53 protein-coding genes, 4 tRNA genes and 3 pseudogenes (2 of these 60 cut by a window edge) are annotated in these 57,671 nt (G+C 50.7%); 35 read left to right on the forward strand and 25 right to left on the reverse strand.

Translation table 11 applies throughout. The features are described 5' to 3' along the window. Positions 1-293: the 3' end of a tRNA epoxyqueuosine(34) reductase QueG gene (gene queG / locus HU143_RS20265; protein ID WP_001615111.1), read on the forward strand. Its footprint begins 847 nt before the window's first position; 293 of the gene's 1,140 nt are visible here — the last part of the coding sequence; its start codon lies off the left edge, out of view; it ends in the stop codon at positions 291-293. A gap of 269 nt (positions 294-562) precedes the next feature. On the opposite strand, the gene HU143_RS20270 is transcribed toward queG, so the two are convergent. The 3 genes from HU143_RS20270 to HU143_RS20280 all read right to left on the reverse strand — a co-directional run bounded on the left by HU143_RS20270 (position 563) and on the right by HU143_RS20280 (position 1,102). Continuing rightward, a tRNA-Gly gene (locus HU143_RS20270) sits at positions 563-638 on the reverse strand. Between the two features lie 156 nt (positions 639-794). After that, positions 795-870 (reverse strand) — tRNA-Gly (locus tag HU143_RS20275). A 156-nt stretch (positions 871-1,026) separates the two neighbouring features. Then, a tRNA-Gly gene (locus HU143_RS20280) sits at positions 1,027-1,102 on the reverse strand. A gap of 275 nt (positions 1,103-1,377) precedes the next feature. Here HU143_RS20280 and HU143_RS20285 point away from each other — a divergent pair. Beyond that, positions 1,378-2,118, forward strand: a complete 741-nt coding sequence (locus HU143_RS20285; protein ID WP_001595273.1) for an arginine ABC transporter substrate-binding protein — start codon at positions 1,378-1,380, stop codon at positions 2,116-2,118. Positions 2,119-2,179: 61 nt separating this feature from the next. On the opposite strand, the gene orn is transcribed toward HU143_RS20285, so the two are convergent. Then, positions 2,180-2,725, reverse strand: coding sequence for an oligoribonuclease (gene orn, locus HU143_RS20290; RefSeq protein WP_001271546.1), 546 nt, complete (start codon positions 2,723-2,725; stop codon positions 2,180-2,182). Between the two features lie 106 nt (positions 2,726-2,831). Here orn and rsgA point away from each other — a divergent pair, with 106 nt between their 5' ends. The 3 genes from rsgA to mscM all read left to right on the forward strand — a co-directional run bounded on the left by rsgA (position 2,832) and on the right by mscM (position 8,289). Then, positions 2,832-3,884 (forward strand): small ribosomal subunit biogenesis GTPase RsgA, encoded by a 1,053-nt coding sequence (rsgA, locus tag HU143_RS20295; RefSeq protein ID WP_000041945.1) that lies wholly within the window; start codon positions 2,832-2,834, stop codon positions 3,882-3,884. A 91-nt stretch (positions 3,885-3,975) separates the two neighbouring features. After that, positions 3,976-4,944 (forward strand): archaetidylserine decarboxylase, encoded by a 969-nt coding sequence (asd, locus tag HU143_RS20300; RefSeq protein WP_000934949.1) that lies wholly within the window; start codon positions 3,976-3,978, stop codon positions 4,942-4,944. Between the two features lie 18 nt (positions 4,945-4,962). Beyond that, a complete protein-coding gene (mscM, locus tag HU143_RS20305) occupies positions 4,963-8,289 on the forward strand; it encodes a miniconductance mechanosensitive channel MscM (protein ID WP_001236755.1) in 3,327 nt (1,108 codons plus the stop codon). A 66-nt stretch (positions 8,290-8,355) separates the two neighbouring features. On the opposite strand, the gene HU143_RS20310 is transcribed toward mscM, so the two are convergent. From HU143_RS20310 to epmA, 3 genes are all read right to left on the reverse strand, one after another. Next, on the reverse strand, positions 8,356-8,670 hold the full coding sequence (locus HU143_RS20310; RefSeq protein WP_000074655.1) for a YjeO family protein: 315 nt from the start codon (positions 8,668-8,670) through the stop codon (positions 8,356-8,358). A gap of 51 nt (positions 8,671-8,721) precedes the next feature. Continuing rightward, positions 8,722-10,224, reverse strand: coding sequence for a glutamate/gamma-aminobutyrate family transporter YjeM (gene yjeM / locus HU143_RS20315; protein WP_000149872.1), 1,503 nt, complete (start codon positions 10,222-10,224; stop codon positions 8,722-8,724). A gap of 225 nt (positions 10,225-10,449) precedes the next feature. Beyond that, the gene (epmA, locus tag HU143_RS20320; protein ID WP_000004797.1) at positions 10,450-11,427 is read right to left on the reverse strand and encodes an elongation factor P--(R)-beta-lysine ligase; all 978 of its coding nucleotides are present in this window, start codon (positions 11,425-11,427) and stop codon (positions 10,450-10,452) included. A 322-nt stretch (positions 11,428-11,749) separates the two neighbouring features. Here epmA and frdA point away from each other — a divergent pair, with 322 nt between their 5' ends. From frdA to HU143_RS20345, 5 genes are all read left to right on the forward strand, one after another. After that, the gene (gene frdA, locus HU143_RS20325) at positions 11,750-13,540 is read left to right on the forward strand and encodes a fumarate reductase (quinol) flavoprotein subunit (RefSeq protein ID WP_001192954.1); all 1,791 of its coding nucleotides are present in this window, start codon (positions 11,750-11,752) and stop codon (positions 13,538-13,540) included. After that, entirely contained in the window at positions 13,533-14,267 is a 735-nt protein-coding gene (frdB, locus tag HU143_RS20330) for a fumarate reductase iron-sulfur protein (protein WP_000829509.1), read from the forward strand. Before frdA ends, frdB begins: the two co-directional genes overlap by 8 nt. Positions 14,268-14,277: 10 nt before the next feature. Then, complete coding sequence (gene frdC / locus HU143_RS20335; protein WP_000208749.1) at positions 14,278-14,673, forward strand: fumarate reductase subunit FrdC; 396 nt, start codon at positions 14,278-14,280, stop codon at positions 14,671-14,673. Positions 14,674-14,683: 10 nt separating this feature from the next. Continuing rightward, positions 14,684-15,043, forward strand: coding sequence for a fumarate reductase subunit FrdD (gene frdD, locus HU143_RS20340; RefSeq protein WP_000609650.1), 360 nt, complete (start codon positions 14,684-14,686; stop codon positions 15,041-15,043). A 111-nt stretch (positions 15,044-15,154) separates the two neighbouring features. Next, entirely contained in the window at positions 15,155-15,688 is a 534-nt protein-coding gene (locus tag HU143_RS20345) for a lipocalin family protein (protein WP_001221670.1), read from the forward strand. A 16-nt stretch (positions 15,689-15,704) separates the two neighbouring features. Here HU143_RS20345 and sugE read toward each other — a convergent pair whose 3' ends face one another. Then, on the reverse strand, positions 15,705-16,022 hold the full coding sequence (gene sugE / locus HU143_RS20350; protein WP_000118469.1) for a quaternary ammonium compound efflux SMR transporter SugE: 318 nt from the start codon (positions 16,020-16,022) through the stop codon (positions 15,705-15,707). 255 nt (positions 16,023-16,277) lie between these two features. Between sugE and HU143_RS20355 the strand changes: the two genes are divergently transcribed. Continuing rightward, complete coding sequence (locus tag HU143_RS20355) at positions 16,278-16,865, forward strand: helix-turn-helix transcriptional regulator (RefSeq protein WP_000912959.1); 588 nt, start codon at positions 16,278-16,280, stop codon at positions 16,863-16,865. A gap of 30 nt (positions 16,866-16,895) precedes the next feature. On the opposite strand, the gene ecnB is transcribed toward HU143_RS20355, so the two are convergent. The 3 genes from ecnB to efp form a co-directional block, all read right to left on the reverse strand. Further along, positions 16,896-17,042, reverse strand: coding sequence for a lipoprotein toxin entericidin B (gene ecnB, locus HU143_RS20360; protein WP_000239598.1), 147 nt, complete (start codon positions 17,040-17,042; stop codon positions 16,896-16,898). A gap of 107 nt (positions 17,043-17,149) precedes the next feature. After that, positions 17,150-17,284, reverse strand: a complete 135-nt coding sequence (locus tag HU143_RS20365; RefSeq protein WP_001595192.1) for an entericidin A/B family lipoprotein — start codon at positions 17,282-17,284, stop codon at positions 17,150-17,152. A 61-nt stretch (positions 17,285-17,345) separates the two neighbouring features. Then, positions 17,346-17,912, reverse strand: a complete 567-nt coding sequence (gene efp, locus HU143_RS20370) for an elongation factor P (protein WP_000257282.1) — start codon at positions 17,910-17,912, stop codon at positions 17,346-17,348. A gap of 40 nt (positions 17,913-17,952) precedes the next feature. On the opposite strand from efp, the gene epmB reads away from it, so the two are divergent. Beyond that, positions 17,953-18,981: an EF-P beta-lysylation protein EpmB gene (gene epmB / locus HU143_RS20375; RefSeq protein WP_017441214.1), complete on the forward strand. Its 1,029-nt coding sequence runs from the start codon at positions 17,953-17,955 to the stop codon at positions 18,979-18,981. A 281-nt stretch (positions 18,982-19,262) separates the two neighbouring features. Continuing rightward, on the forward strand, positions 19,263-20,120 hold the full coding sequence (locus HU143_RS20380) for a YjeJ family protein (protein WP_001229227.1): 858 nt from the start codon (positions 19,263-19,265) through the stop codon (positions 20,118-20,120). A gap of 47 nt (positions 20,121-20,167) precedes the next feature. On the opposite strand, the gene HU143_RS20385 is transcribed toward HU143_RS20380, so the two are convergent. From HU143_RS20385 to HU143_RS20395, 3 genes are all read right to left on the reverse strand, one after another. After that, the gene (locus HU143_RS20385; RefSeq protein WP_000558210.1) at positions 20,168-20,521 is read right to left on the reverse strand and encodes a DUF4156 domain-containing protein; all 354 of its coding nucleotides are present in this window, start codon (positions 20,519-20,521) and stop codon (positions 20,168-20,170) included. Positions 20,522-20,764: 243 nt separating this feature from the next. Next, the gene (gene groL, locus HU143_RS20390) at positions 20,765-22,411 is read right to left on the reverse strand and encodes a chaperonin GroEL (protein ID WP_000729126.1); all 1,647 of its coding nucleotides are present in this window, start codon (positions 22,409-22,411) and stop codon (positions 20,765-20,767) included. A 43-nt stretch (positions 22,412-22,454) separates the two neighbouring features. Beyond that, positions 22,455-22,748: a co-chaperone GroES gene (locus tag HU143_RS20395; protein ID WP_000027827.1), complete on the reverse strand. Its 294-nt coding sequence runs from the start codon at positions 22,746-22,748 to the stop codon at positions 22,455-22,457. A gap of 275 nt (positions 22,749-23,023) precedes the next feature. Here HU143_RS20395 and yjeH point away from each other — a divergent pair, with 275 nt between their 5' ends. Further along, on the forward strand, positions 23,024-24,265 hold the full coding sequence (yjeH, locus tag HU143_RS20400) for an L-methionine/branched-chain amino acid transporter (protein WP_023227722.1): 1,242 nt from the start codon (positions 23,024-23,026) through the stop codon (positions 24,263-24,265). A 58-nt stretch (positions 24,266-24,323) separates the two neighbouring features. Here yjeH and HU143_RS20405 read toward each other — a convergent pair whose 3' ends face one another. Further along, the gene (locus tag HU143_RS20405; RefSeq protein WP_001267291.1) at positions 24,324-24,800 is read right to left on the reverse strand and encodes an FxsA family protein; all 477 of its coding nucleotides are present in this window, start codon (positions 24,798-24,800) and stop codon (positions 24,324-24,326) included. Positions 24,801-25,140: 340 nt separating this feature from the next. On the opposite strand from HU143_RS20405, the gene aspA reads away from it, so the two are divergent. The 6 genes from aspA to HU143_RS20435 all read left to right on the forward strand — a co-directional run bounded on the left by aspA (position 25,141) and on the right by HU143_RS20435 (position 30,944). Further along, positions 25,141-26,577 (forward strand): aspartate ammonia-lyase, encoded by a 1,437-nt coding sequence (aspA, locus tag HU143_RS20410; RefSeq protein ID WP_000069440.1) that lies wholly within the window; start codon positions 25,141-25,143, stop codon positions 26,575-26,577. A gap of 114 nt (positions 26,578-26,691) precedes the next feature. Next, positions 26,692-27,993, forward strand: a complete 1,302-nt coding sequence (gene dcuA, locus HU143_RS20415) for an anaerobic C4-dicarboxylate transporter DcuA (RefSeq protein ID WP_000637595.1) — start codon at positions 26,692-26,694, stop codon at positions 27,991-27,993. A gap of 120 nt (positions 27,994-28,113) precedes the next feature. Continuing rightward, positions 28,114-28,461: a divalent cation tolerance protein CutA gene (cutA, locus tag HU143_RS20420; RefSeq protein WP_000887832.1), complete on the forward strand. Its 348-nt coding sequence runs from the start codon at positions 28,114-28,116 to the stop codon at positions 28,459-28,461. Next, the gene (locus HU143_RS20425; RefSeq protein ID WP_001748740.1) at positions 28,437-30,140 is read left to right on the forward strand and encodes a protein-disulfide reductase DsbD; all 1,704 of its coding nucleotides are present in this window, start codon (positions 28,437-28,439) and stop codon (positions 30,138-30,140) included. The genes cutA and HU143_RS20425 overlap by 25 nt, the downstream gene beginning before the upstream one ends. Before the next feature lie 36 nt (positions 30,141-30,176). Next, positions 30,177-30,752, forward strand: a complete 576-nt coding sequence (locus HU143_RS20430; protein WP_001188504.1) for a transcriptional regulator — start codon at positions 30,177-30,179, stop codon at positions 30,750-30,752. Positions 30,753-30,868: 116 nt separating this feature from the next. Next, positions 30,869-30,944, forward strand: a tRNA-Phe gene (locus tag HU143_RS20435). A 78-nt stretch (positions 30,945-31,022) separates the two neighbouring features. Here HU143_RS20435 and HU143_RS20440 read toward each other — a convergent pair. Next, positions 31,023-31,097: pseudogene (locus HU143_RS20440) on the reverse strand (helix-turn-helix domain-containing protein); the annotation flags it as partial. A gap of 555 nt (positions 31,098-31,652) precedes the next feature. On the opposite strand from HU143_RS20440, the gene HU143_RS20445 reads away from it, so the two are divergent. Together HU143_RS20445 and HU143_RS20450 are read left to right on the forward strand one after the other, a co-directional pair. Continuing rightward, positions 31,653-32,405, forward strand: a complete 753-nt coding sequence (locus tag HU143_RS20445; protein ID WP_023227601.1) for a non-specific acid phosphatase — start codon at positions 31,653-31,655, stop codon at positions 32,403-32,405. A 142-nt stretch (positions 32,406-32,547) separates the two neighbouring features. Then, positions 32,548-33,594, forward strand: a pseudogene (locus HU143_RS20450) (IS256 family transposase). An 88-nt stretch (positions 33,595-33,682) separates the two neighbouring features. Here the strand turns inward: HU143_RS20450 and HU143_RS20455 are convergent. Beyond that, positions 33,683-34,684 (reverse strand): DUF1202 family protein, encoded by a 1,002-nt coding sequence (locus HU143_RS20455; protein ID WP_023227604.1) that lies wholly within the window; start codon positions 34,682-34,684, stop codon positions 33,683-33,685. 337 nt (positions 34,685-35,021) lie between these two features. After that, positions 35,022-35,905 (reverse strand): annotated as a pseudogene (locus HU143_RS20460) (IS3 family transposase). Positions 35,906-36,021: 116 nt separating this feature from the next. Between HU143_RS20460 and HU143_RS20465 the strand changes: the two are divergent. The 5 genes from HU143_RS20465 (at position 36,022) to HU143_RS20485 (ending at position 38,258) form a co-directional block, all read left to right on the forward strand. Beyond that, positions 36,022-36,243: a hypothetical protein gene (locus HU143_RS20465; protein WP_031622583.1), complete on the forward strand. Its 222-nt coding sequence runs from the start codon at positions 36,022-36,024 to the stop codon at positions 36,241-36,243. A 265-nt stretch (positions 36,244-36,508) separates the two neighbouring features. Continuing rightward, positions 36,509-37,384 carry an AraC family transcriptional regulator gene (locus tag HU143_RS20470; protein WP_023227605.1) on the forward strand — a complete coding sequence of 292 codons (876 nt, stop codon included), beginning with the start codon at positions 36,509-36,511 and terminating at the stop codon, positions 37,382-37,384. Further along, positions 37,381-37,668 carry a transcriptional regulator RtsB gene (gene rtsB / locus HU143_RS20475; protein ID WP_001269916.1) on the forward strand — a complete coding sequence of 96 codons (288 nt, stop codon included), beginning with the start codon at positions 37,381-37,383 and terminating at the stop codon, positions 37,666-37,668. Before HU143_RS20470 ends, rtsB begins: the two co-directional genes overlap by 4 nt. Positions 37,669-37,690: 22 nt before the next feature. Further along, on the forward strand, positions 37,691-37,906 hold the full coding sequence (locus HU143_RS20480) for a hypothetical protein (protein WP_031622584.1): 216 nt from the start codon (positions 37,691-37,693) through the stop codon (positions 37,904-37,906). Positions 37,907-37,913: 7 nt separating this feature from the next. After that, entirely contained in the window at positions 37,914-38,258 is a 345-nt protein-coding gene (locus tag HU143_RS20485) for an Ig-like domain-containing protein (RefSeq protein ID WP_175400180.1), read from the forward strand. Positions 38,259-38,548: 290 nt separating this feature from the next. Here the strand turns inward: HU143_RS20485 and HU143_RS20490 are convergent, their stop codons facing one another. Beyond that, on the reverse strand, positions 38,549-39,454 hold the full coding sequence (locus HU143_RS20490) for an SdiA-regulated domain-containing protein (RefSeq protein ID WP_001268200.1): 906 nt from the start codon (positions 39,452-39,454) through the stop codon (positions 38,549-38,551). A 303-nt stretch (positions 39,455-39,757) separates the two neighbouring features. Here HU143_RS20490 and HU143_RS20495 point away from each other — a divergent pair, with 303 nt between their 5' ends. Beyond that, positions 39,758-41,158 (forward strand): DUF7594 domain-containing protein, encoded by a 1,401-nt coding sequence (locus HU143_RS20495; protein WP_023227456.1) that lies wholly within the window; start codon positions 39,758-39,760, stop codon positions 41,156-41,158. Between the two features lie 83 nt (positions 41,159-41,241). Here HU143_RS20495 and HU143_RS20500 read toward each other — a convergent pair whose 3' ends face one another. The 4 genes from HU143_RS20500 to HU143_RS20515 form a co-directional block, all read right to left on the reverse strand. Further along, entirely contained in the window at positions 41,242-41,835 is a 594-nt protein-coding gene (locus HU143_RS20500; RefSeq protein WP_001584224.1) for a TorD/DmsD family molecular chaperone, read from the reverse strand. A 75-nt stretch (positions 41,836-41,910) separates the two neighbouring features. Then, positions 41,911-42,684: a dimethyl sulfoxide reductase anchor subunit family protein gene (locus HU143_RS20505; protein ID WP_000544925.1), complete on the reverse strand. Its 774-nt coding sequence runs from the start codon at positions 42,682-42,684 to the stop codon at positions 41,911-41,913. Further along, a complete protein-coding gene (locus tag HU143_RS20510; RefSeq protein ID WP_023227455.1) occupies positions 42,677-43,303 on the reverse strand; it encodes a DMSO/selenate family reductase complex B subunit in 627 nt (208 codons plus the stop codon). Before HU143_RS20510 ends, HU143_RS20505 begins: the two co-directional genes overlap by 8 nt. A gap of 13 nt (positions 43,304-43,316) precedes the next feature. Then, positions 43,317-45,746: a DMSO/selenate family reductase complex A subunit gene (locus HU143_RS20515; RefSeq protein WP_051129303.1), complete on the reverse strand. Its 2,430-nt coding sequence runs from the start codon at positions 45,744-45,746 to the stop codon at positions 43,317-43,319. A gap of 355 nt (positions 45,747-46,101) precedes the next feature. On the opposite strand from HU143_RS20515, the gene HU143_RS20520 reads away from it, so the two are divergent. The 5 genes from HU143_RS20520 to fumA all read left to right on the forward strand — a co-directional run bounded on the left by HU143_RS20520 (position 46,102) and on the right by fumA (position 52,261). Next, entirely contained in the window at positions 46,102-47,733 is a 1,632-nt protein-coding gene (locus HU143_RS20520; RefSeq protein WP_000682911.1) for a sensor histidine kinase, read from the forward strand. Next, the gene (dcuR, locus tag HU143_RS20525) at positions 47,730-48,449 is read left to right on the forward strand and encodes a two-component system response regulator DcuR (protein WP_000611307.1); all 720 of its coding nucleotides are present in this window, start codon (positions 47,730-47,732) and stop codon (positions 48,447-48,449) included. Before HU143_RS20520 ends, dcuR begins: the two co-directional genes overlap by 4 nt. A 316-nt stretch (positions 48,450-48,765) precedes the next feature. Next, a complete protein-coding gene (locus HU143_RS20530; protein WP_010989095.1) occupies positions 48,766-49,032 on the forward strand; it encodes a hypothetical protein in 267 nt (88 codons plus the stop codon). A 146-nt stretch (positions 49,033-49,178) separates the two neighbouring features. After that, positions 49,179-50,519: an anaerobic C4-dicarboxylate transporter DcuB gene (dcuB, locus tag HU143_RS20535; RefSeq protein WP_000899149.1), complete on the forward strand. Its 1,341-nt coding sequence runs from the start codon at positions 49,179-49,181 to the stop codon at positions 50,517-50,519. A gap of 95 nt (positions 50,520-50,614) precedes the next feature. After that, positions 50,615-52,261, forward strand: coding sequence for a class I fumarate hydratase FumA (gene fumA / locus HU143_RS20540; RefSeq protein ID WP_000037190.1), 1,647 nt, complete (start codon positions 50,615-50,617; stop codon positions 52,259-52,261). A gap of 97 nt (positions 52,262-52,358) precedes the next feature. Here the strand turns inward: fumA and melB are convergent, their stop codons facing one another. Both melB and melA read right to left on the reverse strand, forming a co-directional pair. Further along, complete coding sequence (gene melB, locus HU143_RS20545; RefSeq protein WP_023227453.1) at positions 52,359-53,789, reverse strand: melibiose:sodium transporter MelB; 1,431 nt, start codon at positions 53,787-53,789, stop codon at positions 52,359-52,361. 83 nt (positions 53,790-53,872) lie between these two features. After that, on the reverse strand, positions 53,873-55,228 hold the full coding sequence (melA, locus tag HU143_RS20550; RefSeq protein ID WP_001534541.1) for an alpha-galactosidase: 1,356 nt from the start codon (positions 55,226-55,228) through the stop codon (positions 53,873-53,875). A 268-nt stretch (positions 55,229-55,496) separates the two neighbouring features. Here melA and melR point away from each other — a divergent pair, with 268 nt between their 5' ends. Continuing rightward, positions 55,497-56,429: a transcriptional regulator MelR gene (melR, locus tag HU143_RS20555; RefSeq protein WP_000106992.1), complete on the forward strand. Its 933-nt coding sequence runs from the start codon at positions 55,497-55,499 to the stop codon at positions 56,427-56,429. 232 nt (positions 56,430-56,661) lie between these two features. Continuing rightward, positions 56,662-57,671, forward strand: partial view of an arginine decarboxylase gene (gene adiA, locus HU143_RS20560; RefSeq protein WP_088759405.1) — the 5' end (the start) only. 1,258 nt of this gene lie beyond the right edge of the window; 1,010 of the gene's 2,268 nt are visible here — the first part of the coding sequence; it begins with the start codon at positions 56,662-56,664; its stop codon lies off the right edge, out of view.

A 57,671-nucleotide genomic window follows, 5' to 3' on the forward strand; every position in this document is an offset into this window, starting at 1 on the left:
GCTGGAGCGAAGCGCAGTTTCTGAAAGTCACTGAAGGTTCTGCGATTCGGCGCATTGGTCATTTACGCTGGCTGCGCAATGTTGCCGTCGCGCTGGGGAATGCGCCGTGGAGTAATGCCGTTATTACGGCGCTGGAAAGCCGCAAGGGTGAGCATCCACTTCTTGATGAGCATATCGAATGGGCGATTGCGCAACAAATTGAAAAGCGGAACGCCTGCATCATTGAAGTGCAGCTACCGAAAAAACAGCGTCTGGTCAGGGTGATTGAAAAAGGGCTGGTGCGCGATGCCTGAATTATTCACAGGCTGTGTATAAAAATAAAAACACATTGCGATTCAAGAGGGAAAAAAGGAACAGACAATAACGCTAACGTTTTGAAATCTTATTTTTTCTATATTTTTCAGTAAATTATAGAAATTCTACGCGTCAGGTATAATTTTTTGCATTCCAGGAGTAATGGGCCAACCTGTGGATAAGTCTGTTTACAAGGATCTGACGAAAGCGGAACAAAACGTGCCCCAACGCGATATTCGTTGTGGATAATTTTACTGTAGATAAGAATTGGAGCGGGAAACGAGACTCGAACTCGCGACCCCGACCTTGGCAAGGTCGTGCTCTACCAACTGAGCTATTCCCGCATAATCTTCGTCTTTCGAACCGCTACTGCGTTGGCTGCCTTCACTCGCCTGAGTCACTTACTTCAGTAAGCTCCTGAGGACTCATTCAGTTGCCGCCTTGTCGCAATTCGAAATCCTGCGATTGGTGGTCTGTGCTTAACAAGCACTTTCAAATTTTGGAGCGGGAAACGAGACTCGAACTCGCGACCCCGACCTTGGCAAGGTCGTGCTCTACCAACTGAGCTATTCCCGCATAATCTTCGTCTTTCGAACCGCTACTGCGTTGGCTGCCTTCACTCGCCTCAGTCACTTACTTCAGTAAGCTCCTGAGGACTCATTCAGTTGCCGCCTTGTCGCAATTCGAAATCCTGCGATTGGTGGTTTGTACTTAACAAGTACTTTCAAATTTTGGAGCGGGAAACGAGACTCGAACTCGCGACCCCGACCTTGGCAAGGTCGTGCTCTACCAACTGAGCTATTCCCGCAAATTTGTTGCTGTCGTAATTCGCATTTCTGCGTCGTTACGGGAGGCGCATTATACGAGAAATCCATTTAGCTGCAAGCCCCTGAACGCATTTTTTCGCGATTTTTGTTTGAATGCTGATTAAATCACCAAACAAGACAAAAAACGAGCAAAGCGTGCGCTATGCAACAAAAAACTTTTCACGCCACGCCTAAAGGCACAGAATCAGAATAGCACCCTGCGCCAAAAAAAGAATAGCACGGTGACCACAACATCCAATTGATATCAGGGATCAAGATGAAAAAAAAACTTATTGTCATGCTGTTAGCCAGCCTCTCCGTTCACGCTGCTTCCGTTTCCGCCAGAACATTACATTTTGGCACCTCCGCCACCTATGCGCCCTATGAGTTTGTCGATGCCGATAATAAAATTGTTGGTTTCGATATTGATGTCGCCAACGCGGTCTGCAAAGAGATGCAAGCGGAGTGCTCATTCACTAACCAGAGCTTTGATAGTCTGATCCCCAGCCTACGCTTCAAAAAGTTTGATGCGGTGATCGCCGGTATGGATATGACGCCCAAACGTGAACAGCAGGTCTCCTTTAGCCAACCCTATTACGAAGGTCTATCGGCGGTAGTCGTCACGCGTAAAGGGGCTTATCACACTTTTGCCGATCTGAAAGGCAAAAAAGTCGGTCTGGAAAACGGTACAACGCATCAGCGCTATTTGCAGGATAAACAACAAGCTATCACGCCTGTCGCCTATGACAGCTATCTAAACGCCTTTACCGATCTGAAAAGTAACCGTCTTGAGGGCGTATTTGGCGATGTCGCCGCGATTGGTAAATGGCTAAAAAACAATCCGGATTACGCCATCATGGATGAACGCGCCAGCGATCCTGACTACTACGGAAAAGGGTTAGGCATTGCGGTACGCAAAGGCAACGACGCGCTATTGCAAGAAATTAATGCCGCGCTCGACAAGGTGAAAGCGTCGCCGGAATATGCGCAAATGCAGGAGAAATGGTTTACGCAGTAATTCAGTGGCGGGAGAGCTGCCGGATGAGACGCTCTGGCGTTGCCATCCGGCATGTTACGCCTCACAGCTTAATGAAATGCTCGCGGTAGTAAGCCAGCTCCGCCACCGACTCGCGAATATCATCCATCGCCTGGTGCGTGCCCTGCTTGGTAAAGCCGGCCAGAATCTCCGGCTTCCAGCGGCGCGCCAGTTCCTTGAGCGTACTGACATCCAGATAGCGATAGTGGAAGTAGGCCTCCAGTTCCGGCATATATTTAAACAGAAAACGACGATCCTGACCGATGCTGTTACCGCAAATCGGCGACTTACCCGCAGGCACCCACGTTTTCAGAAATTCAATCGTCGCCAGTTCAGCGTCTCGTTCGCCCATCGTACTTGCCTTAACGCGATCTACCAGGCCGCTGCCGGTATGGGTGCGCACGTTCCAGTCATCCATTAACGCCAGTTGCGCATCGGATTGATGTACCGCAATCGTCGGCCCTTCCGCCAGAATATTCAGGCTGGCATCCGTTACCAGTGTGGCTATCTCAATAATGCGATCGCGCTCGGGGTCCAGACCTGTCATCTCCAGATCGATCCAAATCAGGTTGTTTTCATCGGCACTCATGCTATTTTCCACCCTTCAGAGGTCACATTCACTGTGACTATATTCATCTACAATTGCGTGTATCATAGATGTTTTGCCCACTATGGGCGACCAGGAGCCAGTACGATTGAGCAAAAATAAACTCTCCAAAGGCCAGCAGCGCCGTGTGAACGCCAATCACCAGCGTCGTTTAAAAACGTCCGCGGAGAAAGCCGACTACGATGACAACCTGTTTGGCGAGCCTGCAGAAGGTATCGTCATTAGCCGTTTTGGTATGCATGCCGATGTGGAGTCTGCTGACGGCGAGGTTCACCGTTGCAATATCCGCCGCACTATCCGTTCGCTGGTGACGGGCGATCGCGTCGTCTGGCGTCCGGGCAAAGCCGCCGCAGAGGGCGTCAACGTAAAAGGCATCGTTGAAGCGGTGCATGAGCGCACCTCGGTATTGACGCGCCCGGACTTCTACGACGGCGTGAAGCCTATTGCCGCCAACATTGACCAAATCGTTATCGTCTCCGCGATTTTGCCGGAGCTGTCGCTGAATATCATCGATCGCTATCTGGTCGGCTGTGAAACCCTACAGGTTGAGCCGCTTATCGTACTCAATAAAATTGATCTGCTGGACGACGAAGGTATGGACTTCGTTAATGAGCAGATGGATATCTACCGCAATATCGGCTATCGCGTGCTGATGGTCTCCAGCCATACGCAGGATGGTCTGAAACCGCTGGAAGAGGCGTTAACCGGTCGCATCAGTATTTTTGCCGGGCAGTCCGGCGTCGGAAAATCCAGTCTGCTAAACGCTCTACTCGGCTTACAGAACGAGATTCTGACGAACGATGTGTCGAATGTCTCCGGTCTGGGTCAACATACCACTACCGCTGCTCGTCTGTATCATTTCCCGCATGGCGGCGATGTCATTGATTCCCCCGGCGTGCGCGAGTTCGGCTTATGGCATCTGGAGCCGGAACAAATCACCCAGGGCTTTGTCGAATTTCATGACTATTTGGGACATTGCAAATACCGGGACTGCAAGCATGACGCCGATCCAGGCTGCGCCATTCGCGAAGCGGTAGAGAACGGCGCTATTGCGGAAACCCGTTTCGAAAATTATCACCGAATTCTTGAAAGTATGGCGCAGGTAAAAACGCGTAAAAACTTTTCTGATACGGACGACTGACAGATACGCTAGGCGTCGTTAGAATCGTCCCCTTTTTTCAGGATACCGGTATAACTGCCGGTTCAGGAACAACAATGGCCTGGAGGCTACCTTGTTAAACTCATTTAAACTTTCGCTACAATACATTCTGCCGAAACTATGGCTCACTCGCCTGGCGGGCTGGGGCGCAAGCAAACGAGCAGGATGGCTGACAAAACTGGTTATCGATCTCTTCGTAAAATATTACAAAGTCGATATGACCGAGGCGCAAAAACCGGATACCGCCAGCTATCGTACGTTCAATGATTTCTTTGTTCGTCCGCTGCGTGATGACGTGCGTCCGCTCAATACCGATCCTAACATCCTGGTGATGCCTGCTGACGGCGTGATAAGCCAGTTGGGTCGTATCGAAGAAGATAAAATTTTGCAGGCCAAAGGCCATAATTACAGCCTTGAGGCGTTGCTGGCGGGTAACTACCTGATGGCGGATAAGTTCCGCAACGGCACGTTTGTGACCACTTACCTCTCCCCTCGCGACTACCATCGCGTGCATATGCCATGCAACGGCATCCTGCGCGAAATGATCTACGTACCGGGCGATCTGTTCTCCGTTAACCATCTGACCGCGCAAAACGTCCCCAACCTGTTTGCCCGCAACGAGCGCGTTATCTGTCTGTTTGATACCGAGTTCGGGCCTATGGCGCAGATTCTGGTCGGCGCAACTATTGTCGGCAGTATCGAAACCGTCTGGGCGGGGACCATTACCCCGCCGCGCGAAGGCATCATCAAGCGCTGGACCTGGCCAGAAGGCGAACATGAAGGGTCTGTCGCCTTGTTGAAAGGCCAGGAGATGGGGCGCTTTAAACTGGGTTCCACGGTTATCAACTTATTTGCGCCGGGGAAAGTGAATCTGATCGCGTCGCTGGCAAGCCTGTCCGTTACCAAAATTGGCCAACCGCTGGCGACGTCGACCGAAACATTCGTCGCGCCGGAGGTAGAACCTGCTCCGCTGCCGGCAGAAGAAATTAAAGCCGAACACGACGCCAGCCCGCTGGTTGACAATAAAAAAGACGACACCTAATCAAGAGAGAATGCTGACGTGCGCCTGATTATCGCTTTTCTGATGGCCTGGTGCCTCAGCACGGGGGCGTTTGCCGCAACGGCCCCCGACGCCAAACAAATCACGCAGGAACTGGAGCAAGCAAAAGCGGCGAAGCCCGCTCAGCCGGAAGCCGTTGAGGCGCTCCAGACTGCGTTAAACGCGCTTGAAGAGCGAAAAGGCTCGCTTGAGCGCGCGAAACAATATCAACACGTTATTGATAATTTCCCTAAGCTATCCGCCACCTTGCGCGCCCAGTTGAATAATCTGCGCGATGAACCTCGCAGCGTACCGCCAGAGATGTCCACCGAAGCGTTAAATCAGGAGATCTTGCAGGTTAGCAGCCAGCTACTGGATAAAACCCGCGAGGCGCAACAGGAGCAGGAGCGCGTCAGGGAGATCGCCGACTCGCTCAGCCAGCTTCCCCAACAGCAAAACGACGCCCGCCGCCAGCTTAATGAGATTGAGCGACGACTCGGCGCCGCAGGCGGAAGTGCCGCGCTTAGCCAGGCGCAAAGTCTCAGTATGCAGGCGGAGTCCGCCAAACTAAAAGCGTTAGTCGACGAACTGGAGTTGGCGCAACTGTCCGCCAACAACCGTCAGGAACTGGCTCGTCTGCGTTCCGAGCTGGCGGAAAAACAGAGTCAGCAATTGGATGCGTATCTTCAGGCGCTGCGCAATCAGCTCAACAGCCTGCGCCAACGTGAAGCGGAACGCGCGCTGGAAAGCACTGAGCTGCTGGCGGAAAACAGCGCCGGTTTGCCGGAAGGCATCGTCGAACAATTTAAAGTCAACCGCGAGCTGTCACAGGCGCTTAATCAACAAGCGCAGCGGATGGATCTGGTCGCCTCGCAGCAGCGACAGGCCACCAGCCAAACGTTACAGGTGCGCCAGGCGCTCAATACGCTGCGGGAGCAGTCGCAATGGCTTGGCGTGTCCAACATGCTTGGCGAAGCGCTGCGCGCGCAGGTCGCCCGTCTGCCAGAGATGCCTAAGCCGCAGCAGCTTGATACGGAAATGGCACAGCTACGCGTTCACCGAATGCGCTATGAAGAGTTACTCAATAAACAGCCGCAGCTACGGCAAATACGTCAGGCCAATGGACAGCCGCTGACCGCCGAGCAAAACCAGATTCTTGACGCCCAGCTTCGCACTCAGCGCGAGCTGCTCAACTCGTTGTTACAGGGCGGCGATACGCTGATCCTGGAGCTGACCAAACTGAAAGTCTCCAACAGCCAACTGGAGGATGCGCTTAAAGAGGTTAATGAAGCGACCCACCGTTATCTGTTCTGGACCGCTGACGTTAGCCCGCTATCGCTCTCCTGGCCTGTTGATTTGGTTCAGGATTTACGCCGGCTTATCTCATTAGATACGTTTAATCAGTTAGGTAAAGCCAGCATCATGATGCTGACCAGCAAAGAGACGCTGCTGCCGTTATTCGGCGCGCTGGCGCTGGTCGGGTTTAGCCTCTATTCACGCCAACACTTCAACCGGTTCCTTGAGCGCTCGGCCTCGCGCGTCGGGAAAGTCACCCAGGATCACTTCTCGCTGACGCTGCGAACGGTGTTCTGGTCGATTCTGGTCGCCTCGCCGCTGCCGGTCTTGTGGGCGACGCTCGGCTATGGTCTACAGGAAGCCTGGCCGTATCCGCTGGCCGTCGCCATCGGTGATGGCGTGACGGCGACAGTACCGCTGTTGTGGGTAGTCATGATTTGCGCCGCGTTTGCCCGTCCTAATGGTCTGTTTGTGGCGCATTTCGGCTGGCCGCGAAACCGGGTAGCGAAAGCGATGCGCTACTACCTGATGAGCATTGGGCTGATCGTGCCGCTCATCATGGCAGTGATCATGTTTGATAATCTTAACGATCGGGAGTTTTCCGGCTCGTTGGGCCGCCTTTGCTTCATCCTGATATGCGGCGCGCTGGCGCTGGTCACGCTGAGTCTGAAAAAAGCGGGCATCCCGCTCTATCTTGATAAAGAAGGCAACGGCGACAACATGGTCAACAGCCTGCTGTGGAATATGCTGATGGGCGCGCCGCTTATCGCGATTCTGGCGGCGGCGGTGGGTTATCTGGCCACGGCGCAGGCGCTACTGGCGAGACTGGAAACCTCGGTCGCCATCTGGTTCCTGTTGCTGGTCATCTATCACGTCATTCGCCGCTGGATGCTGATCCAACGACGCCGACTGGCTTTTGACCGCGCCAAACATCGTCGGGCGGAAATGCTGGCGCAGCGCGCGCGCGGCGAAGAAGAACCGGCGCACTCCTCCAGCCTGGAAGGCGCGGTCGACATCGATGAAAGTGAAATCGATCTTGACGCTATTAGCGCCCAGTCGCTGCGTCTGGTCCGCTCAATTCTGATGCTTATCGCCCTGCTATCGGTAATTGTACTGTGGTCAGAAATCCACTCGGCATTCGGCTTCCTGGAGAATATTTCGCTGTGGGATGTCACCTCTACGGTGCAAGGCGTGGAAAGCCTGGAGCCGATTACTCTGGGGGCGGTGCTCATTGCGATTCTGGTCTTTATCATCACCACGCAGTTGGTGCGTAATCTGCCTGCGCTGCTGGAACTGGCGTTATTACAGCATCTCGATTTAACGCCTGGTACCGGTTACGCCATCACGACCATCACCAAATATCTGTTAATGCTGATTGGCGGACTGGTCGGTTTCTCGATGATCGGCATTGAGTGGTCGAAGCTACAATGGCTGGTGGCCGCGCTCGGCGTTGGGCTTGGTTTTGGCCTGCAAGAAATTTTCGCTAACTTTATCTCCGGCCTGATTATTTTGTTTGAAAAGCCGATTCGTATCGGCGATACGGTGACCATTCGCGATCTCACCGGCAGCGTGACCAAAATCAATACCCGCGCCACCACCATCAGTGACTGGGATCGTAAAGAGATTATCGTGCCGAATAAAGCCTTTATCACCGAACAGTTTATCAACTGGTCGCTGTCTGACTCCGTTACGCGCGTGGTGTTAACCATCCCGGCGCCAGCGGATGCCAATAGCGAAGAGGTGACGCAAATTCTGCTGACGGCGGCGCAGCGCTGTTCTTTGGTGCTTGATAACCCACCGCCTGAAATCTTTCTGGTGGATCTTCAGCAGGGTATTCAGATTTTCGAACTGCGTATCTATGCCGCGGAAATGGGACACCGTATGCCATTACGCCATGAGATCCACCAATTGATTCTGGCGGGCTTCCGCGAACACGGTATTGATATGCCGTTCCCGCCGTTCCAGATGCGTCTGGAGAGTCTCGGCGGTAAACAAACGGGGAGAACGTTAACGTCAGCGGGTAAAACCAGCCGCCCGGCGGGCAGTTTGTAAACGCAATGGCGCCGGATGACGCTAAAAGACTCGATGACATAGGCTTATCAGGTCTTTTAGCATAGATCACACACAAAACTGATAGCGCAGGAAGAATTGCCAGGACCAGTAAGCAAATATCACCAACGCGACACAGTACAAAAACCAACTACGTATTTTCTTATACACAGTAACGTAAAAAAACGGGAAAAACAGGGGCAGCGTCATCATCGCGCCAAAACCTCTGGAATCATCATTTTCGACAGTTCTCATCACATCACAAATGTTGTTTATCCCACTCTCGCCAATCATCCACTCTTTATCCAGGACTGAAAATACAGCGATGAGTGGGATAGCCAGTAAAATCCAGATAGCGCACAATGCAAACATTTTCGGACTCATTATAAATATCCTTTTCATAAAGCCGATGAGCTAACGCTATCCGGACAAAGATTACTCCGCCGCCCACTCCGGATCAGCGCTCATGCGGCTACTGTAATTCTGATAAATCGCCATCGCCAGCAGCGAGAAGAAGATCGGGCCGCCGATCATCCACAAGGCGCTGTCCCAGTCCCCAGCTTCAATCACTGGCTGGATGATGGTAAAGACGTTGGCAAACGTCACCACCAGCACCACAACACCCGTCGCGACCAGGGTAGAGGCTTTGGTTTTAAAGAGAACAAATGGCCGTTCCAGATCCTGACGCGCTTTAAAGAAGGGAAATGCCAGCGCAAGGAACAGGTATGGCAAGGTCATTGAGACGTTCGCCATCAGCGTGAGTTTGTTATAAAACGCCGATGCGGTGTCACCGCCAAAAGAGACCAGCAAAATAAACAGACTCACCAGCACGCACTGTAGCCACATAGCGGTCGCCGGCATACCGTTAGCGTTCAGTGTCGTCATCGGCGCGGGCCACAACGCTTTTGGCGTCCCCTGAATAATGGCTTTCAGCGGTGAATAGCTCAACGTAAAAAACGCGCCGGTATAAGCCAGAAACATAGAAAGGCCGGTGATACGCGCAAACCAGACGCCCACCGTCATCGCTGCGTCCGGAGAAAGGTTTAACGCGTTACCTAATGTCGTGCCTAAACTCGACATCAAAATGTAGGTGATATTCCCTAAGTTAACGGCGCTATTACTTAATATCTGTTGCCAGTTAGTACTGACGCCCCATAAAAAGATCGCCAAAGAATAACCAATTGAAATCACAATGGCCGCGAAGACAATACCTTTCGCAAAATTCTTCTCCGGTTTCTCGGTTTTATCCACCAGTCCGCCGACAGCCTCAATACCGCCGTAAGCAAAAATAGCAAATACCACAAATGACAACATTGCCAGGCCGGAGTGATAACCCGGATTCGGTGACGAGGTAAAATTAATTTCTTGTGCAAAATGCCCACCATTTAATAACAAAATAGCGACACTCACTAACAATAAAACTAAATTAAGACACATTACGGCAATACCTCCGACCGCCGTAATTCGCGCAATTTTATTGATCCCTCTGGCGGCGACACACGTCACCAGAATCATCCAGCCGACGGCGAGCAGCCCGACAACCTGCGTAGGCTCAAGCCCTGCAATACGCCAGTGCTGCGTCATATCGGCGCCAAAAACAAAAGTAGAAAACGGTACCCAAATTTTTGCCGCCGTACTTACCATCCATATGACATACGATGAAAACCACATAAACGTGCCGATAAACGCGTAACGTGGCCCCACGCTATTATTCATCCACGAATAGATCCCGCCCTCTTCTTTGCGATAAGCGGAACCCATTTCAGCCATCATTAAGGCGAATGGAATAAAAAACAGCAAGGCAGAAAATATATACCACGGGATTGCGCTATACCCCATTAAATAAAACGCCGACGGGCTATTCGCAAAACCAAAAACAGAAGTAAAAATCATCAGGATAAGCCCAATAAGGCTCATCTTTTTTATCGTGTGGGTCATTCAACCATCCCTTACTCTCGAGCGCGTTTGCCAGACGCCGCTCACCGATTGACGCCGCCTTCTTTTTTACAAAGGTCAGCGATAAAAAAATCAACACAGGATTGATACCTAAATGGCATCAAAGTTCCAGCCTTATGTTGTGGCAAACACAGGATAATTGAAAAAATATGCTACAAAATGGCGCTTATTGCGCCATTTTATCTCGCGATAGAGTGAATTTCAGATTTACGCCCGATCGACCGTAAAAGCAATCACGTCCGCCAGGCTTTCTGCTCCCAGTGCCAGCATCACCAGACGATCGACACCCAGCGCCACGCCGGAACAATCCGGTAGACCGGCGGCCAGAGCATCCAGCAGATTTTGGTCAATCGGCTGCTGCGGCAGACCGCGAGCGGCGCGCTTACGATTGTCCTGTTCAAAGCGCTGTTGTTGCTCACGTGCGTCCGTCAGTTCGTGGAAACCATTCGCCAGCTCAATACCTTTGTAGTACACCTCAAAGCGCTCGGCGACGCGATGATCCTCGGTACTGATTTGTGCCAGCGATGCCTGACTTGCCGGAAAGTGATAAATAAAGGTCGGCTTTTCTTTACCTATATGCGGCTCAACCCCCATCGTGAACAGCAGTTGCAGCAACGTATCACGGTCTTCTTCCGTATCGGCGATATTGCTTAAATCAAGCTTTGCCGCCGCCTCACGCAGTTGCGTTTTATCTGCTGATAACGGGTCAATCTCCAGATGGCGCTGAAACGCCTGTTGATAGGAGAGACTTTCCGCAGGTTGACAATCCAGCACTTGCTGAAGCAAATCATCCACTTCATTCATCAGGCGGTACATATCGTAATGCGGGCGATACCACTCCAGCATAGTGAATTCCGGATTATGATGTCGTCCCATCTCTTCATTACGGAAACTGCGGCATAGCTGGAAAACCGGGCCGCACCCTGCCGCCAGCAGGCGTTTCATATGGTATTCCGGACTGGTCATTAAATAGAGGTTCATCCCCTGGGAATGGCCAGGTCCGACGAAACGCGTTTCGAACGGGAACAGATGAATGTCTGTGACCGTCGCCTGACTCATGCAGGGCGTCTCAACCTCAAGCACTCCACGATCGGCAAAGAAACGACGGATTTCCGCCATAATCGCCGCACGTTTTAATAAATTGGGGATGGACGCGCTCGGCTGCCAGGTTGCCGTTTCGCTCATGATTCTTTCTCCAGTTTAAGACAAGGTCACGAAGTCTACTCGCAACGCGCGGGCGAAACAAATTTTGCGCAGGCGTATCGGACGCCTTCTGGAGGGTAAAAAAAGTGATTTCAGATGGTTTAGTAATTAAATTAATCAAAATCAATGATAATTCATCCCTCTGATACGCTAAAAAAATCGAACACGTCAAATTTCCCTCACATCCCTGAGACTATACTGTTGTACCCATAAAGGAGCAGTGGAAACGCATTCATACTTCGCAGAACCCAGAGGCTTTATCTGGCTGCGCGAGGGTGAAATTACAATAATCTGGAGGAATGTCGTGCAAACCTTTCAAGCCGATCTTGCCATTATAGGCGCCGGTGGCGCGGGATTACGTGCTGCAATTGCTGCCGCACAGGCGAATCCCAATGCTAAAATCGCACTGATCTCAAAAGTGTACCCGATGCGCAGCCACACCGTCGCTGCCGAAGGGGGTTCAGCCGCTGTCGCCCAGGATCATGACAGCTTTGACTACCATTTTCACGATACGGTAGCAGGCGGAGACTGGCTGTGTGAGCAGGATGTCGTGGATTACTTTGTCCACCATTGTCCCACTGAGATGACGCAGCTGGAGCAATGGGGCTGCCCGTGGAGCCGCCGTCCGGACGGTAGCGTTAACGTGCGTCGCTTCGGTGGTATGAAAATCGAGCGTACCTGGTTCGCCGCGGATAAAACCGGCTTCCATATGCTGCATACTCTGTTCCAGACTTCCCTGCAGTTCCCACAAATCCAGCGCTTTGACGAACATTTTGTGCTGGATATTCTGGTTGATGACAACCATGCGCGCGGCCTGGTGGCAATGAACATGATGGAAGGCACGCTGGTGCAAATCCGCGCCAACGCCGTGGTCATGGCGACAGGCGGCGCAGGCCGCGTATACCGCTATAACACCAACGGCGGCATCGTCACCGGCGACGGGATGGGCATGGCGCTGAGCCACGGCGTTCCGCTGCGTGATATGGAATTCGTTCAGTATCACCCGACCGGCCTGCCAGGTTCCGGTATCCTGATGACTGAAGGTTGCCGCGGCGAAGGCGGTATTCTGGTCAATAAAAATGGCTACCGTTACCTGCAAGACTACGGCATGGGCCCCGAAACGCCGCTGGGCGAGCCGAAAAACAAATATATGGAACTGGGGCCGCGCGACAAAGTATCCCAGGCTTTCTGGCACGAATGGCGTAAAGGCAACACCATCTCCACGCCGCGCGGCGATGTGGTTCACCTCGACCTGCGTCATCTCGGCGAGAAGAAACTGCATGAACGTCTGCCGTTCATTTGCGAACTGGCGAAAGCCTATGTCGGCGTCGATCCGGTTAAAGAACCGATTCCAGTACGTCCGACCGCGCACTACACCATGGGCGGCATTGAAACCGACCAGAACTGTGAAAGCCGTGTCAAAGGGCTGTTTGCCGTTGGCGAATGCTCCTCTGTTGGCCTGCATGGCGCGAACCGCCTCGGTTCCAACTCACTGGCGGAACTGGTGGTGTTTGGTCGTCTGGCTGGCGAACAAGCAATGGAACGCGCTGCTACGGCAGGCGCCGCAAATAGCGCCGCGCTCGACGCCCAGGTTGCCGATATTGAACAACGTCTGAAAAATCTGGTGAACCAGGAAGGCAACGAAAACTGGTCGAAGATCCGCGATGAGATGGGTCTGTCTATGGAAGAAGGTTGCGGTATTTACCGTACCCCGGAACTGATGCAGAAAACCGTTGATAAACTGGCCGAGCTTCAGGAACGTTTCAAGCGCGTACGTATCTCCGATACCTCCAGCGTGTTCAACACTGACCTGCTGTATACCATCGAACTGGGTCATGGTCTGAACGTGGCGGAATGTATGGCGCACTCTGCGCTGGCGCGTAAAGAGTCCCGCGGCGCGCATCAGCGTCTGGATGAAGGCTGTACCGAGCGCGACGATGTGAACTTCCTCAAGCACACCCTCGCCTTCCGCGATGCTGATGGCACGACCCGTCTGGAATACAGCGACGTGAAAATCACCACCCTGCCGCCAGCCAAACGTGTTTACGGCGGTGAAGCGGAAGCAGCCGATAAGAAGGAGAAGGCGAATGGCTGAGATGAAAAACCTGAAAGTTGAGGTGGTGCGCTATAACCCGGAAACCGATACCGCGCCGCACAGTGCTTTCTATGAAGTTCCTTATGATGAAACAACATCGCTACTGGACGCGTTGGGCTACATCAAAGATAACCTGTCGCCAGACCTGAGCTACCGCTGGTCCTGCCGTATGGCGATCTGCGGCTCCTGCGGCATGATGGTCAACAACGTCCCTAAACTGGCGTGTAAAACCTTCCTGCGCGATTACACCAACGGTATGAAGGTGGAAGCGCTGGCGAACTTCCCGATTGAGCGCGATCTGGTTGTCGATATGACGCACTTTATCGAAAGCCTGGAAGCGATCAAACCGTACATTATTGGCAACTCTCGCACGCCAGATCAGGGGCCGAATGTCCAGACCCCGGCGCAAATGGCGAAGTATCACCAGTTCTCCGGTTGCATCAACTGTGGTCTGTGCTACGCCGCGTGCCCGCAGTTCGGTCTGAATCCTGAATTTATCGGACCGGCTGCGATTACGCTGGCGCATCGCTATAACGAAGATAGCCGCGATCACGGTAAGAAGGAGCGTATGGCGCAGTTGAACAGTCCGAACGGCGTATGGACCTGTACTTTCGTGGGCTACTGCTCCGAAGTCTGTCCAAAACATGTCGATCCGGCTGCGGCCATTCAGCAGGGTAAAGTGGAAAGCTCGAAAGACTTTCTTATCGCCACCCTGAAACCACGCTAAGGAGTGCAACATGACGACTAAACGCAAACCCTATGTGCGGCCGATGACGTCCACCTGGTGGAAAAAACTGCCGTTTTATCGCTTTTATATGCTGCGCGAAGGCACAGCGGTGCCGGCAGTCTGGTTCAGTATTGAACTGATTTTCGGTCTGTTTGCGCTCAAACACGGCGCGGAATCCTGGATGGGATTCGTCGGCTTTTTACAAAACCCGGTGGTAGTGATCTTAAACCTGATCACCCTGGCGGCCGCGCTGCTGCACACCAAAACCTGGTTTGAACTGGCGCCGAAGGCGGCCAATATCATTGTAAAAGACGAAAAAATGGGGCCAGAGCCAATCATCAAAGGGCTTTGGGTGGTCACTGCGGTAGTCACCGTAGTCATTCTGTATGTTGCCCTGTTCTGGTAAGGAGTCCCGGATGATTAATCCAAACCCAAAACGTTCTGATGAACCCGTATTCTGGGGACTGTTTGGCGCAGGCGGTATGTGGGGCGCGATCATCGCGCCGGTGATCGTGCTACTGGTTGGCATCATGCTGCCGCTGGGGCTATTTCCGGGCGATGCCCTGAGTTTTGAGCGCGTACTGACGTTCGCCCAAAGCTTTATTGGTCGCGTTTTTCTGTTCCTGATGATCGTGCTGCCGCTATGGTGTGGCCTACACCGTATGCACCACGCGATGCATGACCTGAAAATCCACGTGCCTGCGGGCAAATGGGTCTTTTACGGTCTGGCGGCAATCCTGACCGTTGTGACGGCGATTGGCGTTATCACTCTCTAAGTTGCCACGACGCCCTCTTATCTACCCGATAAGAGGGCGTTTTTTCTTTTCCTGCCTCTCATTTTCCCGCCAGGTTCTACACTTAGAAAAAAACACTGGAAGGAAAATTTTATGCGCATTCTGCCCGTCGTTGCTGCAGTTACGGCTGCATTTCTGGTTGTCGCCTGTAGTTCGCCTACTCCGCCTAAAGGCGTTACCGTGGTAAATAACTTTGATGCCAAACGTTACCTCGGCACCTGGTATGAGATCGCACGCCTCGATCATCGATTTGAACGTGGGCTGGAACAAGTCACGGCCACCTATAGTCTGCGTGACGATGGCGGGATTAATGTCATCAATAAAGGCTATAACCCGGATCGGGGAATGTGGCAAAAAACAGAAGGCAAAGCGTATTTTACCGGTAGTCCAAACCGCGCCGCGCTCAAGGTCTCTTTTTTCGGCCCGTTCTACGGCGGCTATAACGTGATTGCGCTTGACCGGGAATACCGTCATGCGCTGGTGTGCGGCCCGGATCGCGACTATCTGTGGATACTCTCTCGCACGCCAACGCTTTCTGAGGAAATAAAACAGCAAATGCTGGCCGTCGCGACCCGGGAGGGGTTTGACGTCAATAAATTAATTTGGGTAAAACAATCAGGTTCGTAGCAATGTCAGCGACGAATTAATGCGCACTGAGTTTTAGCCCAATGATACCCGCGACGATCAAGCCAAGACTGAGCAAACGCGCCGGTGAGGCAGACTCGCCCAACAGAAGGATACCGGTGATTGCCGCCCCGACGGCGCCGATGCCGGTCCAGATGGCGTACGCCGTTCCAACGGGCAGCGTTTTCATTGCCCAGGAAAGTAACGCCATACTGATAACCATGGCCGTAATGGTGATGATACTGGGGGTCAGACGAGAAAAACCGTGGGTATACTTCAGGCCGACAGCCCATACCACTTCAAGTAAACCAGCGATTAATAGAATGATCCAGGACATAGCAGGCTCCAGATAATTAATGGGGCCGTCCCCGGTGAGAATAGCGTTTACAGGTCGTCCTGTAACGTATACGGATGAAAAGCCATTCTTGCCTGAGAGAAAATGAATTTCAACCTTTTTATTTTTTTCCGTCTAAAGGCGGGAATTGGCCCTTTTAAGCCGCGTAGTTTTCGCATTTAGCGCCCACAGGAGTTCTCTATGATGGAACGCCTTCTGGGAAAGAAAGTGCTTTACTACTTCCGGGTGCAAAAAACTATGTTGAAAATTTTAGTGATAGACCGATGCCACTTTACCCGTACGGGCATGGAGGCCTGGCTTAATCACACTGATGTGCTCAGTTCTTCACTGCTGGTATCCGGGATGAATAACCTTATACTGGCGAAAGAACATATTCTGCAATGGAAGCCCCATCTGGTTATCGCTGATTTATATGGTTTTCTCAACGATGCCTTACCCGAACAGCCTATCAATGCATTTTTTGCCGCCTGCAGGATGACGCCGTTGGTATTATTACAGTCAGGGAATATGCCGTACAGACCGCAATATGCCAGTCATGCAGTGTTATCTAAACACACGCCTTTACATGAGCTTGCACAACGAATTAAAGGAGCGCTATATACTCATCCACTGCAGGAAGCGCCGGAAAGCGCCACGCCATTGCTCTCTCCGCAGGAGGAAAAAGTGCTCGCGATGTGGACGGAAGGCACCAGCAATAAAGAGATTGCGTATGCGCTTGGCATTCACGGGAAAACGGTTTACACCTATAAACGTAATATCCGTATGAAACTTCATATGGATAACCGGTATTCTCCCTTTCTTATGCTTCCGGAGAAAATCGATTAACGGTACGACGCCATGCCGTACCGTTGATGATTACTGCTGAGCTCTGGTTGCAGCGCCAGAGATCGCACTACCACCGTCCGAGATGTCCTCGCCCACGCCGCGCGTGGTATTACAAGCAGTTAATACAGTGGAAAGTACCAAAACAGAAAAGATCGCTGCAATTGTCTTTTTAACCATAATGTCTTCCTTTTCTAGCCAATGTTGTTTGTGTATAGCAACTTAATAATAGACAACATCCCAGAAAATGACGGGCGATCGACTAATTTTAGGAAGACGAGAAGCGATTAGCTGGCTGCGCGGGAGATGGCGTGGCCAAGATGCTGAATATCTTCGCCGAAGCCGCGGGCGGTATTACATGCCGTTAATAATGTGCTGGTAAGAAGAACCAGCGCGACAAGGCTGATAAAGCGTTTCATCATTGATGGCGCGAAAAATAGGATGGCGCAGCATACGCTGCACCATTTTTCCCGATAACGTAAATTATTTTACGCGGGATACGTATTCGCCGGAACGGGTATCGACTTTGATCACTTCGCCAATCTGCACGAACAGCGGAACTTTAACCACTGCGCCAGTAGACAACGTGGCTGGTTTGCCGCCAGTACCTGCGGTATCGCCCTTCAGACCTGGGTCGGTATCAACAATTTCCAGTTCAACAAAGTTCGGCGGAGTGACAGAGATAGGCTGACCGTTCCACAGGGTCACGATGCATTCCGCCTGATCCAACAGCCATTTTGCGTTGTCGCCGATAGCCTTGGCATCTGCAGACAGCTGCTCGAAGGTTTCGTTGTTCATGAAATGCCAGAACTCACCGTCGTTGTACAGGTAAGTCAGGTTCATATCGACTACATCCGCGCCTTCTGCGGAATCGGTCGATTTGAAGGTTTTCTCAACGCGCGTGCCGGTCAGCAGACGGCGCAGCTTAACGCGGGCAAACGCCTGGCCTTTACCCGGTTTCACGAATTCACTGGATTCAACCGCATAAGGTTCGCCATCCAACATGATTTTAAGACCGGAACGAAAATCGTTGCTATAGTAAGTCGCCATAAGGCCCTCTGAAATTGTTAACTGGTAGCTAAGCCACAAAATGGCGCATATTGTAACCCTAAATACCCCATTGCGAGAAGATTGGTTAGCGCAACTTGCCGATGTTGTGACCAATCCCGACGAACTGCTGCATCTTTTACAGATTGAAGCTGATGAAAACCTCCGGGCAGGACAGGACGCCAGGCGCTTGTTTGCCCTCCGCGTGCCGCGCGCTTTTATTGCGCGCATGGAGAAGGGCAACCCTGACGATCCTCTTTTACGTCAAGTGCTGACGTCCCGGGATGAATTTATTGTCGCCCCCGGTTTCTCCACCGACCCGCTGGAAGAGCAACACAGCGTGGTGCCAGGATTATTGCATAAATACCAAAACCGGGCGCTATTGCTGGTAAAAGGCGGATGTGCGGTAAATTGCCGCTACTGTTTCCGTCGTCACTTCCCGTATGCGGAGAATCAAGGCAATAAGCGCAACTGGACAGTCGCGCTGGAGTATATCGCCGCACACCCGGAACTGGATGAGATCATCTTTTCCGGCGGCGATCCGCTGATGGCGAAAGATCATGAGCTGGACTGGCTGCTCACGCAACTGGAAGCCATTAAACACGTCAAGCGGCTACGCATCCACAGTCGGTTGCCTATCGTTATCCCGGCACGCATTACTGACGAACTGGTCGCCCGCTTTGACCAGTCACGTCTGCAAATTTTGTTGGTGAACCATATCAACCACGCCAATGAAGTGGACGAGGCGTTCTGCCTGGCGATGAAGAAACTGCGCCACGTGGGCGTCACGCTTCTCAACCAGAGCGTCCTGCTGCGTGGCGTGAATGATAACGCGCAAACGCTGGCGAATCTGAGCAACGCGCTATTTGACGCCGGCGTGATGCCCTATTACCTGCATGTGCTGGATAAAGTGCAGGGCGCCGCGCATTTTATGGTCACCGATGACGAAGCCCGGCAAATCATGCGCGAACTGCTCACGCTGGTATCCGGCTATATGGTGCCAAGACTGGCGCGTGAAATCGGCGGCGAACCGAGCAAAACACCGCTGGATTTACAGCTTCGGCAGTGCTAATCCTCGCGGGCGCGTCAGGGACGACGAAAAATATTACCGCGCAATATCACGAGGAGATTCCCCCGCGATTCTCCTCACCCTCTGGCGAGGATAAACTAATCTTCGTTAAATACACCTTTCCGATACTCTCTTTTCAATAAAGTCCGTTTTAGGACTCGCTTAGCGTGTACTGCATTTTCGAATTATACTGGTTCTCCTTTTTATAGGACGGCATAAACAATTTATATATCAAATACATTGCAGTAAAACATTTAATTATTTTATATTTGTGGAGAATTGACATGGCCTTAACGATTAAGGGACTAAATACCGGCGTTATTCGTCACAATGATAAGTTTATCGCGCTGGCGCTTAAGGTGAAGTCACTGAGAAATAAAGAAACACTGCTTTTCTTTCCTGTGCTCGCGCTGCGAGACTTGTTGATCGGCCTTGAACACCGGCTTTATTTACAACACTCGCTTCCGGAACAAGAGCAGGAAAAACGCCAGAAAGCCAAAAGCAGTCATGTGCTTAAAATGCATGAGAATATTCCGGCAATACTCCGTGAGGAGCTGGAAAATGCCGATGTTAATCAGCGTGTTGAATCTTTAGCGTTGAGCGATAATACAGAAAAAGTATTAACCTTTACGTTAAAGCTGCACAATGGTAGCCATCTTGATTTACAGGTCGGTGAGTGGCAGGTTGAAGTTCTGGTGATGGCTATTATTCACGCCATTAATAATGCCGAAATGCGTGAGCTCGCATTGCGTATTTCTTCAATGCTGGACTTTTTACCATTATACGATGCTGACTGCCTGGAAAACGGTAATATCGAATTCGATACCTATAACCAGCCTGACTGGAAACATAATCTGTATAACCATTATTTAGCGCTCGTTTATCGTTATACGGATGAGGCAGGACAATCGCATGATTGCGGCACCATCATTAAGACCCGTAGTCAGTCAGGCTCTAAAGAAGCTGAAGCGATATCACGCCGCTTGCTGAATTTCAGCCCGCGTCTTAAAAAGCTGGAAGGAAAACCGTGTAAGGTTTTTGTCAGAACGCTTGGAACCGGTAAAGCAGCGCGTCTGACGCAAGATCAATGCATGCGCGCGTTGCATAATCTACGCATGGCGTCATCGCAGGAAAAACGCTAACCATATCGCCCTCTGAATCTTTCAGAGGGCGTTACGATTCAGACATATCAGTTCGGACATTTATAAACCTGGCCGTTCATCTCGCTGGCCGTCGGGACAAAACTGGACAACATGCCCTGTGACGGACTACTTACGCCATACAGCACGTTTCCACCCATCGCGGCCGCCTGATTACGCAGATCGTTCGCTGCGCCACGCATTGAGCCACCCTCTTCGCCGTGCTGGCCTGAAAACCAGTTACTCTGTTTACCGGTTGCCGTACCAATTAGCTGGCATTCCGCGCCTGGCTTATCTTCGACAAAGCGTACATTTTGGCCGGCAGCGGTGAGTTCGTTGCTGGAGCTACAACCCGCCATCAGCAGCGCGGCGCCAACGATCCCTGCTAAATATTTCACGTGCATGTTATTCCCCATAATCAATGAGCTGGACGTTTTGTCCGTATCTGAATCTTATACTAAAAAGATGACTAAAAGAAAAACCCCCGGTCATTTCTGCCCGGGGGTTTCTCAATTCTGGGAGATAAGCACCCAAATCATTCTGGTTGCAGGAAGGCGGCCAGTTTGTTAATCCCCAGTCACTTACTCAAGTAAGTGACTGGGGTTAGCCAACGCATCTGCAGCCTGAAGGATGCAGGGGGTGGGCAATTACATCATGCCGCCCATACCACCCATACCACCCATGCCGCCAGCAGCGCCTAAATCAGGAGCATCGCTTTTCGGCAGGTCGGTCACCATGCACTCGGTAGTGATCATCAGACCAGCCACAGAAGCCGCGTACTGCAGCGCAGAACGGGTAACTTTGGTTGGATCCAGGATACCCATATCGATCATGTTGCCGTATTCTTCAGTTGCTGCGTTGTAACCGTAGTTACCGTCGCCGCCTTTAACGGTGTTAGCGACAACAGACGGCTCTTCGCCGCAGTTCAGCACGATCTGACGCAGCGGAGCTTCCATTGCGCGCAGCGCAACTTTGATACCCACGTTCTGGTCTTCGTTCTGGCCTTTCAGGTCAGCAATTTTAGAAGCAACGCGGATCAGCGCAACGCCACCACCAGCAACCACGCCTTCTTCTACCGCAGCACGGGTCGCGTGCAGGGCATCTTCAACGCGGGCTTTCTTCTCTTTCATTTCAACTTCGGTCGCAGCACCAACTTTGATAACCGCAACGCCGCCTGCCAGTTTCGCTACGCGCTCCTGCAGTTTTTCACGATCGTAGTCGGAGGTCGCTTCTTCAATCTGCTGACGAATCTGAGCAACACGGCCCTGGATGGCAGCTTCTTCACCCACGCCATCAATGATGGTGGTGGTGTCTTTGTTGATCACAACGCGTTTCGCCTGACCCAGGTCTTCCAGGGTTGCTTTTTCCAGCTCCATACCGATCTCTTCAGAGATTACGGTACCGCCGGTCAGGGTAGCGATATCCTGCAGCATCGCCTTACGACGATCGCCGAAGCCCGGTGCTTTAACCGCAGCCACTTTCACGATGCCACGCATGGTGTTCACTACCAGGGTAGCCAGCGCTTCGCCTTCAACATCTTCAGCGATGATCAGCAGCGGTTTGCCTGCTTTTGCAACGGCTTCCAGAACCGGCAGCATTTCGCGGATGTTGGAGATTTTCTTATCAGCCAGCAGGATGAACGGGCTTTCCAGTTCTACTGCGCCAGTTTCCGGCTTGTTGATGAAGTAAGGAGACAGGTAGCCGCGGTCAAACTGCATACCTTCAACCACGTCCAGTTCATCCTGCAGACCGGTACCGTCTTCAACGGTGATGACGCCTTCTTTACCGACTTTATCCATCGCTTCCGCGATCAGTTTACCTACGGTTTCGTCGGAGTTAGCGGAGATAGTACCTACCTGAGCAATCGCTTTAGAGTCGGAGCACGGTACGGACAGGGCTTTCAGCTCTTCAACCGCAGCAGCAACCGCTTTGTCGATACCACGTTTCAGGTCCATCGGGTTCATGCCCGCAGCAACGGCTTTCAGGCCTTCGGTAATGATGGACTGCGCCAGTACGGTCGCGGTGGTGGTGCCGTCGCCTGCAGCGTCGTTCGCTTTAGAGGCAACTTCTTTCACCATCTGCGCGCCCATGTTTTCAAACTTGTCTTCCAGTTCGATTTCACGCGCTACGGAAACACCATCTTTAGTGATAGTCGGCGCACCGAAAGATTTATCCAGAACCACGTTACGGCCTTTCGGACCGAGGGTTACTTTCACTGCATCTGCCAGTACGTTTACGCCGCGCAGCATTTTCACACGAGCGTCGTTACCGAATTTTACGTCTTTAGCTGCCATTTTCTCTTTCCCTTAAATTCGTATGTTCAGTGTCGTTCGCGGATTACGCTTCAACAATTGCCAGAATGTCGCTTTCAGACATGATCAACACTTCTTCATTGTCGATCTTTTCAGATTTCACACCGTAGCCATCGTTAAAAATAACGATGTCGCCAACTTTCACGTCCAGCGGCTGTACAGTACCGTTGTCCAGGATGCGACCCTTACCGACAGCGATGATTTCGCCACGAGTTGATTTACCCGCTGCGGAACCGGTCAGTACGATGCCGCCAGCAGATTTGGACTCAACTTCTTTACGTTTGACGATCACACGATCATGTAACGGACGAATACTCATTGATAGCTCTCCTTTGAGAAAGTCATTATCAGTTATGGGTGACGCCGGCCCGTAAACGGTTTCCCGGCTGGTGACCAGAGAGATGGGGATGGGGTTTTGCCCCTTCAAGGGGGGAGATGAAAAAAAATTCTTCTGAGCGAAAAAAGCGGTAAAAACGCTACTTATCTCACGTTTACCCAAGGTTTAGAACATCCTGCTATAAGAAAAGGCGTGTGTGATACGCTTAAAAATGTCTGTCGTCACCTGACGTTACAATGCCGCCGGATAATGAGCTGATGAATGAACTAAAAAAAGAGCTTGGGTTGGTTCAGGGCGTTATCTTGTTAACCACATCATTATTAGGGACTGGCGTTTTTGCGCTTCCGGAGCTGGCTGCGCTGGCGGCAGGCGACATCAGCCTTTGGGCATGGCCGCTGCTCATTATTTTGATTTTCCCTATTGCGATTGTCTTTGCTGTGCTGGGGCGTCATTTTCCACACGCTGGCGGCGTAGCGCATTTTGTCGGGATGGCATTTGGCCCGCGTCTGCAACGGGTGATCAGTTGGCTGTTTTTATCAGTCATTCCTGTTAGTTTTCCCGCAGCCTTGCATATTGCGGTGGGTTTCGGCCAGGCGCTGTTTGGCTGGCAAAGCGAACAGCTCTTATTTGGGGAGCTGGGTACTCTAGGTTTACTATGGTTTATGGGATCGCGCGGCGCCAGCTCCAGCGCCAACCTGCAAGCCATTATCGCTGGATTAATTATCGCGCTTATTGCCGCCATTCTGTGGAAAGGCGCGATTAAACCTGCAGATATCACCTTCCCAGCCGCAAACGAAATCACCTTTTCCCGGCTGTGTACCGCCCTGGCGATCATGTTCTGGGGATTTGTGGGAATTGAGGCTTTTACGCATTTGTCGTCTGAATTTAAAAATCCTGAACGTGATTTTCCGCGCGCATTGATCATTGGCCTGATGCTGGCCGGCGCCATTTATTGGACCTGTACCGCCGTGGTGCTGCATTTTGGCGTCTATAGCGACAAGATAGCGGCAACAGCCTCGCTACCGCTTATTATTGTTCATCTCTTCGGTATCCAGGCGTTGTGGGTAGCCTGCATTATTGGTTATCTCACCTGCTTTGCCAGCCTGAATGTGTATGCTCAGAGTTTTGCGCGTCTGATATGGACGCAAATGCAATATCAGCCCGACCACTATCTGGCTCAACTCTCTCCCGGGCGCCTTCCCTTGCACGCGTTAAACGTTATTCTGGCCTGTTGTTGCGTGAGTTCCCTGGTCGTCTACGCCCTGAAGATTAACCTCAATGCGCTGATCGTCTATGCTAACGGTATTTTTATTATGCTCTATCTGCTTTGTATGCTGGCGGGCTGTCGACTGTTGAAAGGGCGTTGCTATGCCCTGGCGGTGACGGGTTGTCTACTGTGCCTGTTATTGCTGACAATGCTGGGGTGGAAAAGCTTATATGCCATTATCATGCTGGCTGCATTATGGCTGTTTTTACCGAAGCGAAAACGCATGGCGTAAGACGCATCCGCTGGCCGGATAACGCCTCACGCGACTTATCCGACCAACATCTCTACCTTTAATCCCGACGATCGTCTTTATGTTCAATACGATCGCGATCGTCATCTTTACGCTGATACTCGCCGTCAAATGTTTCGCCACCGCCAGTACCCGCGCTAAACCCGCCGCCCGGCATCCGGGAAAAACGTAAATGCGGCAGCAACTTCAGCGTCAAATGTTTTTGCACCGGCGGTAACAAAAGGAGAAGGCCGAGAAAATCGGTGAAAAACCCCGGCAACAGGAGCAGTAAGCCAGCGATGATCAGCGATACACTCTTAATCATTTCTGCCGCCGGGCTCTCACCGGCCGCCATTTTTTGTTGCATCAGCAAAAAGTTTTTAAAACCCTGGTTACGTACCAGCGACATACCGATAACAGACGTAAAAATCACCAGGATTAGCGTCATCAGGACACCAAGCACATGGGCGACCTGGATAAAGATAGAAATCTCAATGTAAACATAGAGAAAGACAGCTAAAAAGGGTATCCAGCGCAAAGGACTCTCCTGTAAGTCATGGCCGTCTGCGACGACCATTTGAATGGGGTTGCGATTCGCATCGATTCGATATGGTGGTGCGTAGCAAAATTTCAAGTGGTTTGTACACCTATTTTAGGTAGTAATACTAAAGCGGTGACCTATTTCACAAAATAATAAATAAGGGGTAAATTCCCACACTTTAAGTGATCCAGATTACGGTAGGAATTCTGAACCAGCATATGATCTCGTTTATCAGGCCGATGGAGGGGATAATCGTCGGTCAGAAAACATTCGAAATCACATATATCCTGTGTGTTTTAAAGTAAAAATCATTGGCAGCTTGAAAAAGAAGGTTCACATGTCAAACAACATTCGTATCGAAGAAGATCTGTTGGGTACCAGGGAAGTTCCAGCTGAAGCCTACTATGGTGTTCACACTCTGAGAGCGATTGAAAACTTCTACATTAGCAATAACAAAATCAGCGACATCCCTGAATTTGTGCGTGGCATGGTTATGGTAAAAAAAGCGGCGGCGCTGGCCAACAAAGAGCTGCAAACCATTCCTAAGAGTGTGGCGAATGCCATCATTGCCGCATGTGATGAAGTCCTTAACAACGGTAAGTGCATGGACCAGTTCCCGGTAGATGTCTACCAGGGCGGCGCGGGCACTTCCGTCAACATGAATACCAACGAAGTGCTGGCCAACATCGGGCTGGAACTGATGGGTCATCAGAAAGGTGAATATCAGTACCTGAACCCGAACGACCACGTGAATAAATGTCAATCCACTAACGACGCCTATCCGACAGGCTTCCGTGTAGCGGTTTACGCCTCTATCGTCAAACTGATCGATGCCATCAACCAGTTGCGTGAAGGTTTCGAACGTAAAGCGGTTGAATTCCAGGACATCCTGAAAATGGGTCGTACCCAGTTGCAGGACGCCGTACCGATGACGCTTGGTCAAGAATTCCGTGCATTCAGCATCCTGCTGAAAGAAGAAGTGAAAAGCATCGAGCGTACTGCTGAGCTGCTGCTGGAAGTCAACCTTGGCGCAACGGCAATCGGTACCGGTCTGAACACGCCGAAAGAATACTCTCCGCTGGCGGTGAAAAAACTGGCTGAAGTCACTGGTTTCGCCTGTGTTCCGGCTGAAGATCTGATTGAGGCGACATCTGACTGTGGCGCATATGTTATGGTTCACAGCGCGCTGAAACGTCTGGCAGTGAAGATGTCCAAAATCTGTAACGACCTGCGCTTGCTCTCTTCTGGTCCTCGTGCCGGCCTGAACGAGATCAACCTGCCGGAACTGCAGGCGGGCTCTTCCATCATGCCAGCCAAAGTGAACCCGGTTGTACCGGAAGTCGTAAACCAGGTATGCTTTAAAGTCATCGGTAACGACACCACCGTTACGATGGCGGCGGAAGCCGGTCAGTTGCAGTTGAACGTTATGGAGCCGGTTATCGGTCAGGCGATGTTCGAATCCATCCACATTCTGAGCAACGCGTGCTACAACCTGCTGGAAAAATGCGTTAACGGCATTACCGCGAATAAAGAAGTGTGCGAAGGGTACGTTTATAACTCCATCGGTATCGTCACTTACCTCAACCCGTTCATCGGCCACCACAACGGCGACATCGTCGGTAAAATCTGTGCTGAAACCGGTAAGAGCGTACGTGAAGTTGTGCTGGAGCGCGGCCTGTTAACGGAAGCCGAGCTGGACGATATTTTCTCCGTACAGAACTTGATGCACCCGGCTTATAAAGCTAAACGTTATACTGATGAAAGCGAACAGTAATCGTACAGGGTAGTACCAAAGAGGCACGTCACGATGACGTGCCTTTTTTCTTACAAGAAGTTACCAAATAACAACAATTTAATATCAACTTGTTAAACAACAAGGAAGGCTAATATGATAGTTGTCGAACTTATCATTGTTTTGCTGGCAATCTTTTTGGGCGCCAGACTTGGGGGCATCGGTATTGGATTCGCAGGTGGGCTGGGTGTTCTGGTACTTGCCGCCATCGGCGTGAAGCCAGGGACAATTCCATTCGATGTCATTTCCATCATCATGGCGGTTATCGCCGCGATCTCTGCTATGCAGGTCGCGGGCGGTCTGGATTATTTGGTAAACCAGACAGAAAAACTGCTGCGTAAGAACCCGAAATACATCACTATCCTCGCACCGATTGTGACCTATTTCCTGACTATTTTTGCTGGTACCGGGAACATTTCCCTGGCAACGCTGCCGGTTATTGCCGAAGTCGCGAAGGAGCAGGGAATCAAACCTTGCCGTCCGCTCTCGACCGCCGTGGTATCCGCGCAGATTGCGATTACCGCCTCGCCGATTTCTGCGGCCGTGGTGTATATGTCTTCTGTTATGGAAGGTCATGGCATTAGCTACATTCACCTGCTGTCCGTGGTTATCCCCTCTACGCTGCTGGCGGTGCTGGTGATGTCCTTCCTGGTCACGATGCTGTTCAACTCCAAACTGTCGGACGACCCGATTTACCGCAAACGTCTGGAAGAAGGATTGATTGAACTGCGTGGTGAAAAACAGATTGAAATCAAACCGATGGCAAAAAATTCCGTCTGGCTGTTCCTGCTGGGCGTTATTTGCGTGGTTGTTTATGCGATTGTCAACAGTCCGAGCCTCGGCCTGGTTGAGAAACCGCTGATGAACACCACCAACGCTATTTTGATCATCATGTTGAGCGTCGCAACGCTGACCACCATCCTGTGTAAAGTGGAAACTGACGCCATCCTCAACTCCAGTACCTTTAAAGCAGGGATGAGCGCCTGTATCTGTATTCTGGGCGTGGCATGGCTGGGCGATACCTTCGTATCCGCTAACATCGACTGGATCAAAGACACTGCGGGTAGCGTCATCCAGGGGCATCCGTGGCTGCTGGCCGTCATCTTCTTCTTTGCTTCCGCGCTGCTCTACTCTCAGGCGGCAACGGCGAAAGCGCTGATGCCGATGGCGCTGGCGCTGAACGTCTCTCCGCTGACGGCAGTCGCTTCCTTCGCCGCCGTTTCCGGCCTGTTCATTTTGCCGACCTACCCGACTCTGGTTGCGGCGGTACAGATGGATGACACCGGTACAACCCGTATCGGTAAATTCGTCTTTAACCACCCGTTCTTCATCCCAGGCACCCTGGGCGTCGTTCTGGCTGTCTGCTTCGGCTTCCTGCTGGGCAGCTTTATGCTGTAAGTGTTTCACCCGCGGGGCGTATCACGCCCCGCATTCTCCCGCCCTTTGACTAACATCCTGCCCTCGTCCGTTGTATAGTGACCGTTCACTTGCGGGTCTTTTTGTTCTTTCGAGGTGTTTATGCTTGATGTTAAGAGTCAGGATATTTCCATCCCCGAGGCCGTTGTGGTGCTTTGTACCGCCCCGGATGAAGCTACCGCCCAGGATCTGGCCGCCAAAGTGCTGGCGGAAAAACTGGCCGCCTGCGCCACCCTCCTCCCCGGCGCGACATCGCTGTACTACTGGGAAGGCAAACTGGAGCAGGAGTATGAAGTTCAAATGATCTTAAAAACCACCGTTTCACATCAGCAAGCGCTTATCGACTGCCTGAAGTCTCATCACCCGTATCAAACGCCTGAACTTCTGGTTTTACCTGTTACTCACGGAGATACTGATTACCTCTCATGGCTCAACGCATCTTTACGCTGATCCTGCTGCTGTGCAGCACATCCGCCTTCGCCGGATTATTCGACGCGCCGGGTCGCTCGCAGTTCGTCCCTGCCGACCGGGCGTTTGTTTTTGATTTTCAGCAAAATCAACACGATCTTACCCTCTCCTGGCAGGTAAAAGAGGGTTACTACCTTTACCGTAAACAAATCAGTATCACGCCGACGAAAGCGGATATCGCCGCAGTCCAACTCCCGGCAGGCGTCTGGCATGAAGATGAATTCTACGGAAAAAGCGAAATCTACCGTAAGCGGCTAAACGTTCCGGTAACGGTTAACCAGGCGGCGGCTGGCGCGACACTAACGGTAACGTACCAGGGGTGCGCCGATGCGGGATTCTGTTATCCGCCGGAAACAAAAACGGTGCCGCTAAGTGAAGTTGCCGCGGCAATAGACGCCACGCCGACGCCTGCTGTCACCCAGACGAGTGAGACGTCAAAACCCGCCGCCCAGCTACCGTTTTCCGCGCTCTGGGCGCTGCTGATCGGCATAGGCATCGCCTTTACGCCCTGCGTTTTACCCATGTATCCGCTGATTTCCGGTATTGTCCTGGGGGGAAGGCAGCGTTTGTCGACGGGGCGCGCACTGCTGCTGGCCTTTATCTATGTACAAGGGATGGCGCTGACCTATACCGCACTGGGTCTGGTCGTCGCCGCGGCGGGATTACAATTTCAGGCGGCGCTGCAGCACCCTTATGTGTTAATCGGCCTTGCCATTGTGTTCACCCTGCTTGCGTTGTCGATGTTTGGCCTGTTCACACTACAGCTCCCCTCCTCACTGCAAACCCGGCTGACATTAATGAGTAATCGTCAGCAAGGCGGCTCGCCCGGCGGTGTTTTTGTTATGGGGGCGATTGCAGGATTAATTTGCTCGCCCTGCACTACAGCGCCGTTAAGCGCGATCCTGCTTTATATCGCTCAGAGCGGCAACATGTGGCTGGGCGGCGGTACGCTGTATTTGTATGCATTAGGTATGGGTCTGCCGCTAATGCTGGTCACCGTGTTTGGCAACCGCCTGCTACCGAAAAGCGGCCCGTGGATGGCGCATGTTAAAACCGCTTTTGGTTTCGTGATCCTCGCGTTACCGGTCTTTTTACTGGAGCGGATTATTGGCGAGGCTTGGGGTTTACGTCTGTGGTCACTGCTGGGCGTCGCTTTCTTTGGTTGGGCCTTTATCACCAGCCTTCAGGCCAGACGAGCGTGGATGCGTATCGTACAGATTATCCTGCTGGCGGCAGCGCTCATTAGCGTGCGGCCTCTACAGGATTGGGCGTTCGGATCGCCATCCGCGCAAGCTCCAGCGCACCTCAATTTCACGGCTATTTCTACCGTGGACGAACTCAATCAGGCGCTGGCGCAGGCCAAAGGCAAACCCGTCATGCTGGATTTCTACGCCGACTGGTGCGTGGCCTGTAAAGAGTTTGAAAAGTATACCTTCAGCGATCCGCGGGTTCAGCAGGCGCTCGGCGACACGGTGCTCTTGCAGGCTAACGTCACCGCTAACAATGCGCAGGACGTCGCGCTGTTAAAGCATCTGCAAGTCCTCGGGCTGCCCACCATTCTGTTCTTTGATGCCCAAGGCCAGGAACAGCCGCAAGCGCGAGTCACCGGCTTTATGGACGCCGCCACCTTTAGCGCACATTTGCACGATCGCCAACCGTGAGCGACACTTGCAAAAGCAAAGACGGAGGAGAATACCGTGCAACGTGAAGATATTCTGGGAGAAGCCCTGAAATTACTGGAGACGCAAGGGATAGCCGATACTACGCTGGAAATGGTGGCGGAGCGCGTAAATCGCCCACTCGACACATTACAGCGTTTCTGGCCAGATAAAGAAGCCATTTTATATGACGCGCTACGTTATCTGAGTCAGCAGGTAGATATCTGGCGACGCCAGCTTCTTCTTGATGAGTCGCTTTCTGCTGAACAAAAGCTACTGGCACGCTACAGCGCGCTTTCGGAATGTGTCAGTAATAACCGTTATCCTGGTTGCTTGTTCATTGCCGCCTGTACGTTTTATCCCGACCCAACCCATCCTATTCACCAACTGGCTAATCAACAAAAACGCGCGGCACATGATTTTACCCATGAACTACTGACCACGCTGGAAATTGACGATCCGGCGATGGTCGCAAGGCAGATGGAGCTGGTGCTGGAAGGTTGTCTCAGCCGAATGCTGGTCAACCGCAGTCAGGCTGATGTAGATACCGCTCAGCGGTTGGCGGAAGATATTCTGCGTTTTGCACAGTGCCGTCAGGGTGGCGCGCTCACCTGACGGGGTACTGATTTTATGCATTTTGCCTGAAAAGCAGGCAGTCAGCGCGCTTTTATCACTTTTTTCGTGTAAAGCCGTTGACGACCGCGCCCCTTTACGGTTTAATGCGCCCCGTTGCCCGGATAGCTCAGTCGGTAGAGCAGGGGATTGAAAATCCCCGTGTCCTTGGTTCGATTCCGAGTCCGGGCACCACCATTCAGAAAACCCAGCCTATGGCTGGGTTTTTGCTTTTCTGAGAATGGAAATCCGTAGCCCCCATCTCTGGCCTGACTAGCTATAACGAGAAGGCCAGATTTTCTCTGGCGCAACGCCCAGCGCTTCGGCGATCAGCCGCTCATCTTTGGGCCTGGGTCAAAAGCTTACTTAGCTACAGGGAGATTATTACCAGTAATAACGCGTATCACTCCATCTGACGGTTCGCTAGCCCCGACAAGTGAATCCAATATCTCCGCCATGAACTTTTTCATCACTGAAAACAATAATCCCTTCGCCAATTTTGGCATTTTTTCTTTTTCGGTTTCTTTATTCTTAAATATTGTTTACGACTCTTGTTCATAATCATAAATTAATACTCAGCACATCATGACTGGTGGTAGTTGTCGGGGTAACAGAGCACATACTTTAAAATACTTATTCATAGTTTGTTATTACGGAAACATTTTAACCTAATGCGTGTCAGTCAGGCACGCAGATAAAAAACAACCGGGGAGAAAAGTTAAACAAAATGCTGTTAGCAGGAAGTACGGTATTGTTCTGTTGTCCGCTGCAATCAGTCCGGTATGGGTAGAGGATAATGCCAGTACAGCGTCCTGCTTTTTTACCTGTATGTTGAATAACCATTTCAATAAATCATTATAGAATCACATCTGTTTATTATTGCCTGATCCGGAGTGAGTCTTTATGAAAAGTCGTTATTTACTATTTTTTCTACCACTGATCGTAGCTAAATATACATCAGCAGCAACAGTGCAACTCTTTCATTCTCCTGAAGAATCAGTGAACAGTCAGTTCTACTTACCACCACCGCCAGGTAATGATGATCCGGCTTTCCGCTATGATAAGGAGGCTTATTTTAAGGGCTATGCGATAAAAGGTTCCCCACGATGGAAACAAGCTGCTGAGGATGCAGATGTAAGCGTGGAAAATATAGCCAGAATATTCTCGCCAGTAGTGGGTGCTAAAATTAATCCCAAAGATACGCCAGAAACCTGGAATATGTTACAGAATCTTCTGAAAATGGGCGGCTACTACGCTACTGCTTCGGCAAAAAAATATTATATGCGTACTCGTCCCTTTGTCTTATTTAATCATTCTACCTGCCGTCCTGAAGATGAGAATACTTTGCGAAAAGATGGCTCTTACCCTTCCGGGCATACTGCTTATGGTACACTTCTGGCATTAGTATTATCCCAGGCCAGACCGGAACGCGCGCAGGAGCTCGCCAGACGAGGATGGGAGTTCGGGCAAAGCAGAGTGATATGCGGTGCTCACTGGCAAAGCGATGTTGATGCTGGCCGTTATGTGGGAGCAGTAGAGTTTGCAAGGCTGCAAACAATCCCGGCTTTTCAGAAGTCACTGGCAAAAGTCCGTGAGGAGCTGAACGACAAAAATAATTTATTGAGTAAAGAAGAACGCCCCGAACTTAATTACTGAAGGTGAAAGTCTTCCCGCAAACTGGCCACAGCAAATGAAAGGAAGTGCAACTGCGTAGGGGCGACCGGGCGTGAGACTGTAATTAAAATTGTGTAAGTGCCTGTTTTTGATATGTTCACTCCAGTAACAGAGACAGGCAATTATGGACGAAAAGAAACTCAAAGCCCTTGCGGCTGAAGTGGCTGAAGGCCTTAAAACCGAAGCCGATCTCCATGCTTTTTCCCGCATGTTGACGAAGCTTACCGTCGAAACAGCGCTCAATGCGGAGCTGCCTGACCACCCCGGGTATGAGAAAAATGCGCCCAAAACAGGCTCATCCCCCCCGCAATGGCTACTCGTCAAAAACGGTGTTATGCAATAATAGCGAGATCGAACTGAACACGCCGCGTGACCGTGAAAATACCTTCGAACCGCAGCTGATTAAGAAGCACCAGACGCGCATTACGCAGATGGACAGCCAGATTTTATCCCTCTGCGCCAAAGGCATGACTACCCGCGAAATCGTTGCCACCTTCAAAGAAATGTACGACTCCGATGTGTCGCCCACGCTGATATCTAAAGTCACCGACGCCGTAAAAGAGCAGGTCACTGAGTGGCAAAACCGACAAATGGATACGCTGTATCCCTTTGTTTATATGGACTGTATGTTGTCAAAGTTCATCAGAATGACAGTGTGATAAACAAAGCAGTTTTCCCTGCGCTGGGGATCAATACCGAAGGTCAGAAAGCGTTGCCGGCATGTGGCTGTCCGGAAATGAAGGCACAAAGTTCTGGCTAAGCGTGCTGACGGAGCTGAAAAAGCGGGGCCTTCAGGACATCCTGATTGCCTGTGTGGACGGTCTGAAGGGCTTCCCGGATGCGATAAACAGCGTCTTCCCGAAATATCCGCAAATCAGCAAAAGCTGGCGTGCGCACTGGGAAAACCTCAATACGCTCTTCAGTTATCCGCCGGATATCCGCAAGACCATCTACCATCTACACTACAAACGCAGTCGAATCCCTGAACAGCGTGATCCGTGCCGCGATTAAGAAACGCAAAGTGTTCCCGACGGATGACTCGGTACGAAAAGTTATTTATCTGGCAATCAAGGATGCATCAAAAAAATGGAGTATGCCGATCCAGAACTGGCGACTGGCGATGGGCCGCTTTATTATCGAATTCGGTGACCGCCTGAGCAATCACCTTTAATATATTGGCAGTTATATAGAATTACTGACAGGCTCAAAAAAAGAGACCAGATTTCAGTCTCTTTTTTATCACTCATAATAATAGTCAGTTATTTTCTTTTATTTAGCTCTTCCATAAAATTTACCCAATTTTTATATTGATAATCAAGATTGTGAATCTCGTCTGAGATGGTTGATTGCTGCTGTATGAGACCACGTTTCTTTGCTATCAACTCTTGTAAACCATCATCGAGCACCTTCATTTTCGCTTTTATCTTCTCATTAATTTCATTATATTTTACGGAGTATTCTTCTTTATGTTTTTCTAATACAGCACGTTTCTCCGCCCTTATGTCATCAAAATCACTCAACCTGTAATTCTTTAATTTTTCCCGGCGAGCCTTCATTGCTGGGTCGAAAACTTCAGTATTGTACTTCTTCTCAAAATAATAAGGAGCATTTTCTTTATTAAAGAGTTCCAGCTCTTTATTCAAATCACGCTGAAAAAAATAACGGCTTTGTGTTTTTCCATCTTCCCCTTTCCCCCAATACTCATCGATTTCTTTATTAATAACTAATATATTAGTTTTAACTTTTGCGATATCATTATTTAATTCGTTTAGTTTTGATTTCTTCTTGGCATATTCATCTTTAATTGCATTTATTTTATCATCAAAACCTACTCCATCCATGATGATATATTTACCGTCAGTTTCAACATTAGGAATTGGATTGCCTTTTGGTGTTTCTGACATTTGTAATGAAGAAAATATTGTTTTCCATCCAGTATCTTTATTACCAAGACTGTTCAAAGTTGCTGAGAATTTAATATCTTTGCCTTTATCCCACGATTTTTGAACAACAATATAATCAGTTAACGAGGCAACTGGCGTATACAGATCGTAGCCAGTAGAAAGTAAGCCATCAGCAGCATATGTTCTCTTATTTCCATCAACCGATGTTTCCTTGATATCAATTGAATCAAGGATAAGACGCCCATGAAATTGATTACTAAATTGTTCTTTCAAGACTTTCTCTGTAGGGGTGTTATCGTCACCGCATCCGCTAATTAATAGCGAAACCAATAAACCACACAAAAATTTTCCATTCATAACATTCATCCCAGAAATTAATAATATGCAATAAAATCATTTCAGCATCACACAACGAGTTAGCAAATTCAATATTTAATGATGTGTTATTTTCATTATAATACTGTGTCTTTATTTTTAAACCACCAGGACTCGCTATCTTAATGAAAGACAATACCTCTAATAAATCAGATAGTTGGAAAGTAATTTTTTAATGGGCTGGCTGAAGCCATTAAAATGATTTTTTCAATCATCCTTACTGTAGCCGGAGATAAAGCTGTTACTTCAACTGACAATGAAGAACAACAGGCAGACTACAGAAATGGACTGATCCTACCCGCGTAATATGGACACAACCCTAAGCAAGGTTCTGGTTTTCAAATTGTTCCGGACTGAGACTGCCACAGGCACTGTGACGACGCCATTGATTGTAATCACACTCGATATCATTAAACACTGCTGTCCGCATTATTTCCCAGCTGGCAAAGTCCTCTCCGTGGATACATTCCACCTTCAGCGTGTGAAAGAAGCTTTCTGCACAGGCATTGTCATAACAACAGCCTCTGGCGCTCATACTCCCCCGCAGATTATGTCGTTTCAGTAAGCTCTGCTAATCCGTTGAATAGTACTGACCACCTCTGTCTGTATGCACGCTGACTTTTCCCAGTCGTTTACGCCGCCATTGCACCATCTGTAACGCATCGCAGGCTGGCCGCCACGGTTTTTATGTTATACATCCGTCAGGCGTGGCGCACCATAGCGCTGTTTGCGTCACTGAATGCCTCCCGGACGACGTTATCACAGACAAGGCGGAACTGCTGACGCTGGTTTATCTGATGACGACGCTGATGCCAGACGTACCAGCCACTACGGGCAACCTGAAGTACACGGCACATGGCTTTGATACTGAATTCAGCCTGATGTTTTTCGATGAAGACATACTTCATTTCAGGCGCTTCGCGAAGTATGCCGCGGCCTTCTGGAGAATGGCCAGTTCCTCATCCCCTTCTGCCAGTGGACGTTTTAGATGGGCGATCTCTGCGGGCATCGCCTGTTCGCGGTCAGAAGAAGAGAGCTGATTTTGCTGTTTGCTTCGTCAGTTATAGAGTTGTGATTCATACAGGTTAAGCTCGCGGACGGTAGCGGCCACCCCAATGCGTTCAGCCAGTTTCAGGGCTTCCTGACGAAATTCAGGCTGTGCTGCTTGCGTGGCTTTTTGGTGGTTGATGCTGGTTTTTTCATATGAGTCACCTCTTGCTTGAGAGTTTACTCACTTAGTCACGTGACCACTATTGCTGGGTAAGATCAAAGATCCTCAATAACGTGTTACACCGTTTTTCATAAAGCCAACCATACGATTGAATGCTTCCCCTCCCCTCAAACTTCCGGATATCGCTACACCGTCTACCCGCCGCAGTATATATTTCCCGCGTTGTATGCCTTTCCTGGCCGAGAGCGTTAATATTTACATCCAGGATAAACCTTATCACAAATTAACATCAGATCTTATACCTCATGCTAACTACCTCCATGAAATTAAAGAGCTATTCTCTAAAAGATTAAAGGCAATTATTACTTAATTCAAATTTTAAAGAGATAATTTGATAATAACATGAGCCAATTCTTGTAAATTTCCATCTTTTTTTTATACGCGACATAGTTTTTTAACGATACTATAATAGGTAGAAATGCAATATAAAATAGCATTTTCCATAGAAAATGAAAAGATCGCCACCTGATACCTTAAGTTCGCAAATAATTATATAGCTATATATTAGTTTTCTTTTGAAATATTTTTCAGAATAATTTTTGATTTACACGCACATTTAATAAAAGGAAATTATCATGCTAAAGGTGTTTAATCCCTCACCTGTCCAGGTGGGGAGCATTGAATGTTTACAATCAGCGCAAAACTGGCAGAGGAAATCCTTATCACTTCAGGGATTAAATTTACTGCAGTCCGTACTCATCAAGCTCACCACGGGTAAAATTTCAATTACGACATCGTCCGGGGAGTATATTACGGCATCAGGGCCAATGTTAATATTTTTAGCTAAAGATCAAACCATTCATATCACTATGGAAGAGACTCATGAACAGTTAAATTATAATTTAATTGAATTAGATTCAGCGTCAATAAAAAACGCTTATAATTTTTTTCTGTATGAACATGCAGACTTTTCGGCCCCATTAACAAAGCCGGCGACAAAACATCTGTTAGCGCCAATAGAAGCAGGCGTAGCAAGAGTATTCAACCTCTTACACTCTTCAAATAAAAGCCAGAAATTATCCCAAGATAAAAAGGAATATTTAATAAGATTTTTACTTTCAGAGTTCATCTATGAACCTGAAGCATTTGCTCTCTTCAGAGAACTATCGCAAAATACATTAGCCGAAAACATCTATAATATTATTATAAGCGACATAAGTCGAAAATGGGCGCTCAAGGATATTTCTGACTCACTCTATATGAGTTGTTCCACATTAAAAAGGAAATTGAAACAAGAGAACACCTCATTCAGCGAAGTTTACCTTAATGCGCGAATGAATAAAGCGACAAAACTTCTACGCAATAGTGAATATAATATTACTCGAGTGGCTTATATGTGTGGTTATGATAGTGCTTCTTATTTTACATGCGTTTTTAAAAAACATTTCAAAACTACACCATCGGAATTTTTAGCGTTTTTATCTTCCTCTCGTCATCAATATGTTAATTGAGATATCTGACAATGCAGTATAAGAACAAAGCAAAACATATTAATATAAGAGATGGGATTCTGTTGCTCGCTAAAAAATTCGATCTAACATTGAGCGAGAAAAAAGTAATTTATTACGTGGCAGCAGGATTATCTGTTAAAAGTTGCTCAAATTTATTAGATCGAAATATAAAAACGATTTCAACACAAAAGAGATCAGCCTATAAAAAAATGGATATTACTACTGATGTTGAATTAATCCATTTGATGCTGAATGAGTTTTACATATCAGTCGATATTACGTAATTTTTTCTAAAATGTTGCTAGAGTGGTAGGCAAGGCAATTCTGGATATCATCTTCAGAGATCGTTCCGCAAACGCTATGGGTAATTCTTCGCTGTCTATCGGCTGGCTGACGATAGACTCTACACCGCCAGTACGTTCCATGAAGAATAATAGTGATATTGGCGCCGGAGGCGATAATATCACTAACATCAATACACCGACCTTTATCGGGTCGCTTAGAAGCTCACGCAACAATTAAGCTGACTATTGATACACAACCGTCCGCCGAACCAACGTTGGGATCGACTGTTAACAGTCTGGATAACACCGTCAGCCTTAAGGGAGTCGTGGAGGCGCATCAGGATATTCAGGTGAAGGTCACGGTCAACGATACGGACTATACCGCCAGTGTCGATAACGATACCGGTAACTGGCATGTTTCTGTTCCGCAATCCGCTATTCTGTCGGGGGAGAATCAGTACACCATAACGGCCACCGATCCCGCCGGTAATAGCGCCGCCGGCAGTGTAACATTTACAGGTACATCGCCCACGGAAAATCCGGTCAACAAGAGTTCCGGCGTAGATGAAATGATTATGCCTGATAACTAAACATCACCATGCGAGGTCTCTTCGGAGGCCTGCTGAAAAAAACAGAATAATATTTATTGTCTGTTAATTATTACAGAAGAGAGTTAATTTATAAAAAAAAAAGCGGCAGACTACGCTGCCGCAAATATGAGGAGGACAATTACCGTTACGCTACACCACAAAGTAATCCGTTACTGAGGTAAGTAAAACATAAATATCCCCAACAATGAATCAACGAATCAAGCAATCGTCAAATCATGGTATTAACAACCTTGTTCTGTTTTAGCATACTGTGACAGTAAAAATAGATTTTAGTCATTCTGTATATCACACGAAAATTTATAAAACAGATTTGGTTCACTCACAATATACAAATTATTTTCATTATCCATGGCAATCCCTTCTGGTTGGGGTATATCGTCTCTGAGCCCTGACCACTCCGCCGTCAGGAACAATCGATCGCGCACCCGCCACTCGGAACTGACTTCCAGAATCATTTTTGACTCGTCCGACAACACCAGCAGCGAATCCGTTGGGGCATGATATTCAAGTCCGGAGACATCGCTCACACTTGCAGTGATGGCAGAAGGCAACGCTCTGGTGATACCATTTTTGCTCATCTCTACTTCTTTGATCATTATGGGTTTTCTTTCTTTTGCGGCATATAATCTCTCATTTTTCGCATCCCATGCCGTACCTTCCAGCCCTTTATTTTTTGCTTTGTCATAGCCCTCAAGCTTCACCATGGAGATTATCTGCATGGTGCCGCGCTGAATATCCACCTGTGTTTTATAGACCGCGCCATCTTTCTCACTGCCTATCTGGAACTGGTTGCCCCCACTCCATGCAATAGACTCCGGGTCGTGGATGCCCTGCAGCGGCATCCGCCCTACCAGCTGCCCTTCTGTCGTTAACCAGACCAGTTCAGGGGGATTATTAATAACGGCGAAAAGCATCCTGTCTTCGGCGGAGTAGGTCAAACCTGAAAGGTTACTCTTAACTCCTGCGACTGGTTTTTGCTGAATAACCGCTTTATAGCTACTCAGTGCCAGCGCCGAGGGTTTATCACCATATTTGAGGATCAGTTGATAAACATAGCGTATATCGTCCCTGACCATAAATAAAATCACGCCCAAGAGTACAACCACAATAACGCGTTTTAGTAATCTCATAAAAAATCCATAGCAGATCGCGTCACGACTGATGTCGTAACGCATTTCTTAAAAATAAAGCCGATGTCCGATAGAATCGTTATTCGGTTATGGCGAGCGCCATTAGCATAGGCAAAATGAAATAGTGAGGGTTATCACAAAAAGCCCGATTTTAATCACTAACGTCCCCTTTTTGTAAATTGACATAATCAAGAGGAGGGTAGTTTCGGCTAATTATTTAAATAGTAAGTCTGCAAATTCTTCTCTGTATGCAGGACGAATGACAAAAAGTGATAATTAATGAGATGTAACACCGCAATCTGATCTGCTATTGCTGCTTCCACTTCTATTCAACCGGGCAGCAAAAAAATGAAACTCAACCTTATTACCGTCAGCCTGGCTACGCTCGTTGCCGCTGGCGCATTCCCGGCCCATGCCGGTCCTCAGGCGCATGTCGTGTGCGGCTATCACCACACGCTGGGCGATGACGCGATTATGATGTTTGGTAAAGCGAATCAGGCGATGTGGCATGACTTTTTTGGCAACACCCACACCGACGCGGTCTCTACCTACCAGACGTTGCGCGCGCAACCCGATACCACCTGTGATAATAAAGCCGACAGCTCCGCTTACTGGGCGCCGTCCATGAAATTACCTGATGGTGAAATCGTAAATCCGGCCTACCAAAAGACCTATTATCAATCCACAAATGTAGCGCAATATCCGCTCCATCCATTCCCGGCCGGGCTGGAGTTACTGGCCGGCGACCATCACGGTACTGGCCCCAGTACCGCAATCACCTTTTTATGTGCCAACGGCAAAGGTTACACCAACAAGGTAGGCGAAATATGCGGCCTGCGTAAAGCGGGCGATGCCGTCCAGTTTAATATCGGGATCGCTTTCCCCAACTGTTGGGATGGCGTCAACCTGAAACCAACCCATAGCCACAATAACGCTATCTATGCCGACCACGGGAAATGTTCCGCAGACTATCCGGTCAAAATCCCAACGGTGAATATGAACATCGCCTGGGTACTCCCGCAGATCTCCTCGCTGGATACGTCCAAAGTGGAATTGTCGATGGACCCGGTAATGCATGGCGAAACCCGGGAAGAGCGCTGGGGAAGTCTTTATACCGCCCATGCCGATTTTATGAATGGCTGGACGGAAGATGGCGCGCAGTTTATGACGGATCTGTGTATGAATCAGGGACTGGATTGCGGCACTACGGTTCCTTACGCCTACAGTAAAGCGGAAGAAAATACCTGGGTAAGCAGCGAAGACGACAAGCCTCATGCCAGCGTCGATACCTTGTACGTACAGGATGACTGGACAAATGGCGGACGCACGCAGCACCCGGAAACGCTCACGCTAGTGAAATTTAAGATCCCGCCCCTGCCTGCCAATATGGACGCTTCGCTATTCAAATACCGTATTCGCCTTTTTGGCGGCAAAACGGAAACGAACGGCGCCGATCAAATTTTCTTTTACCCGACCAGCAGTGACTGGCACGTCAGTACCGTGTCCTGGAACAATAAACCGGCGATCAACTACCGTTCCGATGCCGTGTTATATCTGGACCATTCACATGAGTATCGCATGGTTGATGTCGATAAAGCGGTGCGCAAAGCGCTGGCGGAAGGGAAAACGGAAATATCCTGGTATATCGGCGGCGACCGTCAGGGAAATCACTACGACTTCACGCCAGCGGACTCAAAACAGAGCCTGGTGCTGATGCTGACCGGTTTCAAAAAGACGCCGGAGCTGTAATAGTAAACTGTGCCCGCTGACGCAACAGCGGGCACGATGGCGGCACAAGTATTACGGCACGCCATCAAAACCCGACCAATACCTCAGAAAAACAACCGTTTATTCTCAGGCTGTAGTCCCTGTTGCTGCTGAACATCCTGCAGATAACAGGTCGCTACGACGGCAAGCCGGGCATAGAAGGCGCTAACGGTATTGCGTTGCAGCAATTCCAGATAGCGGAATCCCCAGGGCAGCAGATGCGCCTCCAGTAACCGGTTGGCCGCCACGTTGTCGCCTCGTGCCAGCAGATCGCTACAGGCTAATAGCATCAGGCCAAACTGATCTTCCGGCTCGCGTTCACGGTCAGTGAATACCATTCCCTGCGACTGTAAAAAAGCTCGATAATCGGCGGTAGTTTCCCCCATCAACAAATTATCTTTTTCCAGATAGACCGATCCCCAGGGTGGGACGGGCATCTTTCCCTGGCCTTCAAACAACACAGAAAATTGCCATGTAAGCGCATCATCATCCGGTAGCGACCATGACGCACACAGTGATTCAATATGTCCGCGATCGCGCCAGGGGTAAAGCTCAGGCAACGTTGGCAAACAATCGAACAACGCTTTCACCTCCGGCCTCTCAGGGGAGTAGTAAAACAGTGCGCCGAGGATACGCGGCAAAACAGCACGGGAAGGCATAGCAATAGCTCCTGAAATATCTCGCCTGATGACGCTACGCTTATCAGGCTTACATGGCACAAGCCGGGCAAAAAACTACATTGGCAGCGTCCACAGATTGTAAAACGCAATCCTACCCGCCAACTCCGCCGCGATAACCACCACTGCCGTCATGGCCAGCACCGCAGCGCTCGATTTCAGGCGTGCGCAGACCACCACCCCGACCACGCCCGCCGCCAGCAATATCGCCTGGGCGGTAAACCAGCTATGTTGCGCAGCGGTCAGAGCGCTATCGGCGCTCATCAGCGTCGCCATATAGCCCGGGCGCAGACAAAAGCTCACAAAAATCGCCAATACGCTGACCAGTAGCCCCAGACGGCGCACGCCAAACAATGCCGCCAACGCGCCGCCGCCAATCAACGGCGTCAATATCATCATTGCCGTGGTGTAAGATGAACGCCAGGTCGCCACCGTCGGCAGTTGGTAAATCTGCGGAACGGCGTATAAGAAGACTACTCCGACTATCGCCGCCAACCAGACCAACGCGTTACACAGCGGCGTCGCCCGGTTCAGCAACAAACCGAGCGCCCCCAGCCCGCCGAGCGCCGCAAAAGCCGCCGACAGGACAATCTCGTTACTCATCGGCGAATGTCCGACGCGCAGCAGCATATTCAGCGCACGCAGCGGTTGCCCGACGTGGAAGGTGCCGACAATGACGCCAAGCCCAAACAGGCACATCACCGAGAACAGACCAATAGCCTTGCGCCGCGGCGCGACCAGCCCCATTGCGCCGCCAATCAGCAGCAGAATAAACGCGCCGACCGCGCTCTGGGTAAAGACCGTAAAAAAGACCAGCGGTAACTCATGCATGGCGCACCTCCCGAATGTTCATGATTGCGCCTTCCGTATCGCCCGTGGGTCTCGCTTTCGGATGCGGTTTAATAATGAGGTTAGGATGGGTGAACGACGCCGAAGGCAGCGGCGCGATTTGATTCTCCGTGCCATATTTTGCCCGTAATTTATCGACAGGGCCGAAATCCAGCGCTCGCTGCGGGCAAGAATCCACACAAATAGGGCGCAGATTGTTCTCCAGTCGGTCAAGACAACCGTCGCACTTACGCATCACGTTCGCCTGCGTATCAAACTGCGGCGCGCCGTAGGGGCAGCGCATTTCACAATAACGACAGCCGACGCATACGTTGTCATCCACCACGACCAGACCATCTTCTTTGCGTTTATGCATCGCCCCGGTCGGACAGCCGGAGACACATACCGGCTCATCGCAATGGTTACAAGCAATAGAGAGGTAGTAGGTAAAGGTGTCGTGATGCCAGCTTTCCCCCTCTTTCACCCAGCTTCCGCCGCCATATTCATAGACGCGGCGCAGTTTCGGACCGACATCCAGATCTTTATTATCCTTGCAGCTTACCTGGCAGGTTTTACAGCCTGAACAGCGCGAAGAGTCAACATAAAAGCCATACTGTTTCATCGTACATCACTCCTTAAGCGCGTTTAATTTCAACCAGATTGGTATGCTGCGGATTGCCTTTCGCCAGCGGCGAAGGATGGTGGCTGGTCAGCGTATTGATACAGCCGCCGACATCAACGCCGTTGCCGTCAAGCTGCGTCCACGCGCCCTGCGGCATCGCCGCCACGCCGGGTAAAATGCGCTGGGTCACTTTACAGGGAAGCTCCACCACGCCGCGGTCATTGAATACATGCACCCGATCGCCGGACTTCAGTTGGCGGGCGCTGGCGTCAATCGGGTTAATCCAGACTTCATCCGGCACCGCCTCATGCGGCATCAGCACATTGCTGTAGGTCGAGTGGGTATGCCCTTTGGTATGGAAGCCGCTTAACTGCAACGGATACTTCGCCGTCAGCGCTTTGTTAAGGTGCGACTCTTTCGCCGGACAAAATTCCGGCAATGCGGGAATTCGCTCGCCTTCTGGCAACGTCCACGTTTGCGCCAGATCCGCCAGCGCCTGGGAGTAAATTTCAATTTTGCCCGACGGCGTGGAGAGTGGATTAGCCTCGGCGTCGGCGCGGAAATCGGCAAACGCAAGGCTCTGCTGCTCGGTAGCGATACGCTGGTCAATCACGCCCATCTCTTTCGCCACGCTCCACTCCGGCAGGTATGGACGTTTTTCACGGATCTGCTGATAGTGCATCTCCGCCCACTGCGCCTGAGTTCGGCCCTCGGTATATTGCTCGCGCAGTCCAAGATGCCCGGCGATATCCGCGCAGATGTCATACGTGCTGCGCACTTCCCACATCGGTTTAACGGTTTTCTGAATCGCAATCATATAGTTATGCGATCCCGCCGCATAGGAGCTGTCCACCAGGTCTTCCGCCTCAAGATAGCTGGTCTCCGGCAACAGCAGATCCGCATACATCGCGCTGGGCGTCATATGGTTTTCAATCACGATAATGGTTTCACACAGCGATTCATCCGCGAGAATTTGACGGGTGCGGTTCGTTTCGCCGTGCTGATTCAGCAAGGTATTACCGGCCTGGTTGAAAAACAGCTTAATCCCGGTTTTTAGCCTGTCCGCGCCTTTCACGCCCATTGTCGTCGCGGTCATTTTCTCCGGGTGCTGAATGGCGTCCGTCCACAGATAGCAAGGAATAGAGGTTGTGATCGGATTCTTACCGACGGGCAACAATGGCACGCCATACGGCGTACCGTAAGGCCAGTTGCCATTGTTGGTGCCGGGCCGCCCGAAGTGGCCGGTTAACGCTGGCAGCGTCTGAATAGCACGCACGGTTTGTTCGCCGTTGGCATGACGCTGCGGCCCCCAGCCCTGGCAAATATAGCAGGCGCGCGCCGAGGCGATTTCGCGCGCCAGTTGGCGAATACGCGTTGCCGGAATTCCGGTGATATCCGCCGCCCATTCCGGGGTTTTCGCGATACCGTCATCGCCCGTGCCAAGAACATAATCTTTATAGCTGGCGTTAGGCGCAGCCGTGTCCGGCAAGGTGCTACGGTCATAGCCGACGCAATAGCGGTTTACCAGCGCCTCGTCGAGAAGCTGTTCGGTAATCAGCGTATGCGCTATGCCGGCGACTAACGCAGCGTCCGTGGTTGGGCGAATCGGTAGCCATTCGGCGTGTTCGGTAATCACCGAATCGGTATAGCGCGGATCGATAATAATGACTCGGGCTTTCGAGGTTTCCAGCGCCCGGCGCAGCTCTTCAACCTGACCGCCGCCGGACATCCGCGTTTCTGAGAGATTCAGGCCAAATAGCACCACCAGATCGGAATGCGCGATCTGCGTAAAATGGCTACCGACATAGGTACCATGCATATAGGGCGTTGCCGTCGCGATTTGCGCGGTCGAGTAGGTATTATGGTAATTTAAATAGCCGCCGGTGAGATTTAACAATCGCTTCCAGGCGGGCGATCCCTGCGTATGATAATATGCCCCGGATTGATAATTATAATAAATAGCTTCCCGGCCATATTGTTCGCTAACACGCGTTAATTCCGCCGCAATAAAGGCCGTGGCCTCATCCCATGAAATACGTTTAAATTTTCCTTCGCCGCGTTTTCCCACTCTTTTCATCGGATACTTAATGCGATCCGGGCTATAGACCCGCCAGCGACTGGAACGCCCGCGCAGGCAGGGACGAATCTGATGCTCGCCGAATACCGCGTCATCTTTCGCGTCTTCCGGCTCAATACGCACAATGCGATCATTTTTCACGATAACCTTAAGCGGGCATCGACTGCCACAGTTGACCAGACAGGCGCTGTGCCTGACGGTTTCGCCGTTGGCATCCTTCGGTATCGGGGTATCCTGCGCCTGGGCAGTGGTAGCAAAAGGCAGCGTAATCGCCTGGCTTAGCGTCACCGCCGCCCCTACTTTTGCAGTAGCGACAATAGCATCACGTCGGGTTATGGTTGTGTTCAGCCATTTTTTTATTTCCATTTTTTATTTCTCACATTGCTTCCATAATTATTAATAATATGTAATGAAAACTAATCATAATAGATTAAATATTAGCGCTGATTGATTGTGATCAAACGCATTCTGAACGTCAGTAAAAATAAAATGTGATACCGCATACGTTATTATAAAAATTAATGAAAAATTATTTTATGTAATTCTGATGAAAATAAATTACCCATCACGGTATCCGGCGATATTAATTAACGACATGAGCAGGTAGCGCGCCCTGCAAGGCAAGACGGGCTTTTCAACACTGGAGCAACATCGCCTATGCCTTTGAATTAGACGCCTCATCAGGGATAATAACCTTACGATTCGTCCGCTCAGGTCCACTATGAAACACTCCCTGCCATGCCGGGCGTTACGCAAACGCCCCATGAAACTCGGCACTACCGTCATTCTGATGGTCAGCGCCGTTTTGTTTTCGGTGCTCGTTGTGGTCCATCTGATCTATTTTTCGCAAATCAGCAGCATGACGCGCGACGCGCTGGCAGATAAAGCGCTGGCGGTGGCTCGCTCGCTGGCGGACTCTCCGGCAGTTCGCGAGGGGCTGAAAAAACCGCCTGCGGAAAGCGGCATTCAGACGCTCGCCGAAGCGGTGAGCCAGCATAATGGCTTTTTGTTTATTGTGGTGACCAACATGCAGGGCATCCGTTATTCGCACCCAGAAACGCAGCGAATCGGCCAACCGTTCAAAGGCGATGACATTCTGCTCGCGCTGCAGGGAAAGGAAAACGTTGCCATTAATCGCGGCTTTCTTGCCAAAGCGCTGCGCGTTTTCACACCGGTTTATGATGAACACCACCGGCAGATCGGCGTGGTAGCGATTGGCCTGGAACTCAGTCACGTTACGCAGCAGATCAACAATAGCCGCGGCAGTATTATCTGGTCCATTCTGTTCGGCGCTCTGGTGGGGTTATTAGGCACGTATGCGCTGGTCAAGGTGCTGAAACGTATCCTGTTTGGCCTCGAACCCTATGAGATCTCAACCCTGTTTGAACAACGCCAGGCGATGCTGCAGTCAATCAAAGAGGGCGTTATCGCCGTGGATGATAGCGGCGAAGTCACGTTGATTAACCATGCGGCGCAGGCGCTGCTCGATTATCGAAAAACGCAGGATGACGCCAGATTATCCACCCTGAGTCATGCCTGGTCGCAGGTGGTGGACATTAGCGAAGTGTTGCGTGACGGTACGCCGCGCCGCGATGAAGAGATCATCGTCAAAGGCCGCCTGCTGCTGGTGAATACCGTTCCGGTGCGCAGCAATGGCGAAATTATCGGCGCGATATCCACCTTCAGGGATAAAACAGAAGTTCGCCAACTGATGCAGCGGTTGGACGGGATGGTGAACTACGCGGATGCGCTCCGTGAACGATCCCACGAATTCATGAACAAATTACATGTGATTCTGGGATTATTGCACCTGAAGAGTTATAAGCAGCTTGAAGCGTATATTATCAAGACGGCCAATAACTATCAGGAAGAGATCGGTTTGCTGCTGGGTAAAATAAAGTCGCCGATTATCGCTGGCTTTTTGCTCAGTAAGATTACCCGCGCCTCTGATTTCGGGCACAGCCTGGTGATAAGCAGCGACAGCCAGTTACCGGATAATAACAATGAAGATCAGGTTACGGTGCTGATTACGGCGCTGGGTAATTTGATTGAAAACGCGCTGGAAGCGTTGAGCCAGGAATCCGGCGGCGAAATCAGCGTCTCGTTACACTACCGTCATGGCTGGCTGCATTGCGAAGTGAGCGATGACGGTCCGGGTATCGAACCTGAGCGCATCGAGGCGATTTTTGAAAAAGGCGTCTCGTCGAAAGGCGCCGAACGCGGCGTCGGTTTAGCGCTGGTTAAACAGCAGGTTGAAGCGCTTGGCGGCGTAATTTCCGTGGAGTCCGAGCCTGGGATCTTCACACAATTTTTTGTACAGTTACCCTGGGATGGAAAAAGGACCAGCCTATGATCAATGTATTAATTGTCGATGACGATGCGATGGTCGCGGAGTTAAATCGCCGCTATGTCGCGCAAATCTCCGGTTTTCATTGTTGTGGAACCGCTTCGACGCTGGAAAAAGCGAAAGAGTTTATCTTCAACAGTGAAAATCACATTGACCTAATCCTGCTGGATATCTACATGCAGCAGGAAAACGGATTGGATCTGCTGCCTGTCCTGCACAGCGCAGGCTGCAAAAGCGACGTTATTGTCATTTCTTCTGCCGCTGACGCCGCCACCATTAAAGATTCGCTTCACTACGGCGTGGTGGATTATCTGATCAAGCCTTTTCAGGCCACGCGCTTTGAAGAAGCGCTGACCGGCTGGCTACGTAAGAAAACGGCGATGGAAAAACGCCAGTATTACGAACAGTCTGAGCTTGACCTGCTCATTCACGGTAATTCATCCAGCGAGCAGGAGCCTCGTCGGCTACCAAAAGGGCTGACGCAGCAAACGCTACGCACCTTATGCCAGTGGATTGATGCGCATCAGGAGCAGGAATTTTCTACCGACGAGTTGGCCAACGAAGTGAATATCTCGCGCGTCTCCTGCCGTAAATATCTCATCTGGCTGGTGAATTGCCATATCTTGTTTACCAGTATTCATTACGGCGTGACCGGCAGGCCGGTTTACCGCTACCGCGTTCAGCCGGAACATTACTCTTTACTGAAACAATATTGTCAGTAAGGATACCGCATAAAGCCGACGCGAAGCGTTATATCCTGGTAACATTTATTATAACAATGCCAATAAAAACGCTATCACATTAATAACAAACCTGGGAAATTGTGTCAGATCAAATATACTCACCCCAGGCCTGTTAACGTTATTTTCTATTATTACAGCGCTCTGCGCTGTTTTTAATTTCAAAACGCTAACAAAAGTTAATTAAGTATTATCCCATGCCGAGAGTGTGTATTTTTATTAAAAAAGGGATTTGTCCGGAATTTTCCTGACACTTAAATAAAATTATGTTTGTAGCAATGGAGCTTGTGCTACGCCTATGGACAATACGTATATTGGTGAGCAGATACGCGTCTCCACACGCCATACTAATAATTTAAAAAAATGGCGTGACAATGATCACATAAGTCACATGCTGTTCGATTTATCTCGTGATTTACCTGATGGCGAGACACAAAAATCAAATAATAAACGCCTGTTTTTAAAACAGACAAATCATAATTTACTGCTCTCGCTGACTCCGCCTGCCCATCGCCAGAGGGTGCTTCCCTCTGAACATCACCATCGCAAGAAAATAATTACTTAAAGCAACTCTGTAAAAAGCTTAATCGTTAATCGTCGCCACTGGCGCATTGAATATTCGCCATTTCCTGATGTTCATTCACACAAATCAGAAGATGGCTGTGATCCATTTATCAAAATTGACTGGGTTTATCGCGAGGATAAATAAAAATGTTATTTAGTATACAGCTTCTCATAATATTAATATGTCTGTTTTATGGCGCCCGAAAGGGCGGGATCGCGCTCGGGTTGTTGGGCGGTATCGGTCTGGTCATTCTGGTGTTTGTTTTCCATCTCCAGCCAGGTAAACCGCCCGTTGACGTAATGCTGGTCATTATCGCGGTAGTCGCCGCGTCGGCAACGTTGCAGGCGTCAGGCGGACTGGATGTGATGTTGCAGATTGCCGAAAAGCTGCTGCGTCGCAACCCCAAATACGTCTCTATTGTGGCGCCGTTCGTCACCTGTACCCTGACGATTCTGTGTGGGACAGGCCACGTGGTCTACACCATTTTGCCGATTATCTATGACGTGGCGATCAAGAATAATATCCGTCCGGAACGTCCAATGGCGGCCAGTTCTATCGGCGCGCAAATGGGTATCATCGCCAGTCCGGTTTCCGTCGCCGTTGTTTCTCTGGTAGCGATGCTGGGCAACGTGACATTTGACGGAAAACATCTGGAGTTCCTCGATCTGCTGTCGATCACCATCCCGTCTACCCTGCTCGGTATCCTGGCAATCGGTATTTTTAGTTGGTTCCGCGGTAAAGATCTGGATAAAGACGAAGCGTTTCAGAAATTTATTTCCGTACCGGAAAACCGTCAGTACGTGTACGGCGATACCGCGACGCTGCTGGATAAAAAACTGCCGAAAAGCAACTGGCTGGCGATGTGGATCTTCCTGGCGGCTATTGCCGTGGTCGCTCTCCTGGGCGCGGACTCCGACTTACGTCCAACCTTCGGCGGCAAACCGTTGTCGATGGTGCTGGTCATTCAGATGTTCATGCTGCTGACCGGGGCGCTCATTATCATTCTGACCAAAACCAATCCTGCGTCTATCTCAAAAAACGAAGTTTTTCGTTCCGGTATGATTGCGATTGTCGCGGTATACGGGATCGCCTGGATGGCGGAAACCATGTTCGGCGCGCATATGTCGGAAATTCAGGGCGTGCTGGGCGAAATGGTCAAAGAGTATCCGTGGGCCTATGCCATCGTTCTGCTTCTGGTCTCCAAGTTTGTTAACTCCCAGGCAGCGGCGCTGGCGGCGATTGTTCCCGTCGCGCTGGCTATCGGTGTCGATCCGGCGTATATCGTGGCCTCTGCGCCGGCATGTTATGGCTACTATATCCTGCCGACCTACCCAAGCGATCTGGCGGCGATTCAGTTTGACCGTTCCGGCACAACCCGTATTGGTCGCTTCGTCATTAACCACAGCTTCATTCTGCCGGGTTTGATTGGCGTGAGCGTCTCCTGCGTCTTTGGCTGGATCTTTGCCGCAATGTACGGATTCCTGTAATGGCCGCGCGCGCCGCCAAGTTATGCGCGGCGCGCGACTTAGAGCCTGGCCCATGAGTCTCTTAATACATTTTCTTACTATTAGGCTGGAAGCACATGTCGAAAAAAGAGTTTATCTATCAGGCGCCTTTCCCGATGGGAGAGGACAAAACAGAGTATTATCTGCTCACCTCCGATTATGTCAGCGTCAGTGAATTCAATGGAGAATCTATCCTCAACGTTGAGCCGCAGGCGTTAACGTTGCTGGCTCAGCAGGCCTTCCATGATGCGTCTTTTATGCTCCGTCCTGAACACCAGCAGCAAGTCGCCGCCATTCTCCATGACCCCGAAGCCAGCGAAAACGACAAATATGTGGCGTTGCAATTCCTGAGAAACTCCGAAATCGCCGCCAAAGGCATTCTGCCGACCTGCCAGGATACCGGCACGGCGATTATCATGGGTAAAAAAGGCCAACGCGTCTGGACGGGCGGCGGTGATGAAGCCGCGCTCTCCAAAGGCGTGTTTAATACCTATATCGAAGATAACCTGCGCTACTCGCAGAACGCACCGCTGGATATGTACAAAGAGGTCAATACCGGCAGCAACCTGCCAGCGCAAATCGATCTCTATGCCGTCGATGGCGACGAGTACAAGTTCCTTTGCGTGGCGAAAGGCGGCGGTTCAGCAAACAAAACGTATCTCTATCAGGAGACCAAAGCGCTGCTCACCCCAGGCAAGCTGAAAAACTTCCTCGTTGAGAAAATGCGCACGCTGGGCACCGCGGCCTGTCCGCCATACCATATCGCCTTTGTCATTGGCGGCACCTCGGCGGAAAGCACGCTGAAAACCGTTAAACTCGCCAGCACCCACTATTACGACGCGCTGCCGACGGAAGGTAACGAGCACGGCCAGGCATTCCGCGATCTCCACCTGGAACAGGAACTGCTGGAAGAAGCGCAAAAACTTGGCCTCGGCGCCCAGTTCGGCGGGAAATATTTCGCCCACGATATTCGCGTAATTCGCCTGCCGCGTCACGGCGCTTCCTGTCCGGTGGGGATGGGCGTCTCCTGCTCGGCAGACCGTAACATCAAAGCGAAAATCAACCGCGAAGGCATCTGGATCGAAAAACTGGAACACAATCCGGGCCAGTATATTCCGCCAGCGCTGCGTCAGGCGGGCGAAGGCGACGCGGTGAAAGTCGATCTCAACCGTCCGATGAAAGAGATCCTCGCCCAGCTATCGCAGTACCCGGTCTCGACTCGCCTGTCGCTGACGGGCACCATTATCGTAGGTCGCGATATCGCCCACGCGAAGCTAAAAGAGCGTATTGAATCCGGCGAAGACCTGCCGCAGTATATTAAAGACCATCCCATCTATTACGCAGGTCCGGCAAAAACCCCGGCAGGTTATCCATCTGGTTCATTAGGCCCCACCACCGCAGGTCGAATGGACTCTTATGTCGATCTGCTGCAATCCCACGGCGGCAGTATGATCATGCTGGCGAAAGGCAACCGTAGTCAGCAGGTCACGGATGCCTGTAAAAAACATGGCGGCTTTTATTTGGGCAGTATCGGCGGCCCGGCGGCGGTTCTGGCACAGCAGAGCATTAAGCATCTGGAGTGTGTCGAGTATCCGGAACTCGGCATGGAAGCTATCTGGAAAATTGAAGTAGAAGATTTCCCGGCCTTTATCCTGGTGGATGATAAAGGCAACGATTTCTTCCAGCAGATTGTCAGCAAACAGTGCGCTAACTGCGCGAAATAACCTGGCAGGCCCGGCGTTCTCCCGGGCCGCGTTATCGGTTAATTGCCGGATGGCGCTACGCTTATCCGGCTTATCCGGCCTGCACGAGAGACCATGCTCACACTTTTACATCGCTGGTCGCTACCACAGAAATCGCCGGGCTATCCGGCTGTTCGACGAATGGCGGCGTTTTCCGGTATTTATCCAGCAGGTGGATCTGAATCTTGCGCAGCATGTCGCCATTCAAACGGTAGTAGCGGAAGTAGAGAACCAACGTCATCATGAAAAACAGTACCGGCAGGACAATCATAATAAACTGCATCCCCTGCAGGGTTTGCGCAGACTGCGCCACGTTCGGCGTGTAGCCAATCAGCCCCAGCACCAGAGCGATAAAGAACGCCGCAAACGCCGAGCCGCCCTTCACAACCATCGTCTGTACGGAATAAGCGATACTCTCGCAGCGAATATTGAGCTTAAATTCCCCATAATCGACCGTATCCGCCACCATGATTACCTGAAGCACCCAAAAGAGCGCGGTCCCGATATTCAGGAAAATACCCGCCGCCACGATTAAAGCGGCATTATGGACATCCGCCAACGCCATCGCGAAGAGCCCTGCGCAACTCAGAACGGGCATCACGGAGGCGCCCGCCCACAATATCCGCCGCGATAACATTTTCACCAGCCGGGGGAAGACAATCAGCGTCAGCAGATTCGCCGCGCCGGCGTAAGAAAGGTAATAGGGAAAAAGATCGGCATCGCCAATCACATAGGTGAAGTAGTAGATCGCAAAGCCATTGATAATATTGGAGGCAATGTTATACGCCAGCGCCATTCCCAACAGGCAAGAGAGCTGATCGTTTTTGTATATCAATCCAACGATCGTTTTTAACGTCAGATGTGGGCGGCCTGCCGTTACACCGTTGTCGGAGGAGTACACCTCATGTACGTTGCGTAATGTCACGATAGTCGAGGCGATAAAGAACGCAATCAGTACCAGCGTAAACATCTGAAAGCCGAACCCACGATCCGCCCCGCCAACGTAGTTCACAAACGGCAGCGTTATACCGGCAGTGACGAAGCCAGCCAGACTGGCGAAGAAACGCGGGAACGGCACCAGTTGTTCGCGTTCTCGCTTATCAAGCGTAATGGTCGGCACCAGCGACCAAAATGGGATATCCATAATGGTATACGTCATGCCCCACAGGATGTAGGTTACGCAGACAAACACAACCTGCGCGGTTCCCTCAAAAAGATGGGCGCTGAACAGCAGGAAAAGCACCAGCGAATTGGTTAAGGTGCCGATCAATATCCACGGCTTAAATTTCCCCCACCGCGAACGCGTGGCGTTGACAATCCATCCCATGATGGGATCGTTTATCGCATCCCAGATTCGCGCGACCAGAAAGAGGGTGCCGACGAGGCCGACCGAGAGTCCCACCACATCGGTGTAGTAATACATCAGGTACATATACACAATGCCGATGGCGAAATCCTTACCAAACGCACCGAACCCGTAACTCAGCTTTGTTGTCAGAGAGATGCTCATAGGGTACCGGGTCGCTGTTACCAGCGCCCGCCTTCTGTTAGTAGAGGTTAAACGCCGGATCTGCCGTCCAGCGCGGCTGGAGATTAACGGCGTAACCAGGCCGGAAGCCAGTCGCCATGCGCGGCGATCAGATCGTCAACCAACGCATAGATTTCTTCGATACCCAGCACCGCTGCGGTATGAGGGTCCATCATCGCCGCGTGATACACGCGATCGCGGTTTTCCGTGAGGATGGCTTCGGTCAACAGCGTTTGCACGTTGATGTTGGTCTGCATCATCGCCGCCAGATGAGAAGGGATCGTCCCCACCTTCGTCGGTTGAATGCCGTTGGCATCCACCAGACAAGCCACTTCCACGCAGCTTCCCTGCGGCAGGTTATCAATCAGCCCCTCGTTACGCACATTGCCGTAAATCACGCTCGGCTCGCCGGTCCACAGAGCGTTCATAATGGTACTGGCGTACTCGCGGGACGGTTTGATGTCGATACGCTCGGCGGTTTTATACTCCTCCAGCTCTTTATGCCAGTTCGCCAGTTGTTCTACGCAGCGTTTCGGATATTCATCCAGCGGCACCTTGTAACGTGCAATCAGATCCTCGCGTCCCGGTTTAATAAACCACGGCGTGTACTCGGCAAAATGCTCTGATGATTCGGTGACGAAGTAGCCCAACTTTTTGAACATCTCATAGCGCACAATGTTCTGGCAGCGTTCATTGCCGTGAATATTGGGCTTCGGCGCCTGTCCGGCGTCATAGGCCGCCAGCAATTCAGGATAGAGATCGACATAAGTCCCGTCAGCCGTTTTGCGCTCCAGTTCGAGGTAAAACGCCATGTGGTTAATGCCGGCGCAGCGGTAGCGCAGCGAGGCGGGATCGATATTCAGGTCGCGCGCCAGTTCTTCCGCTGTTCCCTGTACCGAATGGCACAGGCCGACCTGTTTGATATGCGGATAACGGGCATACATCGCCCAGGTATTCATCGCCATCGGGTTGACGTAATTGAGCATGGTGGCCTTCGGACAGACTTCCATCATGTCTTCGCAAATCCGCCACAGATGCGGGATAGTCCGCAGCGCGCGCATAATGCCGCCCGGCCCCAGCGTATCGGCGATCGTCTGTTCCAGGCCATGACGCTTACAAACCTCAAAATCGGTCACGGTGCAGGGTTCATAGCCGCCAATCTGAAAGGCGACCACCACGAAATCCGCATCCTGTAGCGCCGCTTTCTGGTGGGTATGGCAGGTAATCCGGCCAGAAGCGCCCGCTGAGTCCATCAGTTTCCGTACCACAATGTGCGACTCTTCCAGCCGGGTTTCGTCAATATCCATCAGGGCGACATGCGCTGATTTTAGCGCCTCGCGATGAAACACATCGCCGAGGATATTTTTAACGAAAATCGTAGAACCTGCGCCGATAAAGGTAATTTTGGGTGCCGTCATCATGACTCTCCAGAACAGTAGTGAACACCTTCATGGTGGCACGCGTTCCCGGTGAAAACCTCCGTCTTCCCCGATGAGCATTCCCGAAAACTCAGATCGTATGCTGGCGCGCGGGAGATCTGAGTTTTTGGGACAAAATGGCGTAAAAAGCAGAGTATTCGGCCTGATAGTCAGGCTACGCTCTATAATATCGACGGATTCTGTGTCCGGATTCCCGGTTTCCTCCCGGCTAAAGGGGCATAATTCTGATAATTCAGGAAATGGAGTGACGATGAGTACGCAAGCAATATCCCTCCTCCCGCCCGACCCGCACATGTGCAACGGCGATGAAAAGCAAACCCGTAGCCCGCTGTCGCTCTATTCCGAATATCAACGACTGGACGTTGAACTGAGGCCGCCGCACAGAATGGCCAGCAGTCACTGGCATGGGCAAGTAGAAGTGAATGTTCCGTTTGACGGCGATGTGGAGTATTTAATCAACAATGAAGTCGTGCAGATAAAGCAGGGGCATATCACCCTGTTTTGGGCCTGTACGCCACACCAGCTTACCCGCCCCGGCAACTGCCGCCAGATGGCGATTTTCAGTTTGCCGATGCACCTGTTTCTCTCCTGGCCGCTGGATCGCGATCTTATCAACCATGTCACGCACGGGATGGTGGTTAAATCACTGGCGACCCAGCAGCTTAGCACCTTTGAAGTGTTGCGCTGGCAGCAGGAAACAAGCAGCCCGAATGAGCAAATTCGCCAGTTGGCGATCGATGAAATCGGCCTGATGCTTAAACGCTTTAGCCTTTCCGGCTGGCAACCCATTTTGCTCAATAAAACATCACGCACCCACAAGAATAGCGTCTCACGCCATGCGCAGTTTTACGTAAGCCAGATGCTGGGATTTATTGCCGATAACTACGATCAGGCGCTCACCATTAACGACGTCGCGGAGCATGTCAAACTCAATGCTAATTACGCGATGGGGATATTCCAGCGGGTTATGCAATTGACGATGAAGCAGTACATCACGGCGATGCGCATCAATCACGTACGTGCCTTATTGAGCGATACTGACAAAACGATCCTCGATGTCGCTCTGACTGCCGGGTTCCGATCCAGCAGCCGTTTTTACAGTACTTTTAGCAAATTTGTCGGCATGTCGCCGCAACAATACCGCAAGCTTAGCCAGCAACGACGCCAGACGATGCCCGGCTAAAGCCGGATACCACTATCAGCCAAAAAAATAATTCACCTGTCGATAAACGGCGGGTGAAATCGCTCGCTATCAATAATTAACCCATTGTTTATTAAAAAATAATATCAATAACTGACCATTATTCCATCACTTTACACCCCCTATTTGACGGGGTAATACTTGCCCACGTCACATTCATACGGCGGGTCGGCAAGGCGTAAATTGCACGACCTCCACAACCGGGTAAAAGATGATGAAAGTATTAATTGTTGAAAGTGAGTTTCTGCATCAGGACACCTGGGTTGGCAACGCGGTTGAGCGTCTGGCGGATGCCTTGAGCCAACAAAATGTTACCGTCATTAAATCGACATCCTTCGATGACGGCTATGCCATCTTGTCCGCGAACGAAGCCATTGACTGTCTGATGTTTAGCTACCAAATGGAACAACCGGATGAGCACCTGAGCGTCAGGCAATTGATCGGTAAGCTTCACGAGCGTCAGCAAAACGTGCCCGTTTTCCTGTTAGGCGACAGGGAAAAAGCGACGGCATCGCTGGACCGCGACCTGCTGGAGCTTGTCGATGAATTCGCCTGGATTCTGGAAGACACCGCTGACTTTATCGCCGGACGCGCTGTTGCCGCCATGACCCGGTATCGCCAGCAACTGTTACCGCCGCTGTTTAACGCGTTGATGAAATACAGCGACATTCATGAATATTCATGGGCGGCGCCGGGACACCAGGGCGGCGTCGGTTTCACTAAAACGCCTGCCGGTCGCTTTTATCACGATTATTATGGCGAAAACCTGTTCCGCAGCGATATGGGGATTGAGCGTACCACGCTCGGTTCACTCCTCGACCATACCGGCGCGTTTGGCGAAAGCGAGAAAAATGCCGCCCGCGTATTCGGTGCTGACCGCTCCTGGTCCGTGGTTGTCGGGACCTCAGGTTCTAACCGTACTATTATGCAGGCCTGTATGACGGATAATGATGTCGTTGTACTGGATCGTAACTGCCATAAATCCATCGAGCAGGGGCTGATCCTCACTGGGGCCAAACCGGTATATATGGTGCCAAGCCGTAACCGTTACGGCATTATCGGGCCAATCTACCCGCAGGAAATGCAGCCTGAAACCTTGCAGAAAAAAATCAGCACCAGCCCGCTGACCAAAACTAAAGCCGGACAGAAACCGTCTTACAGCGTAGTGACCAACTGTACCTATGACGGCGTATGCTATAACGCCAAAGAGGCGCAGGATCTGCT

The organism is Salmonella sp. SJTUF14076 (assembly GCF_015534835.1).
GTDB lineage: Bacteria > Pseudomonadota > Gammaproteobacteria > Enterobacterales > Enterobacteriaceae > Salmonella > Salmonella enterica.

Coding starts and splice junctions, on each gene's coding strand:
- HU143_RS20285 (WP_001595273.1), top strand. CDS start 1,378: ATGAAAAAAAAACTTATTGTCATGCTGTTAGCCAGCCTCTCCGTTCAC.
- orn (WP_001271546.1), bottom strand. CDS start 2,725: ATGAGTGCCGATGAAAACAACCTGATTTGGATCGATCTGGAGATGACA.
- HU143_RS20310 (WP_000074655.1), bottom strand. CDS start 8,670: ATGAGTCCGAAAATGTTTGCATTGTGCGCTATCTGGATTTTACTGGCT.
- yjeM (WP_000149872.1), bottom strand. CDS start 10,224: ATGACCCACACGATAAAAAAGATGAGCCTTATTGGGCTTATCCTGATG.
- epmA (WP_000004797.1), bottom strand. CDS start 11,427: ATGAGCGAAACGGCAACCTGGCAGCCGAGCGCGTCCATCCCCAATTTA.
- frdB (WP_000829509.1), top strand. CDS start 13,533: ATGGCTGAGATGAAAAACCTGAAAGTTGAGGTGGTGCGCTATAACCCG.
- frdC (WP_000208749.1), top strand. CDS start 14,278: ATGACGACTAAACGCAAACCCTATGTGCGGCCGATGACGTCCACCTGG.
- frdD (WP_000609650.1), top strand. CDS start 14,684: ATGATTAATCCAAACCCAAAACGTTCTGATGAACCCGTATTCTGGGGA.
- HU143_RS20345 (WP_001221670.1), top strand. CDS start 15,155: ATGCGCATTCTGCCCGTCGTTGCTGCAGTTACGGCTGCATTTCTGGTT.
- sugE (WP_000118469.1), bottom strand. CDS start 16,022: ATGTCCTGGATCATTCTATTAATCGCTGGTTTACTTGAAGTGGTATGG.
- HU143_RS20355 (WP_000912959.1), top strand. CDS start 16,278: ATGTTGAAAATTTTAGTGATAGACCGATGCCACTTTACCCGTACGGGC.
- ecnB (WP_000239598.1), bottom strand. CDS start 17,042: ATGGTTAAAAAGACAATTGCAGCGATCTTTTCTGTTTTGGTACTTTCC.
- HU143_RS20365 (WP_001595192.1), bottom strand. CDS start 17,284: ATGATGAAACGCTTTATCAGCCTTGTCGCGCTGGTTCTTCTTACCAGC.
- efp (WP_000257282.1), bottom strand. CDS start 17,912: ATGGCGACTTACTATAGCAACGATTTTCGTTCCGGTCTTAAAATCATG.
- epmB (WP_017441214.1), top strand. CDS start 17,953: ATGGCGCATATTGTAACCCTAAATACCCCATTGCGAGAAGATTGGTTA.
- HU143_RS20380 (WP_001229227.1), top strand. CDS start 19,263: ATGGCCTTAACGATTAAGGGACTAAATACCGGCGTTATTCGTCACAAT.
- HU143_RS20385 (WP_000558210.1), bottom strand. CDS start 20,521: ATGCACGTGAAATATTTAGCAGGGATCGTTGGCGCCGCGCTGCTGATG.
- groL (WP_000729126.1), bottom strand. CDS start 22,411: ATGGCAGCTAAAGACGTAAAATTCGGTAACGACGCTCGTGTGAAAATG.
- HU143_RS20395 (WP_000027827.1), bottom strand. CDS start 22,748: ATGAGTATTCGTCCGTTACATGATCGTGTGATCGTCAAACGTAAAGAA.
- yjeH (WP_023227722.1), top strand. CDS start 23,024: ATGAATGAACTAAAAAAAGAGCTTGGGTTGGTTCAGGGCGTTATCTTG.
- aspA (WP_000069440.1), top strand. CDS start 25,141: ATGTCAAACAACATTCGTATCGAAGAAGATCTGTTGGGTACCAGGGAA.
- dcuA (WP_000637595.1), top strand. CDS start 26,692: ATGATAGTTGTCGAACTTATCATTGTTTTGCTGGCAATCTTTTTGGGC.
- cutA (WP_000887832.1), top strand. CDS start 28,114: ATGCTTGATGTTAAGAGTCAGGATATTTCCATCCCCGAGGCCGTTGTG.
- HU143_RS20425 (WP_001748740.1), top strand. CDS start 28,437: ATGGCTCAACGCATCTTTACGCTGATCCTGCTGCTGTGCAGCACATCC.
- HU143_RS20445 (WP_023227601.1), top strand. CDS start 31,653: ATGAAAAGTCGTTATTTACTATTTTTTCTACCACTGATCGTAGCTAAA.
- HU143_RS20455 (WP_023227604.1), bottom strand. CDS start 34,684: ATGAATGGAAAATTTTTGTGTGGTTTATTGGTTTCGCTATTAATTAGC.
- HU143_RS20470 (WP_023227605.1), top strand. CDS start 36,509: ATGCTAAAGGTGTTTAATCCCTCACCTGTCCAGGTGGGGAGCATTGAA.
- HU143_RS20490 (WP_001268200.1), bottom strand. CDS start 39,454: ATGCGTTACGACATCAGTCGTGACGCGATCTGCTATGGATTTTTTATG.
- HU143_RS20495 (WP_023227456.1), top strand. CDS start 39,758: ATGAAACTCAACCTTATTACCGTCAGCCTGGCTACGCTCGTTGCCGCT.
- HU143_RS20500 (WP_001584224.1), bottom strand. CDS start 41,835: ATGCCTTCCCGTGCTGTTTTGCCGCGTATCCTCGGCGCACTGTTTTAC.
- HU143_RS20505 (WP_000544925.1), bottom strand. CDS start 42,684: ATGCATGAGTTACCGCTGGTCTTTTTTACGGTCTTTACCCAGAGCGCG.
- HU143_RS20510 (WP_023227455.1), bottom strand. CDS start 43,303: ATGAAACAGTATGGCTTTTATGTTGACTCTTCGCGCTGTTCAGGCTGT.
- HU143_RS20515 (WP_051129303.1), bottom strand. CDS start 45,746: ATGGAAATAAAAAAATGGCTGAACACAACCATAACCCGACGTGATGCT.
- HU143_RS20520 (WP_000682911.1), top strand. CDS start 46,102: ATGAAACACTCCCTGCCATGCCGGGCGTTACGCAAACGCCCCATGAAA.
- dcuR (WP_000611307.1), top strand. CDS start 47,730: ATGATCAATGTATTAATTGTCGATGACGATGCGATGGTCGCGGAGTTA.
- HU143_RS20530 (WP_010989095.1), top strand. CDS start 48,766: ATGGACAATACGTATATTGGTGAGCAGATACGCGTCTCCACACGCCAT.
- dcuB (WP_000899149.1), top strand. CDS start 49,179: ATGTTATTTAGTATACAGCTTCTCATAATATTAATATGTCTGTTTTAT.
- fumA (WP_000037190.1), top strand. CDS start 50,615: ATGTCGAAAAAAGAGTTTATCTATCAGGCGCCTTTCCCGATGGGAGAG.
- melB (WP_023227453.1), bottom strand. CDS start 53,789: ATGAGCATCTCTCTGACAACAAAGCTGAGTTACGGGTTCGGTGCGTTT.
- melA (WP_001534541.1), bottom strand. CDS start 55,228: ATGATGACGGCACCCAAAATTACCTTTATCGGCGCAGGTTCTACGATT.
- melR (WP_000106992.1), top strand. CDS start 55,497: ATGAGTACGCAAGCAATATCCCTCCTCCCGCCCGACCCGCACATGTGC.